Origin of the sequence: Hydrogenophaga sp. (assembly GCF_051860785.1) — a bacterium.
GTDB lineage: Bacteria > Pseudomonadota > Gammaproteobacteria > Burkholderiales > Burkholderiaceae_C > Hydrogenophaga.
The window spans coordinates 56,557-111,405 of record NZ_JBIMLB010000012.1 but is presented as its reverse complement, the minus strand read 5'-3'; the positions used below and the strand labels follow the sequence as shown (position 1 = coordinate 111,405).

The window sequence follows — 54,849 nt, the reverse complement described above, 5'->3', positions numbered from 1 at the left end:
CGAATCCATTCCGCTCAAGGACCTCCTCGCCGGAACGGCCGTGGTTACGGGTAAGCCCTAGGTGGTCGCGTTCAACCCAATCGCCCCATAATCCGCCCAATTCAAAGACCGACGCGACGGACTAATTATTAAGACGATGACGACTCCACCCGATGCGAATTCCGCACCGCCGCCCGCGCTGGCCGTGCACAACATCCAGATCGTTTACGGCGGTGCGATCGAGGCCGTGCGCGACGTCTCGCTGGAGGTTCACCAAGGCCAGATCGTGGCGCTGCTCGGCTCCAACGGTGCTGGCAAGTCCAGCGTGCTCAAGGCCATTTCCGGCGTGCTGGATGCCGAAGACGGTGAGATTGAAAAGGGCTCCATCCAGTTGTTCGGCCAGTCCATCGAACGCGCGGAGGCACCCTCCATCGTCCAGCGGGGCATGGTGCAGGTGCCGGAAGGCCGGCGGCTCTTTGCCACGCTCACGGTGGACGAGAACCTGGTCGTGGGCGCTCACCTGCAGGGTGCGGCTCACCTGGCCGAGACGCGCGACACCGTGTACGAGCTGTTTCCCCGCCTGGCGGACCGGCGCAAGCAGATCGCGGGATACCTCTCCGGTGGCGAACAGCAGATGGTGGCCATCGGCCGGGCACTGATGAGCCGGCCGAAGGTGCTCGCGCTCGACGAGCCGTCGCTCGGCCTCGCGCCGCTGATCGTCACGGAGATCTTCAACAGCATCCGCCGCCTGCGCGAGACCGCGGGGATCACGATTCTTCTGGTCGAGCAGAACGCCAGCCGCGCGCTGGCCATTGCCGACTACGCCTACATCCTGGAGAACGGCCGCGTCGTGCTCGATGGCACCAGCGACCAGCTGCGCCGCAACCAGGACGTGCGCGAGTTCTATCTCGGCCTGTCGTCCCAGGCGGGTCGCACCCACATGAAAGACGTCAAGCACTACAAGCGCCGCAAGAGGTGGCTGTCATGAACACCAACGCACAACCCGTGCTGGAGGTCCGCAAGGTCTCCAAGCGATTCGGCGGCGTGAAGGCCGTGAACGAAGTGAGCCTGCGGGTCATGCCCGGCGAGATCGTGAGCCTGATCGGTCCCAACGGCGCCGGCAAGACCACCACCTTCAACCTGATCAGTGGCGTGCTCCCGCCCAGCGAGGGCCAGATCCTGTTCGAGGGGAAGGACGTGGCAGGCCTGAAGTCGTCCGACTTCGCCGGCCTGGGCATCGGCCGAACCTTCCAGAACCTGGCGCTGTTCCGTCACGGCACGGTGGTGGAGAACCTGCTGGTGGGCCGCCACATCCACTTCCGCTACTCGGTGCTGGAGTCGCTGCTCTACTTCGGTCGCCCGCGCCGCGAGGAAATCGCCGCGCGCGAGAAGGTCGAGCGGATCATCGAATTCCTGGAGATCGAGGAGTTGCGGGACAAGACCGTGTCGCAGCTTGCCTATGGGCAGCAGAAGCGCGTGGAACTCGGCCGCGCCCTGGCTTGCGAACCCCGGCTGTTGCTGCTGGACGAGATCGTCGCCGGCATGAACCGTGAGGAGAAGGAAGACATCGCCCGGTTCACGCTGGACATCCGGGACGAGTTCGGCATCGCGGTGCTGATGATCGAGCACGACATGCAGGTCGTGATGGACCTTTCCGATCGCGTCTACGTGCTGGACTTCGGCTCGCTCATTGCGGAGGGAACACCTGCGGAGATCGCAGCGAACCCGGTGGTTCTCAAGGCCTACCTCGGCGAGGAGGCGGCCCATGCTTGAACACGACCAACTCATCCGGGGCGAGGCCACGATGCCGGGCCTGTTGCGCCACCAGGCCGGGCAGATCGGCGGCAAAGTGGCGTTGCGCGAGAAGGTGCAGGGCATCTGGCGCGGCCGCACCTGGGCGGACTACTACCGCGATGCGCGGCGCGTGGCCTTCGGCCTGACCCAGCTGGGCCTCCAGCGCGGCGACCGCATCATCATCGCGGCCGAGGACGTGCCGGAATGGTTCTACGCCGACCTGGGCGCGCAGATGATCGGCGTGCAGGTGGTCGGCATCTACCCGACCAATCCCTGGCCCGAGGTGCAGTACATCGCGGGGCACTGCCAGGCGAGGCTGGCGATCACCGGGGACCAGGAGCAGACCGACAAGGTGCTCGACGCCATGGCCAACGGCAACGGCCTGCCCCACTTGGAGCACATCTTCTGCGTGGACATGAAGGGCCTGCGCCGCTACACACCGGGCCGCCCGCATGGTTTCACCCACCTCATGGAGTTGGGCGATGAGCATGTGAAGCAGAACCCGCAGGCCGAAGCCTGGCTGGACGCCGCCATCGACCAGTTGATCCCCGACGACGTGAACATCCTCGTCTACACCTCGGGCACCACCGGGCCACCGAAGGGCGCCATGCTCACGCACCGCAACTTCGTGTACGGCGCCTACGCCTACATGGTGGCGCGCCAGATGGTCGACAAGCCGTTCGAGTCCGTGTGCTACCTCCCGCTGTGCCACGTGGCCGAGCGCACTTACTCCACGGTGCAGCACCTCATCTCGGGCGGCTGCGTGAACTTCGCCGAGTCCATCGACACGGTCGCCACCAACATCCGCGAGATCGCGCCCACCTTCTTCCTCGGCGTGCCGCGGATCTGGGAAAAGCTGCAGCAGGGCTTCGAGTTCCGCATGAAGGACAGCGGGCGTGTGCAGCGCTGGCTGTACCGGCTGGGCATGAAGCGAGGGCGCGCGCTCTCGGACCGGCGCGCCGAACACGGGCGCCTGGTGGGCTGGGGCGACCGCGCCGAGTTCGCGCTGTGGTACCTGCTGCTGTACCGCAACATGCAGCGGCACATGGGCCTGAACCGCACCCACACCCGCATGTGCGGTGGCGCCTCGGTCTCGCCGGAGACGCTGCGGTTCTTCGACATCATCGGCCTGCCCGTCGGGCAGGGTTACGGCCTCACGGAAGCCGGGGGCCTGTGCTTCGTGCAGGTGCCGGGCCGCCCCTTCATCTCCGGCAGTTGCGGGCCGGCCATGGAAGGGGTGGAATGGAAGATGGCCGACGACGGCGAGGTCATCGTGCGCTCGCCCGGCGTCTTCAAAGGCTACCTGTTCGACGACAAGGGCACCGCCGACATCCTTTCGCCCGAGGGCTGGCTCGCCACCGGCGACATTGTCGAGAGGCGGGGTCAGGGCGAGCTGGCCGTGGTCGACCGCAAGAAGGCCATCATCATCACGAGCGGTGGCAAGAACATTGCGCCCTCGGAGATCGAGAACGCGCTCAAGGACAGTCCCTTCGTGCGCGAGGCGATCGTGGTGGGTGAAGGGAAGAAATTCCTGGGTGGCCTGATCCAGATCGACTTCGACAGCGTCGGCCGCTGGGCCGGTGAACGCGACCTGCAGTACACGACCTTCAAATCGCTCACGCAGATGGGCGAAGTGCAGGAGCTGATCCAGGGTGTGGTCGACGAAGTCAACGCGAAGTTTGCCCGCGTGGAGAACATCCGCAAGTTCGTGCTGCTCGAAAAGGAGCTGGACCACGACGACGGGGAACTCACCGCCACGCAGAAGGTCCGTCGCGGGCTCATCAACAAGAAGTTCGCGCGCGAGCTCGAGCAGATCTACGGGACAGGGGCATGAACTACTTCATCGAGCTGGTCGTCTCCGGCCTCGCGGTCGGGGCGATCTACGGCCTGGTCGCCATGAGCTTTGCCGTCATCTACAAGGCCACGGGCATCGTCAACTTCTCCCAGGGCGAGATGGGGATGCTCAGTGCCTATACCACCTGGTCGCTGGCCATCACCCTGGGCACTGGCGGCATTGCCACGGTGTTCATCGCCATCGTGGTGGGCGCCCTTCTCGGACTGATCTGCGAACGACTCATCATGCGGCCCATGCTGGGCGAACCGGTGCTCTCCGTGGTGCTCGTCACGGTTGGCCTGGCCGTCGTGCTGCGCTCCATCGTCACCATCATCTGGGGTGCCTCGCCGCACAAGTTCGAGGTGGCCGGGGCCGACACCATCGTCGACATCGCCGGCATCGGCATGCGGGTGAGTCAGTTGAGCGTGATCGCGGCGTTGCTGCTGGCGCTGGCCGGCTTCTGGTTCTTCCTGCGCCACAGCCGCTTCGGCGTGGCCATGCGGGCCGTGGCGGCCGACGAGAAGACGGCCCGGTTGATGGGCGTGTCCACCGCGCGTGTGCAGGCGGTGGCCTGGGCCTCGGCCTCGGCCCTGGCCGGCCTGGCGGGCGCCATGTTCGCTGTCATCTACGGCCTGACCCCCACCGTGTTCGAACTGGGCCTCAAGGCCTTCCCCGCGACCGTGCTGGGTGGCTTCGACTCGGTGCTCGGCTCCGGCTTCAGCGGTCTGATCATCGGCGTCTTCGAAAACCTGGTGGGCGGCTACCTGCCCAGCACGCTGAAGGAAATCGCGGGTTTCGTGTTGATCCTCGTGGTGCTGATGGTGCGGCCTTTCGGGCTGTTCGGTGAAAAACGAATCGAAAGAGTCTGATGCGAAGCGGATACTTCAAACAACGTTACAGCGACCTGCTCGTCCTCACGGACTCACCGGCGGTCAAGGTCTGGACCCTGCTGCTGCTGGTGGCGCTGGCCGCAGCGCCCATGCTGCTGAGCAGCTTCGTGCTGTCGTACGTGACCATCATCCTGTTCACGCTGGTGGGCGTGCTCGGCCTCACGGTGCTGACCGGCTTCACCGGTCTGATCTCGCTCGGTCATGTGGGATTTCTCATGCTCGGCGCCTATGCCTATGCCATCGGTGTGACACGGCTTGGCCTGCCGCCCGAACTGGCGCTGGTGATGTCGGCGGTGGTGCCGGCGGTGTTCGGCCTGCTCGTCGGCATCCCCTCGCTGCGCCTGCACGGCCTGTACCTGGCGATCACGACGCTGGCCTTCAGCTACATCGTGTCCGCGTCCATCCTGGCCGGTGGCAAGTTCACCGGTGCGGGCCGCGGCATCCTGATCGAGCGGCCCACGATGCTGGGCGTCGATCTGTCGAGCGACCAGAAGTTCTACTGGTTCTGCCTCGTCGTGTGCGTCCTGTGCGTGCTCGTGACGCTGAACTTCCGGCGCTCCTACATCGGCCGGGCGCTCGTGGCCATTCGCGACAACGACATCGCGGCACGCACCATGGGCATCAACCTGGTGCGCTTCAAGCTGCTTGCCTTCCTGGTCAGCGCCGCATTGACCGGACTTGCCGGCGCGCTGATGGGCATGTACCTCAGCATCGTCAGCGTTGAGAGCTTTCCCTTCCTGCTGTCCATCGAGGCCCTGGCCATCGTGATCGTGGGCGGTCTGGGCTCGGTGCTGGGTGCGGTCTTCGGCACCATCTTCATCGTTCTGCTGCCCGAGGTCTTCAGCTCGCTGGTGTCGGTGGTGGGTGGGCGCCTGCAGGACGTCATGACCACCAGTGCGCACGAGATCAAGAGCGTGCTGTATGGCCTCGCCATCATCGGTTTCCTGCGTTTCGACCCGCGCGGCCTGCGCGGCATCTGGCACGACGTGCGACACGCCTGGGTCCTGTGGCCCCTGCGCTATTGACCCTTCCCTTTTTTCACGGTGGCGGTTGCCATCATCACAAGGAGCTAGCATGAACCGGAGACTTCCCAAATTCGCTTTCCTCAGCCTGTTGACCGCCTTGGCCTGCGGGCAAGCCATGGCGCAGCAGCAAGGCGTCACGGACACGGAGATCGTGATCGGCGACATCCTGCCGCTGACCGGTCCTCCCGCCCTGCTGGGCGTGGCACACAACCTGGGCGTGAAGGCCGCGGTGGCCGAGGTCAATGCAGCCGGTGGCATCAACGGCCGCAAGCTGCGCCTGATTTCCGAAGACGATGGCTATGTGCCCTCGCGCACCGTGCAGGGCGTGCGCAAGCTCATCAACAGCGACAAGGTCTTTGCACTGACCTCGGTGTCGGGCACTGCGCAGGCCCAGGCGGCGATGCCGCTGATCCAGCAGTCCGGCCTGCCTGCGATGGCCCCGATCACGACCTTTGAAGGCCTGTACAAGCCGGTCATCAAGAACGTGTTCGCCGTGGGCTACGACATGACGGATGCCGTGGCCGAACTGGTGTCGCGCATGGCCGACCGCTACCCTGGCAAGAAGTGGGCGCTGATCTCCCAGGACGACGACTACGGCGAAAACGTGCGCGCCGGCTTCGACCGCGCGGTCAAGGCCAAGAACCTGCAGGTGGTCTCCACGCAGATCTACAAGAAGGGCCAGCAGGACTTCTCGTCGGAAATCCTGAAGGTCAAGCAGGCCGGCGCCGAAGCGCTGATGGCCGGTGGCGTGCTGGGTGAGAACGTCACCATGACCAAGGAGCTCGAGCGCATCGGCCACAAGATCCCGACCGGCGTGACCTACGTGTCGCGCGTGCCGGCCAGCGCCAAGATGATGGGCACGGCCGCCGAGAACGTGTACACCGTGGACTATGTGTACCTCGAGGGTTCGCCGCAGGCCAAGGACTTCCAGGACAAGCTGGGCAAGTTCCTGTCGCCTGAGGAACTGGCGCGCGTGAACCGCTACACCTTCACCGGCTACTCGGCCACCCGCGCCCTGTTCGATGCCATGGGCCGCTGCGGCAAGGCCCTGACCTGGGATTGCACCAAGGCGGAGCTGGAGAAGGTGCGCAACCTCGAGACCGGCGCCATGACCCCGATCAGCTTCAGCGCCACCAACCACCTGGCTGCGCCCAAGCTGTTCCTGCTGAAGGCCGATCCGGCGGCGGCGACCTACAAGACCATCGAGTAAGCGGGAGGCAGCGGCCTCAGCCCTTCTCGGCCATGAAGCCCTTGAGGAACAGCCGCGACATGCGGTCGCACAGTTCCTGGGGTTTCATGGTGCCGCCGGTCCGGTACCACATGTCGGTCCAGTTCAGCATGCCGATGAGCATCATGGTGTAGGGCTTGTAGACGTCTTCAGGCAGATTCGGGTTCAGTTCCTTCAGAAGGTCCGTGAACCGGTCGGTGAGCTTGCGCTGCAATTCGATGAGCGGCGCCTGCTTGGGTTTGGGCAGGTACTTCACGTCCTGCATGGCGATCATGTGGCGTCGCCGCGACTGGGCAGATTTCTGGGTGTAGGCCTCGACCAGCACCAGCAGCCTTTCGCGGGTGGTGCCGCGGCTGGCGATCGCTTCCTCGACGCCCTGCAGCACGCGCTCCAGGTGCTCCATCAGCATCGCGAAGAGCAGGTCGTCCTTCGTGGGGAAGTAGTGGTAGAGCATCGACTTCGTCGCGCCGCAGGCCGCCGCCACGTCCTGCATCTTGGCGGACGGATAGCCTTCTTTGGCAAACAGCGCGGCGGCGCAGTCCATGATGGCCTGGCTTTTGGCTTCGTAGTCGTCCGAACGTACACGGGGCATGGTTTCTCCTGACGGACGCGAGTGTAGCAACGCCCTTGTGGAGGGCGTCTCACGCGCATAAAATAAATAAACCGACGCGCCGGACTATAATTAATTTCCACCGTTGCACCTTGACGCACATCAACCCCATCGCACGCCATGACCGAATTCGAATTCAGCGAACCCGACATCCTTGACGAAGACCTGCGCATGGTGCGCCAGCAGGTGCGCCGCTTCGTCAATGAAAAGATCGTGCCCCACGGCGATGCCTGGGAAGCCTCGGGCGAAATCCCGCGCAGCGTGTTTCGCGAGCTGGGCGAAATGGGGTTTCTCGGCATGCGCCATCCGGTCGAATACGGCGGTGGCGGCCTGGGTGCGCTCGCCTCCGTGGTGCTCGGTGAAGAGCTCGCCCGTTCCACCTTCGGGGGCGTGGCGTCGGCCCTCACGGTGCACAGCGACATGTCGATCTCGCACATTGCCCACCGCGGCACCCACGAGCAGAAACAGAAGTACCTGCCGGCGGCCTGCGCGGGCACGCAGGTCGGCGCGGTCTGTGTGACCGAGCCGCACGCCGGTTCGGACGTGGCCGGCCTCAAGACGCGCGCCGTGAAGACGGACGACGGCTGGGTGCTCAACGGCTCCAAGACCTTCATCACCAACGGCGTGTACGGCGACATCTACATCGTGGCCGCTCGCACCGATCCCGAGGCCAAGGGCAGCCGCGGCATCTCGCTGTTCATCGTGGACAAGGGCAACCCGGGGCTGAAGATCGCGCGCAAGTTCGAGAAGCACGGCTGGCGTTCGTCCGACACCGCCGAACTCTTCCTGGACGACCTGAAGCTGCCCCACGACGCCCTGCTGGGCGAAGAAGGCAAGGGCTTCTACTACATCATGAGCACCTTCCAGAACGAGCGGCTGGTGGTGGGCGCGCTGGTCTCGGGTGCCAGCTCCAAGGCGATCGAGCTGACCGTGGACTACATGCGAAACCGGCAGGCCTTCGGCAAGTCCCTGTGGGACCAGCCGGTGGTGCGCAACAAGGTGGCGTGGATCGCGGCCAAGGCCGCCGCCGTGCGCGCACTCACCTACCAGTGCGCCCAGATGATCGAGGAGGGCAAGGATACGGTGCGCGAGGTGTCCATGCTCAAGGCGTTCGGCGCCGAGACGCTGCAGGAAGTGGTGCACACCTGCCTGCAACTGCACGGTGGAACCGGCTACATCATCGGCACGCCGGTGGAACGCATGGCGCGCGATTCCCGCATCCTGACCATCGGTGGCGGCGCCACCGAGGTGATGCTGGAAGAAGTCGCCAAGCGGATGTAGGCGATGGCATCGCCCGACCAGGTGTTCACGCCGTACGGCTGGCCCGAGCCGGGACCGCTGTACCTCTCGCCGACCTCCTTCTTCGATTTCGATCGACCGGAGGTGGCGGACTTTGTGGACGAGGCCGCCGCCGGCGCCACCACCCCGCGCGATCAGGCCGTGCGCCTGTTTCTGGCGGTGCGCGACCAGGTGCGCTACGAAGCCTACGGCATGCGCATGACGCCGGAGTGCTTCCGCGCCAGCACCGTGGTGCGCGAGCGCGGCGCGTTCTGCATCCCCAAGGCGGTGCTGCTGGTCGCTGGCGCGCGGCGGCTGGGCATCCCGGCGGCGCTGGGCCTGTCTGACGTGGTGAACCACTTCAGCACGCCCCGGCTCCAGCAGATCATGGGCCACCGCGAGGTCTTCATGCACCACGGCTGGGCTGCGCTGCACATCGAGGGCCGCTGGGTCAAGGCGGTGCCCGCGTTCAACAAGGAGCTGTGCGCGCTGATGCGCGTTCCGCCCACGGATTTCGATGGGGTGCACGACGCCGTGTTGCAGCAGTACAAGGAAGACGGTTCGGTGCACATGGAATACCTGCGCGACCACGGCGTGTGGTCCGACGTGCCCTACCCGCGCATCGAAGACGACTGGCGCGGCTACTACCCGTCCAGCCTCTGGGACGGTGAGCGCGACCCCCTCGATGTGAAAGGCCTTTGACCCATGCCCGGACCTTTGTCCCACCTCACCGTCATCGAGCTGGCCGGCATCGGCCCGGGACCCTTTGCCTGCATGCTGCTGGCCGACATGGGCGCGCGCGTGATCCGCATCGACCGCCCGCCCGTGCCGGCGCGCGGCGGTCTGGAGGCGCTGATGCGCAACGACAGCGTGGTGGATCGCGGGCGCCAGTCGCTCTCGCTGGACCTGAAAGACCCGCGCGCGGTGAGCGTGGTCCTGCGCCTGGTCCAAAAGGCCGACATCCTCGTGGAAGGGTTCCGGCCGGGCGTGGCTGAAAAGCTCGGCCTGGGCCCAGCCCATTGCCAGGCCCACAACCCGAAGCTGGTCTACGGCCGCATGACCGGCTGGGGCCAGACCGGGCCGCTGGCGCAGGCGGCGGGGCACGACATCAACTACGTGGCACTGTCGGGTGCGCTGCACGCCATCGGCAAGGCCGACCAGCCGATGCCACCGCTCAACCTGGTGGGTGACTACGGTGGCGGTGGCATGCTGCTCGCCCTGGGCGTGCTGGCCGCCGCGCACCAGGCCCGGCACAGCGGCGAAGGCCAGGTGGTGGATGCCGCCATGACCGACGGCGCGGCGTTGCTCATGGCCGCACAGTACGGCTTGATGGCCAAGGGCTTCTGGCAGGACCAGCGCGAAAGCAATTTCCTGGACGGCGCGGCCCATTTTTACGGCACCTACGCCTGCCTGGATGGTGGGCACGTGGCCATCGGCGCGATCGAGCCGCAGTTCTACCGGCAGTTGCTCGCCTTGTGCGGCATCACCGACCCTCACTTCGAGCAGCAGTGGGAGCAGGGTCAATGGCCGGCCCTGCGTGAAAAGCTGGCCGCGTTGTTCCGCACCCGCACGCGCGCCCAGTGGTGCCAGTTGCTGGAGGGAACGGACGCCTGCTTCGCGCCCGTGCTGTCCATGAGCGAGGCCGTCGACCATCCCCACAACGCGGCGCGCGGCACCTTCGTTCGGCAGGACGGCGTGCTTCAGCCGGCGCCAGCGCCGCGTTTTGACCGCACACCATCCACCTTGCCGCCGAAAGCGCCGCGCACCGGCGAGCACACTGCGGAATTGTTGGCGCAGGCAGGGTTCTCGGCCACCGAGATCGAGGACCTGCTGGGCGCGCGCGTCGCGCACCGGGACATTCCATGAGCCTGGCGCCCCCTCCCGCCGCCCGCCGGCTGCTGCATCGGCGCCGCATCAGCTGCGAGGGATTTCTGCGCGACGACGGGCTGCTCGAGGTCGAAGGGCTGCTGGTCGACACCCGACCTGCGCAGCTGCGCCTGGTGAACAAGGAGGTACCACCCGAGGAGCCCATCCACCAGATGCGGGTGCGCCTGATGATCGATGGCGAGCGTCGCATCGTCGATGCCAGCGCCTACAGCGAACACAACCCCTACCCGGAATGCATGGAGGTGGAAGCTGGCTACCGACGGCTCGTGGGCATGCGCCTCGAACCTGGCTTCACCCGGGAAGCCAAGCGCCTGTTCCGTGGCACGCAAGGGTGTTCGCACATGACCGAGCTGCTGCCGCTCATGGCCAGCACCGCCTACCAGGTGCTGTGGGGCGACAGCGACTTCACCGCCGTGGCCCCGCCGCAGGAGGGCGCCGAACGCGCGTCTCCCCTGGGCGGCTGCCACGCGTTGCGCTTCGACGGCCACATCGTGCGAACCTACTTCCCCGAGCACCTCAAGGACCCAGCCCCATGACGCGCGAATCCGTGCAGTTTGAAATCGTCGACCAGGTCGCCGTGGTCACGCTGAACGAAGGTGAGCGCATGAACCCGCTCACGGAAGGTGTGCAGGCTGGCCTGCTCGAAGCCATGGAGCGGGTGCGCGCAGAGTCATCGATCCGCGCCATGTTGCTCACGGCGCGAGGCCGTGGCTTCTGCGTGGGCGCGGACCTCAAGGACTTCAGCCGTCGCGCGGCGGACCTGCCCGCTGGCGATTCGCTGGGGCGCTACGTGGGCCGCATGATGGAGAACGGTGGCAATGCCATTGTTCATGGGCTGGCCACGCTGCCGGTGCCGGTGGTGTGCGCCGTCAATGGTGCTGCGGCAGGCGGCGGTTTCGGTCTTGCATTGGCGGCCGATGTCGTCATCGCTGCGCGGTCGGCCATCTTCTACCTGCCCTTCGTGCCGGCACTGGGTGTCGTGCCCGACATGGGCGCTGCGTGGTTTCTCACGCGCTCGATCGGGCGTGCTCGGGCCGTGGCTCTCACGCTGATGGGTGAGAAGCTGTCGGCCGACAAGGCCGCGCAGTGGGGGATGATCTGGGACTGCGTGAACGACGAGGACTTGCCAGGCGAGGCCATGCGACTGGCCAGGCGGCTGGCCGAATTGCCGGCCCACGCCATTGGCGAGACGCGCGCGCTTTTCGACGCCGCAGAAACCAACGATCTGGCCAGCCAGCTCGCCCTGGAGCGGGAGCGCCAGGAAAGGCTGATCGATGGCGAGAGCTTTGCCGAGGGCATGCGGGCGTTCGGGGAGCGCCGCAAGCCGGTGTTTCGCGGTCGCTAGACCTCCAGCAGCACGTGCCCCATCGGCTCGCCGCGTTCCACGATGTCGTGTGCTTCGGCGATGCGCTCCAGGGGAAACCGCAGGGCCACCGTGTGCTGCAGGCGCTGCGTGCGCAGGAGCGCGTCCAGTTCGGTGAGCGCGGCTTCGCGGTCGGCCTGGGGAATGTCGTAGATCATGAAGAACTTCAGCGCCACGCTGTTCTGCATGAGCCACAGCGCGGGCAGTGAAGCCTCGGCGCCCGTGATGCCGTAGACGATGACCTGGCCATGTGCCTTCAGAAGGCCGGGGTAGAGCGATGCGTTGGCGGTGAGGTTGACTTCGATCAGCGCGTCCACACCGGCACCCCCGGTGGCCGCCTGCACCTGGGCGGTGAAGTCGCTCGCGCGGTAGTCGAACACGTGGTCCGCACCGGCAGCCTGCGCGTGCCGCGCCTTGTCGGGTGAACTGGCGCTGGCGATCACCATGGCGCCACGCGCCTTGGCCATCTGGATGGCATAGTGGCCGACCGAACCGGCACCACCAGCGACCAGCACCGTGGTGCCGGGGCGCGGGGCTGCCAGGCGCACCGCATGCAGGGCCGTGAAGGCGGGTATGCCCAGGCAGGCGCCGGATTCCTCATCCACGCCATCGGGCAGCTTCACCGCCTGGGCAGAAGGCAGTGCGATCCACTGCGCTGCGGTGCCGAAGGGGCGCTTCCATTGCCCGTTCCAGATCCACACGCGCTCGCCGATGCGGGACGCCTGCACACCCTCGCCCACCGCGTCGATCACGCCTGCGCCATCGCTGTGCGGAACGATCAGCGGCGCCATCAGCTTGCGCCCAGGGCCGCCCTTGCGCGTCTTCCAGTCGGAGGGATTGACGCCCGACCAGCGCAGGCGCACGCGGACTTCGCCCGGTCCGGGCTGGGGCGTCGGCTGCTCACCGACGGTGAAGACCTCGGGCGCAGGGCCCTGCTGTGTGTAGTAAGCGGCGCGCATGGTGCTTTCAGAAAAAAAGTTTCAGCCAGCCTGCTGAGGCGCCGGATGAAGCTGCCATACCGGCCCGGCCTTGCTCACCTGGGCCGGCACGTCGTGTCCCACCACGGTGGGCAGGCCGCGCGAGACGGCCAGCAGCCGTTCGAGATCGACGCCGGTGTCGTGTCCCATGGTCTGCAGCATGTGCACGGCGTCCTCGCTGGCGATGTTGCCGCTGGCGCCCGGCGCAAACGGGCAGCCGCCGAGCCCGCCGAGCGATCCGTCGAACCGCACGATGCCGGCCTGCACCGCCGCCAGCACGTTGGCCAGTCCCATGCCGCGCGTGTTGTGGAAATGCATGATGAGCTGGAGCCCGTCGGGCAGCTCGCGCTGCAGTGACTCGGCCATGGCCTGCACCTGCACGGGGTTGGCCATGCCCGTGGTGTCGCACACGGTGACGCCACGAACACCCAGGTCGGCAAAGCGCTGCGCCAACTCGCGCACGGTGGCCTGCGGCACGTCGCCCTCCATCGGGCAGCCGAAGGCGGTGGACAGCGACACGTTGACCGCCGCCTGGTCGCCCACCACACGGATCACTTCCGACAGGGCCGCGATACTTTGCGCGCGGCTCATGCGCAGGTTGGCCTGGTTGTGCGACTCGGAACACGACATCACCAGGTTGAGCTCGTCGGCCTTCGATTCCAGCGCACGCTCGGCACCGCGCAGATTGGGCACCAGCACCGCGTACTCCACGCCCGGCACACGGCGGATGCGCCCCATCACGGCTTCGGCATCGCGCAGCATGGGGATGGCCCTGGCGGAGGTGAACGAGGTCACTTCGATCTTGGCGTAGCCGCAAGCGGAAAGCGCATCCACCAGCGCCACCTTGGCGTCGGTGGGCACGAAGTCGGGTTCCATCTGGAAGCCGTCCCGCGTGACGACTTCGTTGAAGTAGATGCGGTTCATTCGGCTCCTCCGGCGACCACACCACGCCGCCGAAGCTCGGCGATCTGTTCCGGCGTGAGGCCGATCTCGCGCAGCACCGCGTCGGTGTCCTGGCCCACGTCGGGCGCGTTGCGGCGGTGGCCACCGGGCGTGCGCGAGAGCTTGGGCACGACGCCGGGCACGGTGAGCTCGCTGCCATCGGCCATGCGCACCGTCTCCAGCATGCCGCGCGCCTGGTAGTGCGGGTCGGCGGCGATGTCGGCCACCGTGTAGATGCGGCCCGCCGGCACCGACGCCGCGTCCAGCGCGGCCAGCACCTCGGCCACGTCGTGCCGGGCGGCCCATTCGCCGATGGCGGCATCGAGCTCGGTCACGCGCGCCACCCGTCCCGCGTTGTCCGCCAGGGCGGGGTCGGACGCCAGATCCGGCCGACCCACCGCGGCCATCAGGCGCTTGAAGATGCTGTCGCCATTGCCGGCCACCAGGGCGTAGTTGCCGTCCTTGCAGCGGTAGGCGTTGCTCGGTGCGATACCCGGCAAGGCACTGCCGGCGGCACCGCGCACCGCGCCAAAGGCGCTGTACTCCGGCAGCAGGCTCTCCATGCAGTTGAACACCGCTTCGTACAGCGCCACATCGATCACCTGCCCCTGGCCGGACCGTTGCCGCTCCTGCAAGGCCAGCAGGATGCCGATCACGCCGTGCAGCGCGGCCAGCGTGTCGCCGATGGACACGCCCACGCGCACGGGCACACGCCCGGGCTCGGCGGTGAGGTGGCGCAGGCCGCCCATGGCTTCGGCCACGACGCCGAAGCCTGGTCGGTCGCGGTACGGCCCGGTCTGCCCGTAGCCGCTCACGCGCAGCACGATCAGGCGCGGGTTGGCCTGCAGCAACACGTCGGGCGAGAGTCCCCAGCCTTCCAGGGCACCGGGCCGGAAGTTCTCGATCAGCACATCGCATTCGGAGACCAGCTTGCGCACGATGTCCTGCGCCGAAGGTTCGTTCAGGTTGAGCGCGACGGAACGCTTGTTGCGCGACTGCACCTGCCACCAGACCGAGGTGCCGTCCTTGAGCAGCCGCCATTTGCGCAAGGGGTCGCCTGCGCCGGGCGGCTCGATCTTGATGACGTCGGCCCCGAAATCGGCGAGGGTCTTGGCGGCGAACGGGCCGGCGATGAGCTGACCCATCTCGAGGACCTTGAGGCCCGAGAGCGGGCCGTGGGCGGGGGTGGCGGGTGCTGGGGTGTCGGGCATTCGTCAGGCGGGCGTCACGCGCAGGGGCAGTTTGTCGAGCATGCGCATCTGGTTGATCGGGCGGTAGGTGGGAGTGTCCGTGAGTTCGATGGCCTTGATCCGCCGCGCCATCTCGCCCAGGAAAGCCTCGGACTCGCCGCGCGCGATCATCTGGCCGATGCAGGCGTGTGCGCCGGTGCCCATGGCCAGGTGGTTGCCCGCGAGCTGGGGGCGCTCGATGTCGAATTCATCGGGTCGTTCCCAGTGCCGGGGATCGCGGTTGGCCGCACCCATGAACACGCCCAGCTTCATGTCGCCGTCGAGCCGGATGCCCGAGACGCTCGTGGGGCCCACGGTGGTGCGGTAGGTGACCTGGAAGGGCGCCTCGTGGCGAATGCCCTCTTCGAAGGCCGCCTTCACCCGCGTCGGGTCGGCGTGCACCTTGGCCCACTGATCGGGATGCAGCGCGAGCTGGTGCAGCGTGAAGCCCATGCCGGCGATGGTGGAGTCGGTGCCGCCACCCACGAAGCTGCGGATGATGTTGGAGGCCACGCCCGGATCGAAGTCGCCCTTGTCCTCGGCCTGGAACAGCATCTCGGCGATGGAGCCAGGCAGCACCGCGTCGCGCTGCACCGTCTGCTCGAACCACTCCAGGTACGGCTGGGCGCGCGCCATCGCGGCGTGGTACAGGGCGTTCTTCGGGCCGCTCTGGTTGAAGCGCATCTCGCCGATGGCCAGGGTTTCGGTGCGCGGCAGGCGCACGCCCACGGCCGCCGGAAAGGCGTCCAGCACGAAGGCCTCCACGCCTTGTTCGACGGCATCGAACTCGCGCAGGTCGATCAGCTTCTGCACCAGCGCCTGGGCCTTCTCCGTGAAGCTCTCCTTGAAACGACGGATCGCCACCGGCGAGAGCACGCGCGTGACGGCCGCGCGCACCTGGGTGTGGTCCGGCGGGTCCACTTCCAGCAGGCGGCTGGGAATGCGGAACTCGCCTGGCTGCCGGATGTCCTGGATGCCGATGCCCGCGCCGGTGATGAAACGGGTGTGATCGGCGAGCACCGCCTTGGCCTCGGCATGCCGACCCGTGGCGTACACGCCATGCGGCTTGATCAGCACCACGGGGCCTGTGTCGCGCAGCGCGGCGTGGAACGCATAGGGGTCGCGCAGCACATCCATCGCATAGGGATCGATGTCCAGGACAGGAACTTCCTGCAGTTCGTTTTCGGCAATCAGGCTCATCAAGGCTCCTCGGTGTTCAGCCTTGCCATCTTGCGACCCCCTGGCCCATGCGTCTGTCCCCTCGACGGGGACGCGGCGTGTGCGGCATCAGGCACCGGCATGCGATGCGCGCCAGCGCGCCTGCAGGCCGAGGTACCAGCCCAGCAGTTCGCGCTCGCTGCCGATGCCCAGGCGCCGGTAGGCCAGCTTGCGGAAGGTCTTCACCGTTTCCGCGCCCACGCCCAGGTCCTGCGCGATGCGGCGCGTCGAAAGGCCATGGAGGATGCGCGCACAGACCTCGGCCTCGCGCCGCGCCAGGGCAGACAGGGCGCCCAGGCACGCCTGCGTGTCGGCCAGCGAGCGGAAGGCATCGGACGGGGCGGTGCGCTGCGAGGCCGCGCCAGAGAGGTCTGCGTGCTTGGCCAGCACCGAGATCAGCACCTGGGCCGACTCCGCGATCCGGCCAAGGCCATCGGGCGTGAAGCGGCCCCGCCCTTCCCGCAGGATGCTCACGCTGTAGGCCGAGCGGCCACTTCGCCCGGCAATCACCACCCGGTCGCGGATGCGGGGCCAGACCGCCTCGCGCAGGTCCTCATCGTGAATGTCGCTCAGGTCCACGCGCATCAGCAGGGTCTGGTGGGCGGGCAGCCGGGTCTGTGCGTACACCATGGCCGGGTCTCTGGCCCAGGTCTGGCGTTGCAGGTAGGTCGAAACGCGGGCATGCGCGGTGGCCGAGCCGTCGTGGCTGCCGGTCACGAGTTCGCTGGGCGCGTCGGGCCCGAGCCGGAACACCGCGCAATAGTCGGCGTCGCAGGTTTCCTGCAGGAGGTTCAGGAGCGTCGCACCGAAGCGGTCCGTGCCGGTGGCTTCCAGTGCGTTCACCAGCGAGCGCGCGGGCGCAGCCGATCCCCCCGCAGGGGGAATGAAATTGCACGCACCGGGAGCTAGAGTCGACATCACACCCCTATTCTGAAGGAGACAAGCATGAACAAGCGCCATATCCTGGTCGCGGCCCTGGCCGCTCTCGCCACCACCTGGGCACCGGCCTCGCTGGCCCAGGGGTTCCCCAACCAGCCGATCCGGCTCATCGTGCCGTACCCGGCCGGCGGCGGCACCGATTTCTTCGCCCGCTCCATCGCTCCCGGCATGGGCGAAGCGCTTGGCCAGCAGGTGATCGTGGACAACCGCCCGGGTGCCAGCGGCATGATCGGCGCGCAATACGTGGCCCAGAGAGCTCCGGCCGATGGCCACACCATCCTGCTGGGCGACATGACGACGTATGCGGTCAACCCCACCATGTTCGAGAAGCAGCAGCAGTACGACGTGCAGAAGGACCTCGCACCGGTCACGATGGCGGCCCGGTTCGACTTCCTGCTGGTGACCAACCCGGCCGTGATCCCGGGCACCAGTGTGGCGGACGTGGTGGCCGCTGCCGCGGCGTCGCCCAGCGGCCTGAACTACGCGTCGCCCAGCATCGGGACCACCCACCACCTGGCCATGGAGATGTTTGCCCGCGAGGCCAAGGCCCGTCTGGTCGCCATCACCTACAAGGGCGGTGGCCCCGCCGTGCAGGACCTCCTGGGCGGGCAAGTGGGCGTGATGTTCCTCGATCGCGCCACCGCCAGGCCGCACCTGGAATCGGGCAAGCTGCGGCCCATCGCGGCCGCCGGTGCCACGCGCATCGCGCTCTACCCCAACGTGCCGACCATGGCCGAATCGGGCGTCAAGGACTTCAACGTCGAAGGCTGGCAGGGTCTCACGGTGCGCGCCGGCACGCCCGAGCCGGTGATCCAGGCGATCGCCGCGGCCTATGCAAAAGCGGTCTCGTCACCCGAGCTGAAAAAGAAGCTGTCCGACGCCGGCATCGACACCGTCACCTCCACACCGGGCCAGTTCGCTGCCCACATCCAGGCCGAGACGGTGCGCTGGCGCAACGTGATCCGCGATCGCAACATCAAGGCCGAGTAAGGGATTTCAATGGCAACGTTCGAGACCCCGGTCTTCATCGTGGGGGGTGGCGGCTTCGGCCTGGCCACCTCCATGTTCCTGTCCAACCTGGGCGTGCCTTCGCTGCTGATCGAGCGCCACGCCACGCCTTCGCCCATGCCCAAGGCGCGCTACCTCAACCAGCGCACCATGGAGATCTTCCGCCAGCATGGCGTGGCCGACACCATCTACGCCAAGGCGCTGCCAATCCGCCACGTGTCCACCACGCGCTGGGTCACCAGCCTGGGCGGCGATGGCGAGCACGACCGCAAGGTGCTGTATGAGATGGAGACCTTCGGGGGCGGCTCGCTGAGTGCGCACTACAAGGCCAACAGCCCGTGCGAGAGCACGATCTATCCGCAGGTGCGGCTGGAGCCGCTGATGCGCGACCACGCCGAGACCCTGCCCCATGGCAAGCTCATGTTCAATTGCTCGCTGCTGTCCTTCGAGCAGGACGACCAGGGCGTGACGGCGCAGGTGGAAGACCGCGGCACCGGCGAGACCCACACCGTGCGCGCGCGCTACATGGTCGCCGCCGACGGCGGCAAGACGGTCGGGCCGGCGGTGGGTGTGAAGCTGGAAGGCACGCCCGAACTCATCGACATGGTGACGATGTACTTCCGCGCCGACCTCTCCGCCTACCTGGACAACGACGATTCCTTTGCCTACTGGATGGCCGCGCCCGGTGGCGACACCGGGTCGTGGGGCACGGGCGTGCTGGGCAAGCTCGGCCCCACGGGCGACCGGCACTCCGAGGAGTGGATGTTCCACTTCAGCTTCAAGTCCGACGACCCGGAACGTTTCAACGAGGACAAGCTGATCCCGCGCATGCGAGCGCTCATGAAGATCCCCGACCTGCAGCCGCAGGTGCTGGGCGTCGGGCACTGGATCGTGCAGGGCGTGCTGGCCGATCGCTACCGCTTCGGCCGCGTTTTTCTGGGTGGCGATGCCGCCCACCGCCACACGCCCACCACCGGGCTGGGGTTGAACTCGGCCATCCACGACGCGCACAACCTCGCCTGGAAACTGGCGCTGGTGATCGGCGGCCAGGCCAGCGATGCGCTGCTCGATACGTATGAAAGCGAGCGCCGCCCCGCCGCCGAGCGCAACGTCAACTGGGCGTTGTTCACGTTCTCCAACCACCAGCTCACCGGCGCGGCCATCGGCCTCGTGCCGGGCGATCCGCAGCGCAGCCGGACCAACTTCGAAGCGCTGCTGGCCGACAGCGACGACGGCGAGTCGCGTCGCCACCGCTTCCGCGAGGTGATGAAGCTGCACAACACCGAGTACCAGGCCAACGACCTGGAGATCGGTGTGCAGTACGAACTGGGCGCACTGGTGTCCGATGGCACACCACTGCCTCGACGCGACCCCACGGGCCGCCACTACGTGCCTTCAACCCGACCCGGCGCGCGCCTGCCGCATGCCTGGCTGCAGCGCGATGGGAAGGACATCTCCACCCAGGACCTGGTGCCGCGCGACGCGTTCGTGCTGCTCACCGCTCGCCAGGCTTCGCCCTGGGTCGAAGCGGCCGCGCGCGCCGCGCAGGCGCTCGGCGTGCGCATCGACGTGGTGTCGATCTGCGACGGCGGCGATGTGCAGGATGTGCGCCACGAATGGCGCCGCATCCGCGAGGTGGGCGACGACGGCGTGCTGCTGGTGCGGCCCGACCAGATCATTGCGTGGCGCACCCTGCAGGGACATGCCGACCCCGAGTCGCAATTGAAGACGGTGTTTCGCTCCGTGCTTCGCCAGTCGCTCCAGGTGGCCTGAGATGGGCGACCTGATTGATCACACGCACGACCCCGCCGCCACGAGTTGGGTGACCAGTGCCAACGGCCATGCCGGTTTTCCGATCCAGAACCTCCCGTTGGCGCGCATCGCCCGCGAGGGGAGCGAGCATGTCGTCACGGCCATTGGCGAACACGCGCTGGACCTGACCACGCTGGCGCAGGCGCCGGGCTTGCCCGGTGATCTCGCGCAGGCGCTGCAACCGGTGGCGGGCGGTTCGTTGCAGAGCCTCATGGCGGCCGGGCCAAAGGCCAGCCGCTCCCTGCGGCGCGCGCTGTTCGATCTGCTGGGCAGCCACGCGACGCAGGCGCAGCGCGACCTGGCCTCGGCGCACCTGCTGTCCATCGACGGCCTGTCATTGCTGCTGCCGTGCCGGCCACCGACCTTCACCGATTTCTATTCGTCCATCCACCACGCGATCCGCATCGGTTCGCTGGTGCGGCCCGACGCACCGCTGTTGCCCAACTACAGGCACCTGCCGGTGGGCTACCACGGCCGCACGACCTCGGTGTTTCCCGGTGGGCAGGACTTCCGGCGCCCACACGGTCAGATCGTGCAGGGCACCGAGCGGCAGGTGGTCTATGCGCCAAGTGAAAAACTGGACTACGAGGCCGAGCTCGGCTTCCTGGTCGGGGCACCCAGCGCCGCCGGCGAGACGGTGCCGCTGACGCAGGCGCGTGGACACCTGTTCGGCGTGGCGCTGCTCAACGACTGGTCCGCGCGCGACATCCAGTTCTGGGAATACGCGCCGCTGGGTCCGTTCCTGGGCAAGAGCTTTGCCACCACGCTGGGCGCCTGGGTGGTCACGCGCGAGGCGCTGGAGCCGTTCTGGACCGCGCCACCCTGGGGCGACGATGCGCAGCACACCTTGCTGCCGCATCTGGACGGCGCTGCCGAGCGTGCGCGCGGTGCGCTCAACATCACTGTGGAAGTCCACATCCGCAGCGAACGCATGCGCCAGCAAGGCCTGCCCCGTCACCGCGTCTCGGTGAGCAACTGCGCCACCTCGTTCTGGACCGTGGGGCAGATGATTGCGCACCAGACGTCGAACGGCGCGGCCATCGACGCGGGTGACCTGATCGGCTCGGGCACGCTGTCGGGGCCGACCGATGAATCGCGGGCCTGCCTGATGGAGCTGACCGAAGGTGGTCGACAGCCCTTTGCGCTGCCCGGGGGTGAAACGCGCACCTTCCTTAAAGATGGCGATGAAGTCACGCTCGTGGGCTGGTGCGAAACACCGGGACGCGCGCGCATCGGTTTGGGCGAAGCGACGGCGCGCGTGTTGCCCTAGACCGCCAACCCTTCGCGGAAACCTTCCAGCACCGCGTCGTCCACCTCGCGCGGCGCCACGGCGTCGCCGATGCGCCGCACGGCCACGCCGCGCGCCTTGAGCTGCTGGTACAGGCCGTCCTCGCTCTCGCGCATCATGCTCAGCACCACGGTGTCGGCGGCGATCACCTCGGGCGCGCCGCCGAGGGCGCTGCGCAGCTCGACCTCGCCAGCGCCGATGCGCTCCACGAAGGTCGAGGTGCGTACCTGCACACCGGCCGCCACCACGCGCGGCATGATCCAGGGCCAGTCCAGCGTCGCTTCGAGCTTGCGGCCGGCCATGGCGTCGCTGGTGACCACCGTGACCTGCCGGCCCGATCCCGCCAGCAGACGCGCCAGGCCCAGCGGCAGGTAGTCGCCGTTGTCGTCCACCACCACTACCTTGGCGCCGCAGGAAGCGGGGTCCGCCAGCGCGGACAGCGGGTCCACCACGCGCGCGCCCGCAGCCTGCGGAATCGCATCGCGGTCGGGGCGGAAGGTGCTGAAGCCGCTGGTCTGCCAGCGCGCACCGGTGGCGATGATGACTTCGTCGGCGCCGAACGCGGCCACGTCGTCGGCCGTGGCGGTCTTGCCGGTTTCGATCGTCACCTGGCGGCGTCGGATCGAGGCCTCCAGGTCGTCCACCAGAAAACTCCATGAGCCGTAGTCGGGCAGGCGGGCGGCCTCGCGCACCTGGCCACCCAGTTGCGTGCCGCGTTCCCATAGCGTGACGGTGTGGCCGCGTTGCGCAGCGGTGTCCGCCGCTTTCAGGCCGGCCGGTCCGCCGCCGATCACCAGCACGCGGCGCGGACTTTTCGCAGACTTCATGGTCGACAGGCCCACCGTCGCTTCGCGGCCGGTGGCGGGGTTCACGGTGCAGCTCAGGTTCTGGCCCAGCCGTCGCCAGCAGCCTTGGTTGGCGCCCACGCAGCGGCGGATCTCGTCGGTGCGGCCTTCCCGCGTCTTGTTCACGATGTCGGGATCGGCGATGTGCGCACGCACCAGGCCGACCAGGTCGGACTGGCCGCGCGCCACGATCTGCGCGGCGGTGGCCAGGTCGCGCACCGAGCCCTGGATCAGCAGCGGGATGCGACCGCCGATCGCGTCGCGCACTTCCCTGGCGTGGGTCGCCAGCGGTGCGGTCTCACCGCTCGAAGCGGGTGGAACCAGTTTGTGGTTGAAGTGGTAGTCGGTGTGCGAGAGGCACACGTAGTCGAACAGGGCCTCGCGTTCGAGCACCTGCACGATGCGCGCGGTCTCCTGCGGGTGCGTGCCCGCTTCGCCCAGGTACTCGTCCAGGCTCAGCTTGATGCCCATCACGAAGTCCTTGCCGCAGCGCGCGCGCACGGCCCGGCCGATGGCCAGTGCCAGCTGCGCACGCCGCTCGGTGTCACCGCCCCAGGCGTCGTCGCGGCGGTTCCAGTAGGGCGACAAAAAGTTGGAGAGCAGGTAGCCGTGCGAACCGTGGATCTCCACGCCGTCGCCACCGCCCGCCTGCACGTTGGCGGCGGTGGCGGCAAAGCCGGCGATCACGTCCTGGATGTCGGGCTCCTCCATGGGCTTGGGCATGGCGCGGTGCACCGGCGACGGAATGGCCGAAGGCGCCAGCACGGAACCCCACAGGTCCAGGCGGTCCGTGCGGCGGCGGCCACTGGCCCCCATGTGCGTGATCTGCACGAACACGGGAACGCCCTCGGCCCGGGCCGGCGTGACGAACTGGCGCACCGCATCGGACCAGCCAGGCTCCCAGGGCGAGACACCGGCGGCCGCGCTGCTGGCGTGCACATGAAAGCCGTGCGTGACGATCAGGCCCAGGCCGCCGCGCGCCCGCTCACGCAGGTAGGCGCCGTAGGTGGGCGCGTCGTAGGTGGGCTGGTGGGCCGGCAGGTAGATGCGGTTGCGGGCCTGCACATGGCCGATGCGGACCGGCTGCCAGAGGACGTCGAGATCGCTCACGAGAAGCACACACCGCCGTTCACGTCCAGCACCGCGCCGGTCGTGAAGGTGGCGCCCTCGGAGGCGAGAAAAGCGCAGGGCCAGCCGATCTCCTCGGGCTGGCCGAAACGCTTCATGGGGTAGCTGTCGAGCGCGAACGGCTGGTTGGCCGAAACCAGCAGCGGTGTGAAGATCGCGCCCGGTGCCACGCCATTGACCACCACGCCACTGGCGGCGGCCTGGCGTGCGTAGTAGCGCACCAGCGTCGACAACGCGCCCTTGGATGCGGCGTACGCCGGCTCGATGGCCAGCGTCGACCCGGCATTGCGCGCACCCATGGAACTGGTCAGCACGATGCGGCCGCGCTTTCGCTCCATCATGCCGGGCAGCACCGCGCGAATCAGGTTGACCGGGCCCTTGACGTTGATGTCCATGGTGCGGGCGAAGAGGTCTTCCCACTCGTCTCCGCCGTTGAGCCAGTCGCCCTTGACGTAGTAGCCGCTGGTGTCCACCAGCGAGTCCAGTTCAACCCCGATGTCGCGCACCACCGCATCCACGTCGTCGCGCTTCGTGTTGTCCAGTGCGAAGGCAGCCCGTGCGCCGATCTCCCCGGCCAGCTCGGTGGGGGCTTTCAGATCGGCGATGTAGAGCTCAGCGCCCAGGGTGGCGAACACGCGCGCCGTGGCGCCGCCGATGGCGCCACCGGCGCCGGTGAGGAAGACGCGCTGGCCGCGCAGGTCGAAGTGGTTCTTGAGGTTCATGTCGTTGGAAGACCGAGGTCAGGAGGAAGGGGGCGGCGGCTCGGCATACACGCCGCCTTCAAGGAGCGCGCGCGAGCCCAGGTCGGCTCCGTTCCAGCGCGTGAAATAGCCGGCCGTGGTGCCGCCGTCCACCGACAGCACCGCGCCATTGACGAAGCTCGCCCCATCGGAGAGCAGGAAGAGGGTGGGGCCGGCCTGCTCGTCGGCGCGCGCCAGGCGCGCCATCGGCACGCGGTCCATCATGGCGTGCTGCATGTGATCGGGTGGAATGTTGGCGCGCACCAGCGGCGTGTCCACCACACCCGGCGCCACGCTGTTGACGCGCACGCCGTGGCGTCCCCATTCGATCGACAGCGCCCGCGTGAGACCGATCACGCCGTGCTTGGACGCGCTGTAGTGCGCGCGACCGGCGTGGCCGCCCAGGCCATCGACCGATGAGATCGTCACGATCGCGCCGCGCTGGCGCGCCAGCATGCGCTGACCCACGGGCTGGATGGAGCGGAACATGCCGCTGAGGTTCACGTCCAGGCAGCGCGTCCACACCTCGTCGGGCATGGTGGCGGCGGGCTGCGGCGGCGAGATGCCGGCGCAGGCCACCATGCCGTCGATCGGCCCGAGTCCAGCCTCGACCTTCGCCACCGTGGTCTCGCAGGCCAAGGCATCGCGCACGTCCAGCGTGCAGGCCATTGCGCGCACGCCCAGCGCCCGCAGTTCCGCGGCGACCGCGTCGGCGCGCTCGCCCACGGCATCCGCCACCGCCACGTGCGCGCCGCCCCGAGCCGCTTCCAGCGCAATCGCGCGGCCGATGCCCGAGCCACCGCCCGTGATGAAGAGCACACGGCCCTGCAGTCCGTAGTCCATCACGCGACCTCCGCGACGGGGCGTGCGCTGGCCGGCACGATCGCTGCGGCCATCTGGTGCGCCGCGATGTAGCCGAAGGTCATGGCCGGGCCGATGCTCGAGCCGCCACCGGGGTAGAGGCCACGCATCATGGAGTTCATGTCCAGGCCGGCGGCGTAGAGGCCAGGCACGGGTTGGCCGCGAGCGTCGAGCACCTGGGCCTTGCCGTTGGCCGCCAGTCCACCCACCGTGCTCAGGTCGCCGGGGTGCAGCGCCACGGCGCAGTACGGTCCTTCACCCACCGGTGCCACGCTGGGGTTGGGCGTGTGCGTCTGGTCGCCACGGAAGCGCGAATGCGCGTCGGCGCCCTTGCCGAACTCGGGATCGCTGCCGTGCACGGCGCTGTCGTCGAAACGCCGCACTGTGGCTTCGAGGGCATCGGGTGGCACACCGAGGCGGCGCGCCAGTTCGGCCAGCGTGGGCGCCTCGATCAGGTAGCCCGCCTTCACGAAATCCGAGCTGCGAAACGGCCAGGGCCTGACCAGGCCCATGCCGTACTTGCGCAGGAAGCTGCGGCTGGCCACCAGGTGCACTTTCGTGAAGCCGCGCTGGTGCATGGTCTTCACGAAGGTCTGGTACGAGGTGCCCTCGTTGACAAACCGGCGCCCGTCCGGTCCTACCACGATGCAGCCCGGCATGGCGCGATCGATGAAGATGTGCGGGTACCGGACCACCGTGCCGTCGGGCTTGTGGAGGACCGACACCGGCGTCCAGATGCAGTCGCTGGCGTGGGCCGGATCGTGGAAACCGCCCACGGTGCTGCCCATGCGCACGCCGTCGCCCACATTGCCTTCGGGTTGCAGCGAGTGGTGGTGCGCGGCCATGGGAATGAACTTCGCGCGCAGGGCTTCGCTGGCGCCATAGCCGCCGCTGGCCAGCAGCACGCCCCGGCGCGCACGAACTTCCAGTGGCTGGCCGTCCCGGTGCACGACGACCCCTGTGACCGCACCCGCGTCCGAGGTGACCAGTTCCAGTGCAGGCGTGTTTCGCCACAGCGTCACGCCGCTCTGGATCGCCGAGTGGAACAGCCGGGCTGCCAGCGCATTGCCATTCACCAGTCGCGTGCCGCGCCCATGGCCGATGCGATCGCGCAGGAAGCGCCACAGCATCTTCGTGGTGTGGCGAAAGCCGGCCCAGGTTCTGAGGGCGTGGCGCAGCGGGTGGATGTCCGCGCCTTCGACCTGCATGCTGCCGAACAGCATCAGTTGCGGCAGGGGTGTACGCAATTCGGACAGGCGCGCACCGAGCAGGCGGCCGTCGAACTCGGGCGTGAGCAGCGTGCGGCACTTCGCGGCGCCCGGCTGGTCGGGCTCGTAGTCCGGCAATGGAAAAGGCTTGAAACGCACCTCGGAATGGCGCTCCATGAACTTCAGCATCTCGGCTGCGTGGTCGAGGTAGCTCTTCACCAGCTCTGCGTTGAAGGCTTCGCCCAGCACGGCCTTGAGGTAGGTCTCGGCGGCCTCGCGGTTGTCGTCCAGGCCGATCTGTCGCATCACATGGTTGAAGGGAATCCACGGGGCACCACCGGAGTACGCGGTGGTGCCGCCGAAGCAGGCGGTCTTCTCGACCACCAGGGTTTCGAGGCCGAGCTGGCGTGCGGTGATGGCGGCCGTGAGGCCGGCCGCGCCGCTGCCGATGACGACGACGTCGGTTTCGATCATGTCGGATGTCCTTGTTGGCGCAGGGCGCGTCAGAGTCGCAGCCACTGTAGGTGTCAGGTTGCGGGGTGTCTGTCCCGTCGAGGGGGACGTAGGGACACTGCGTCCCCGCGCAGGGGGACTCTCAGGACCAGGGTGCGCCGCAAGAATGCAGCCTCTCTTCTCGCCCATCCACATTCCTTCGACCACGAACAGGAGACGACCTTGTTGAATCTGTCCCCCCTCATCCGCCGCACCCTGCTGTGCGCATCCCTTACCGGTGTGCTGGGAACCGCCAGCGCGCAAACGGTGTTGAAGGTGTCCAACTGGATCCCGATGCAACACTCGTACAACACCGAGGTGGTGATTCCATGGGCGGCGCAGATCGAGAAGGCCACCCAGGGTCGGGTGAAGCTGGAGATCCTGCCCAAGGTGGTGGGCACACCAGGCACGCAGTACGAAGTGGCGCGCGATGGCCTGGCCGATGTCGTCACCGTGGTGCCGGGCTACAGCCCGGGCCGTTTTGATATCTTCGGTCTGGGTGAGCTGCCCATGGCCAGCGCCGATCCGACCGTGGGTGCGCCGGCCTATTACGGCTTCTACGAAAAGCACCTGGCGCCGCTGAACCTGTTCAAGGGCACCCACGTGCTGAGCGCGTTCACCACATCGCCGGGCCAGATCTTCACCTCGAAGAAGCCGGTGACCTCGATGGCCGACTTCTCGGGCATGAAGCTGCGCAGCCCCGTCACCACCACGGTGGAAAGCATCAAGGCCGTGGGCGCGGTGCCCATGCAGAAGCCTTCCACGGAACTGTACGAACTGCTCTCTGGCGGTGTGCTGGATGGCACGCTGGCAGGCCCGGATCAGGTCAACGGCATGCGCCTGGGCGAAGTGACCAAACACCTCACCGTGGTGCCCGGCGGCTTCTACAGTTCCGTCATGGTCGTGCTGATCAACGAGGACGTGTGGAAGAAGATCAGCGAGGCCGACCGCAAGTCGATCCAGGCCATCTCCGGCAAGCCCTTTGCCGAGCGCATCGGCGTGGTGTTCTCCAAGAGCGTGGCCGATGGCGTGGCCGCGTTCAAGGCCAGGGGCGGTACGGTGACCGAAGCTTCGCCCGCCATGGTGGCCGACATGAAAAAGGCCTTTGATCCGATGGAGAAGGCGATGTTCGAGAAGGCCCGCAAGGCTGGACTGGCCAATCCGGAAGCGGCACTGGCCGAGCTCAAGGCCGAGATCGCCAAGAGCGAAGGCCGGAAATAAGCCATGGCGCGGGCCTGGTTGCCAACCGTGATGGGAGGCGTCGCCTGCGCGGCGCTGTTCGTGATGATGACCGTCGCGGTGGTCGATGTGATTGGCCGATCGGTCTTCGGCAAGCCCATCGGGCCCGCTTCGGAATTGATCGAGCTCGCGATGGTGGTGACCATCTTCCTGGTCTACCCCATCGTGTCGCGCAAGGGCATGCACATCTGCATCGATCTGCTGGACAGCATCACGCCCGATCCCCTGCGCCGCGCGCAGCATGTGCTGGGTGCCTTGCTCGGTGCGGCGGTGTTCGTCGCTGTCGCCTGGCGCATCGGCTTTCTCGCCACGGACGCCTGGTCCAGTGGTGAAGTGACCGGCATCCTGGGCCTTCCTCTGGCCTATGTGTACGGCTTCATCTCCCTGATGTCCGTGGTGACCACCCTGGCCTTTCTCCTGACGCTGCCCCAGGCCTTTGCGCCGGGCGAGTTCGTGCATCCCAGCCTTCCCATCGACGAGGTTCCCGAATGATTCTTCCCGGCCTGCTGGGCTTTCTGGCCGCACTGGGGCTCATCTTCATCCGCGTGCCCATCGGCATCTCGCTGGCCGTGGCCGGCTTCGGCGGCTTCTACCTCCTGAAGGGCCTCACGCCAGCGCTCAGCATGATTGCCATCGCGGCCAAGGACAGCAGCATGTCGTATGCGCTGTCGGTCATCCCGCTGTTCGTGCTGATGGGCAACCTGATCGCCGCCGCCGGCATCTCTGCCGACCTGTTCCGTGCCGCCCAGATGCTGATGGGGCGCCTTCGCGGCGGCCTGGCGATGGCCACCGTGCTGTCGTGCGGCGGCTTCGCTGCCGTCTGCGGCTCCAGCGTGGCCACGGCCTACACCATGGGCAAGGTCTCGCTGCCGTCCATGCGGCGCTTCGGCTATGCCGACAGCCTGGCCACCGCCTCGGTTGCGGCGGGTGGCACGCTGGGCATCATCATCCCGCCCAGCGTGATCATGGTGATCTATGGCATCGCCACCGAAACGCACATCGGCAAGCTCTTTGCCGCCGGGCTGATTCCCGGCCTGCTGGGCATCCTCGGCTACTTTGCTGCCATTCGCTGGGCGGTGTGGCGCAATCCCGCCATTGCACCGCTGGCCGACCCCACCACCGACGAGGATCGCAAGGACGCCTACCGCCGCGTTTGGCCGGTGATGCTGCTCTTCGGCGTGGTGCTTGGCGGCATCTACAGCGGCACGTTCACCGCCACCGAGGCGGCTGGCGTGGGCGCCACCGGTGGCTTCCTGTTCGCGCTGTTTCGCGGCCGCCTGAGCTTTCGCCAGTTCTACAAGGTGTTCCTGTCCACGCTCGAGACCTCGGCCGTGATGTTCGCCATCGTGCTGGGCGCCAACATCTTTGGCGAGTTCATGAACATGACCGGGCTGGACTCCGCGGTGCTCAAGCTGGTGAAGGGGCACGACCTGCAGCCGATCACGGTGATCTTCATCATCATCGGCATCTACATCGTGCTGGGTGCGCTCATGGAAGAGCTGTCCATGATCCTGCTGACCCTGCCGGTGTTCTTCCCGCTCGTGGTCGGTCTGGGCTACGACCCGGTGTGGTTCGGCATCCTGGTGGTGGTGCTGTGCCAGGTGGGGCTGATCGCGCCACCCATCGGGATGAACCTGTTCGTCATCAAGGCGGTGGCGCCCGACGTGTCGCTGGCCACCACCATCAAGGGCATCAGCCCCTTCATCGTGGCCGACGTGGTCCGGATCGCCCTGCTGGCACTGTTCCCGGTGGTCACGCTGGTGCTGCCCAACCTGCTGTTCCCGTGAGCGGTCGTCGCCATGGAACTCTTCTACTCCTCGAGCCCCAACGTCTACAAGGTGATGATCGCCCTGGAAGAGCTCGAACTGCCCTATGAACTGCGCCTGGTGGACCTGAGCCAGGGCGAGCAGAAGGACCCGGCCCGGCTGGCCGGTGCGCTGCATGGCAAGGTGCCCGTGTTGCGCGACGACGCGCCGCTCGATGGCGGCGCGCCCATCGCGGTGATGGAGTCGGGCGCCATCCTGCAATACCTGGCCGAGAAGACCGGGCGCCTGCTGCCGTCTGGCCCACGTGGGCGGCTGGAGGCGATGCAGTGGCTGTTCTGGCAGATGGGAGGCCTGGGCCCCATCGGTGGGCAGGCCTGGCATTTCCGCTCGTTCGCGCCCCGGCTCGAACCCGCCACCGATTTCCGCTACCCGCGCAACCGCTACGACAAGATGCTGGCCGCGCTGTGGGACGTGATGGAGGCGCGGCTGTCGCACGTCGAGTACCTGGCCGGTGAGTATTCGATCGCCGACATCGCCTGCTTTCCCTGGATCCGTTACCTCCCACCCGATGATTCCGTCCGCCACGCGAAGCTGCTGGCCTGGCGGGATCGCATCGAGGCCCGACCAGCGGTCGCGCGCTGGCTGCAACGCAACGAAGCCTTCAACACGCCGTACGGCCGCAACGAGCGGGGCGGACTCGCCTACCCGTTCGACGGGCTGGCGCGCCACGTGCTGGTGCATTGACGCCGCGATCGCGGACAACGTCCCCTGCGCGGGGACTGACTCCACGACCCGGCTGGACCACAGTCTCTCTCAAGAACCCCGAAACGACGACAAGCCATGCCCAAGGTCATCTACCTGCATTCCAACGGTGAGCGCACCGAGCTCGACGTGGCCAGCGGCACCTCGCTGATGCTGGCCGCCACCGGCCATGGCGTCCCCGGAGTCGTGGGCGATTGCGGCGGCGTGATGAGCTGCGCCACCTGCCACGTGGTGGTGGATGAGGCCTTCGCCAACCGGTTGCCCCCGCTCGGCGACACCGAGAGCCAGATGCTGGACTACACCGCCATGCCCCGCGAGCCCCACAGCCGCCTGGCCTGCCAGATCGTGATGGCAGATGCCCTGGACGGCATCTGCGTCCGCATTGCCGACCCGCAGCTCTGAGAGCCTGCGGACCCCTTTCAACTGGAGATAACCCATGCAAGCCGCTGCACCGAGCCAACTGCGCCCCGCAGGCGCCAAACCCAACCCCGGCCTGACGCCGCGGATGCTGAACCACGCCGCGTGGGTGACGCACGACGTGGCCGCCACCACCGACTTCTACACCCGCATCATGGGCATGGAGCTGGCCAGCACGGTCTTTGACGACCACGTGCCTTCCACGGGCGACAAGATTCCCTATTTCCACATCTTCTTCCGCATGGGCGATGGCTCCACGCTGGCCTTCTTCGATGCCCCGGGCGTTCCCGCACCGGCCAAGAGCACACACCCGGCCTACGACATCTTCAACCACATTGCCTTGCAGGCCAGGGACCGCGAGGAGGTGGTGCGCTGGCACGAGTGGCTCGTTTCCAACGGCGTGGAGGTGATCGGGCCCACCGATCACAAGGGCATGATCCTGTCGATCTATTTCCACGACCCGGCCGGCATCCGCCTGGAGATCACCACGCCGCTGGACAAGGAGTGGAACCGCCACACCGAAAAAGGCTACGCCGACCTCAAGCTGTGGCTGGACTGCAAGGAGAAGGCCAAGGCCGAGGGCAAGGACGTGCCGACCGAGCTGATCCGCATGATCCAGGAAGTCCGCAAACGCTACGACTGAAGGCGCCCATGACACCGATCGCGCTCACGCCGCTGTTCCGCATCAAGGCCATCGTCACCGCCCCGCCGCAACTGGTGGGCGCCGTGCCGCACGGTTTCACGCGCCGCGTGATGGTGGTCAGCGGCGGCCATTTCGAAGGTGAACGGCTGAGCGGCCAAGTGCTGCCCGGCGGTGCCGACGTGGTGCTGGAGCGGCCCGACGGCGGCCTGCACCTGGACGTGCGGCTGGTGCTGGAGACCACGCAGGGCGAACTGGTCTACATGACCTACAACGGCCGCCGCAACGGCCCCACGCCCGAGATCATGCGCAAGATCGTGAACCGCGAACCCATTCCCGTGGGCGCGGATTACTTCCGCGTCGTCGTGCAGTTCGAAACCGCCGCGCCCCGGCTGGCCTGGCTGAACGACAAGGTGGCCATCGGCACCGGCACGCGCGAGCCCGACGGCCCGGTGTACGACGTGTGGGAAGTGGCGTGAAACGTTTCGACGGGCGCCCCGCCATCGTGACCGGCGCGGCCTCCGGCATTGGCAGGGCCATCGCGCTGCGCCTGCACGACGAAGGCGCGCAGGTGCTGGCGGTGGACATCAACGCCACCACCCTGGCCACGCTCCCGTGCTCGCCCACGCTGCGCACGCTGCAGGTCGATGTGAACGCGCAGGCGTCGCCGCGGCGCATTGCCGACGCCTGCATCGAGGCGTTCGGTGGCATCCGCGTGCTGGTGAACAACGCCGGGCTGGGCAACTGCCCGCCCTTCCATGAGACCAGCGATACCGACTACGACAAGTGGATCGACATCAACCTGCGCAGCAACTTCCGCATCACGCGGGCCTGCTTCGAGGCGCTGCTCGAGAGCCGGGGCGTGGTGTGCAACATCGCGTCCACGCTGGGCCTGTCGGGTTACCGCCGCAGTGCGGTCTACACGATGGCCAAGGCCGGTGTGATCGGGCTCACGCGCAACCTGGCCGCCGACTACGCAGACCGGGGCATCCGCGTCAACGCCATCGCACCCGGCGTCATCGCCACCGAGCTGACGCGCGACCGCCTGAACACCGCGAGGTTCCAGGCCACCATCGTCGGCACCACCCCGATGGGCCGGCCGGGCCTGCCCGAAGAGGTGGCCGGTGCCGCCGCCTTCCTGTGCAGCGACGACGCCGGCTTCGTCACCGGCCAGGTGCTGGCGGTGGACGGCGGCCAGACGTCCAGTTCGTACATCAGCGACGCGCTGGTCGATTGCTGGACCCGCGCGCACCCCGACCCCGCAACACCTTAGCAACCAACCATGCGCATCGCACTCATCACCGGCGGCGCCAGCGGCCTGGGCCTGGCCAGTGCCCATCGCCTCGCCGCCGACGGCCTGACCATCGCCGTGGCCGACCTGAAGGCCGACGCGGCCACCGCCGCTGCCCGGCAACTGAGCGGCAGCGGGCACATCGGCCTGGCCATGGATGTCACCAGCGAAGCCAGCGTGAGCGCCGCCTTCGACGCCGTGCAGGCGCAACTCGGCCCGGTGGCCGTGCTCGCCTGTTTCGCCGGCATCCTGAGCACCAGCCCCACGCCGGGCCGACTGCCCACCACCGACATCACGCTGGCCGAATGGGACACCGTGATGCAGGTGAACGCGCGCGGCAGCTTCCTGTGCGTGCGCGAGATGCTGCGCCGGGCGAATGGCCAGCCGGTGGAGCAGGGCCGCATCATCACCGTGTCTTCGCTGGCCGGCCAGATCGGCGGGCTGCAGAGTGGTGCCGCCTACAGCGCCTCCAAGGGCGCGGTGCTGGCGCTGTCCAAGGTCGCTGCGCGCGAAGCCGCGCCGCTGGGCATCACCGTCAACACCATCTCGCCCGGTCCCATCGACACGCCCATGCTGCACCAGACCGTGCCGCCCGAACAGCAGGGCCAGAAGTACCTGGGCACCGCCAGCGTGCCGCTGGGTCGCATCGGCGTGCCCGAGGAAATCGCCGCCGCGGTGAGCTACCTCGTGTCGCCAGGTGCGGCCTTCGTCACGGGCGCCACGCTCGACGTCAACGGCGGTCTCTTCATGCGCTGACGCCCATGAACACATCCACAGGTTGCCCTTTCCACACGGGAGGCCCCGGCATCGGCTTCAAGCCCTACTACGGCCCCGAGCTGCATGCGGCGCTGGAAGCGCTGCGGCGCGACGAGCCGGTGTTCTGGTGCGAGGAGATCGGCTACTGGGTGCTGACCCGCCATGAAGATGTGCACGCGGTGCTGCACGACGGCGTGCGCTTCTCTTCGCAGAACACCACGCGGCCGGTGACGCCCATGCACGCGGACGCGCAGAAGATCCTGCAGGACGGCGGCTATGCACCCACCGGCAGCCACTCCAGTCTGGACGGTGAGACCCACCGGCGCATCCGTGGCGTGACCCAGCAGGTGCTGAACCTGCGCGAGTTCATCCAGCTCGAGCCGCACATCCGCCGGCTCGTGGCCGAGGCCCTGGACCGCATCGATGGCCAGACCGACGTGGACCTGCTGCGCGACTTCAACTACGAACTGCCCGCCATGGTGGTCTTCAAGCTGCTGGGCATTCCCGATTCGGACATTCCGGACGTGAAGAAATGGGCCGGCACGCGCAGCGTGATCGACTTCAGCCCGGCCACGTACGAGCAGCAGATCGAGGGCGCCAGGAACCTCGTGGCCTACTGGCAATACTGCCGGCGGATGGTGGAAGACCGGCTGCGGCAGCCGCGCGACGATTTCACCAGCCGCATCCTCGCCATCCGCAACGGCGACGACCGCGTGATGACGCTGGCCGAGGCCACCAACCACACCTTCGGCGTGGCCTTCGCCGGGCACGAGACCACCACCAACCAGCTCACCAACACCTTCCGCAGCCTGCTGCAGCACCCCGACCAGTGGCAGCGCCTGTGCGCCGAACCTTCGCTGGGCGCGAACACGGTGGAAGAGGGCATGCGTTTCGCCGGGGCTGTGATCGGCTGGCGCCGCGTCGCCCTGCAGGAGGTCAACATCCGCGGCGTGACGATTCCCGAAGGTTCGCCCATCGTGCTGTCCTTTGCGTCCGCCAATCGCGATGAAGCCGTGTTCGAGCATCCGCACCAGTTCGACATCGGACGCGCCAACGCGCGCCGGCAACTCACCTTCGGCAACGGCGTGCACTTCTGCCTGGGCGCGCCGCTGGCGCGCCTGGAGATGAAGATCGTGTTCGAGGAGTTCTCGAAACGCTTCCCGAAGATGCGGCTGCGCGAGCCCGACGAGGCCCGGCACATGCACACCTTCGTCTTCCGCGCCCCGGAGGCGCTCCCCGTGGAACTTCAATGAGCACCCATCCCTTTCAGGACAAGACCGCGGTCATCACCGGCGGCGCCAGCGGCGTGGGCCTGGCGCTGGCCCAACAGCTGCTCGGCGTCGGTGCCAACGTGGTCATTGTCGACCGCGACGCCGCCGCCATGGAACAGGCCTTGCAGGGCATGGACAGCGCGCGCGCCATCGGCGTGCAGGCCGACGTGGCCCAGGCCACCGACGTGCAGCGCTACACCCAGGCTGCCGTGCAGCGCTTCGGCCGCATCGACCTGTTCCACAACAACGCCGCCATCGTGGGGCCGCAGTCGTCGCTGCTCGACTTCGGCATGGACGACTTCGACCGCATCTTTGCCGTCAACGTGCGCGGCATGCTGCTGGGCATGCAGGCCGTGGGCAAGGTGATGCGCGAGCAGGGCGAGGGCGCCATCGTCAACACCGCCTCGGTCTCGGGCCAGCGCAGCAGCCGGCCCGAAGCCGGCCTGGGTGTGTACGGCGCGTCCAAGGCGGCGGTGATCCGCATGACCCAGCAGGCAGCGCTGGAGTTCGCGCCCCACGGCATCCGCATCAACGTGATCTGCCCGGGGCCCATCGACACCCCCTTGCTGCGCAGCACCTTCCGGGTGGACGGGCGCACCGAGGCCGAGGCCGAGGCGGCCTTGAAACAGCATTTCCTGAACCAGCCGCTCAAGCGCGCCGCCAGCGCCGATGAGGTGGCCAACCTGGTGTTCTGGCTGCTGTCCCCACAGGCCAGCATCGTCACCGGCGCCGTCTACAACGTCGATGGCGGCATGACCGCCTGAGGGCCACTTCGGCGGCTCAGCCGACGAACATGCCGCCGTTGACGTCGAGGATGGCACCGCTGGTGAACGAGGCCATCGGCGTGCACAGCATCGCGATGGGCCAGCCCAGTTCTTCGGGGCGGCCCATGCGCTTCATGGGCAGGATGCTGGTGTCCACCTTCAGCGTGGCCGACAGCGGCGTGGCCACGATGCCGGGCGCCACCCCGTTGACCAGGACCCCGTGGCCCACGGCGCGGCGCGACAGCCAGCGCACCAGGGTGTGCACGCCGCCCTTGGAGGCCGCATAGGCGGCGTACTCCTGCGAGTCGTTGGGCAGGCCACCGCCGTTGCGGCCCGCGGTCGATCCCACCAGCACCACATAGCCTTCGCGCTCGCGGATCATCTGGTCCACGCAGGCGCTGGCCAGCTTCATCGTGGCGCGCACGTTGATGCCCATCACGAAGTCGAAGCTCTCCTGTGGGCTCATGCCCGGCGCACCGCCGAACACGCCAGCGGCACTCGCCAGTGAAAAGTAGGGGCCCTGGGCGAGCAGCGACTGCTGCACCGCATCGTCGGTGAAATCGCCCTGGATGCAGCGCGGCGCCGCAGCGCCGGCCGCCTTCACCAGCTCGGCCGTCTCTTCCAGCGCGCTGCGATCGGTCAGCACCAGCTCGGCGCCCAGCGATGCCAGGCAGACGGCTGCCGACTGGCCGATGCCGCTGGCGGCACCGGTCACCAGGGCCCGGCGGCCCTGCAAGGACAGCGCCTCGGGCAGTGTGCGCGGCATCACTGGATGCTGACGAAGGTGCCGTCTTTCACCTGCAGCAGCACACCGCCATAGGACGGGTTGCGCTTCTCGTCCACGCTCCAGGTGCCGTTGCCCAGCACCATCGATACGTTGTTCAGCTTGGCGAGTTCGTCGCGGATCTTCTGGCGGTCCGGGTTGGGCCCGGCGTTGCGCACCGCCTGCACGGCCACGGTGGCCAGCGCGTAGCCCATGCCCGCCCAGTTGTCGGGCATCGACTTGTACTTGGCCTGATAGGCCTTCACGAACGCCTGGTTCTGGGGCGAGGTGCTGTTGGGTGAATAGTCGGACACCACGTAGGTGCCTTCCACGGCCTTGCCGCCGGCCTTGATGAAGCCCAGCGAGCCGAAGGTGCTGGGGCCGAAGATCTTCACCTTCGGGTCCAGGCCCGCCTGGCGGATCTGGATGATGAGGTTGGCAGCGACCTCGGCGGGTGCGGCGATGAAGATCGCGTCGGTCTGCATGGAGGAGACCTTGGTGGCCAGCGCCAGGAAGTTGCTCTCGGTGGAGACGAACTTCTCGTCGGCCACGATGGTGGCGCCAGCACCCTTCATGTAGGCGATGAGCGCGTCCTTCTGGCCCACGTAGCCGTCGTTGCTCTGGTCGATGATGGTGACCATGCGCTTGACGCCTTGCTTCTCCACCGCGAGCTTGCCCAGGAAGTTCATGATGTCCACGGGGGTGGCCTGGATCTTGAAGGCCCAGGGACCCGTGGCAGGGATGCCGGGAGAGCTGCCGATGGCCAGGATGGGCACCTTCAGTTCGTTGGCCACAGGCGCGCCCGCCAGGGCTTCGCCGCTGGTGGTGGGACCGATGATCAGCATCGCGTTGTCGCGCTTGATGAACTGGTTCACCAGGCTGATGGTCTGGCCTTTTTCGCCGGCGGTGTCGCCTTCGAAGATCTTGAACTTGTTGCCGCCGGGCAGGCCTGCCGCGTTGGCTTCCTCCAGCGCCAGCTTCATGGCGTTCTGGATGGGGACGCCGCCGAACGCGTAGGTGCCGGTCATGGCGTTGAACACGCCGACGGGAATGTCCTTGCCCTGGGCAAAGACGAGCGGCGCGGCCGCGATGAGCGCGGCGGCCAGTAGGGTGTGCCTGCGACGAATAGCCATGGTTGTCTCCTGGATGTGTGCGGTGGGACCGGCGCGTGTGTGCCGTGTCGGGGTCCAGTATCAAAAGGGCGTTGCTGGCGGTCAGTCCCCTTGTGCGGGGACCAGCGGCCAGACGGTGGCAGCGACCTCAGGGTTACTCCGGATGAATCACCTCAGGCGCCGGTCCAGCGCGCACCGTAAGGCGCCGGGCGCAGCAGGAATGCCTCTGCGCTGCCGACGAGCGCCGTGCCATGGGTCTTCCGTTCGCTCGCCCGCGCGGCCTGCACCGCCGGGTCCACCGCGTGCGCAGCCCAGGCCGCTTCGCGCGTGGCGAGGTCGGGCCAGGCGAGCAGAGCCACGGCGCGTGGCAGGTGCTGGCCGATGACCTGGTCGAACAGGCCGAGGACCTGCGCACCCTGCGCCTCGATGCAAGGCAGGTCCACCTGCGCGAGCGCGTCGTGCGCTGCTTCAGCCGCCTGCGGCAGCAGGTCCACCATGCGCAGTTCGTGCAGACCGGTGTGCAGGGGCGCGCCCGTTGGTGTGGCCGACCAGGCGGGCGATGCGCGCAGCACCAGCACGTGCGAACGCTCCAGCATCTGTTCGCCGCCGTGCGCATCCTCGTATTGCTTCCACCACTGCGGGTCGGCGTAGAAGCGGCCCCAGGCGGCCATGCGCTCGTCGAGGCCGGGCCAGTGCAGGATGTAGGCCAGCATGGCGGTCATCGGACCGGCGAAGCAATCCCAGTAGGCCAGGGGTGCGGGAACGCCCGCACGCTCGAACAGGGGCGGCACCTCGCGCGCGAACTGGTGGTGCATGTCGGGCAGGCGGCGCGGCAGCATTTCGTAGAGGCGCAGTTCCCACAAGCCTTGTGCTTTCACTGGACTACCCTCCGTGCTGCGCACTGCGGCGCGAGCGCCCTTCGGAACGGCCGGGCGGGCGCTCATGCAACCACCCCGAAGTTCGGCTGGGGTTCACCGCCGGGCAGGGCCGTGAGCAGCAGCGTCTGTTCGTCGCCGAAGAGGCGCCGGCGCAGTCGCGCGCGCTCCTCGTCCCGCCGGCGCCAGAAGCGCGGCTCCACGTCCAGGCGTGCCCAGGCCTGTTGCTGTGTGGCGAGGTCCGGCCAAGCCAGGAAGGTGGCCATGCGCGGGCGGTGCGCGCCCAGCAGCAGGTCGAACACGCCCAGCACCTGCGCGTCCATGGCCTGGAGCAGCGGCAGCGTGGATTCGCCCATCACCCGCGCGGCTTCTGCGGCGTGGCCGTTGAGCACGCGCTGGATGCGCAGTTCGACCACCGCTGCGGCAGACAGCGCCTGCTCGCGCCGGGCGGCCTGCCAGGCCGGGCTCGCGCCGTAGATCGCGACCTCGTGGCGACCGGGCAGGGCGTGCAGCGGGTGCGTGCCGGCGGCGATGGCGGCCTCGCGCTCGTTCAGCTGGTTCCAGCGGTGCAGCATCACCACGCCTGGAACGGGCGCGCCCGCCATCACCCGCCAGGCGCCGAGGCACGAAGCCGACCGGGGCACAGGGCCGGGGTCGGGCGTCGCGCCCAGCACCAGTTCGAAGTACACGGGTGCCGTGCTCAGGCGCGCAGGCGCAGTGGCAGCGTGTCCAGCGTGCGCAGCGTGTTCACGGGTCGCCAGCTCGCGGTACCGGCCGGTTCGATGGCGGTGACGCGGCGCAGCAGCGCGCCCAGGATGGACTCTGCTTCCAGCCGCGCGATCATCTGCCCGATGCAGACGTGCGCGCCATGGCCGAAGGCGCGGTGCACACCGGTGGTCTGCCGCGTCACGTCGAAGCGGTCGGGCTCCGTCCACTGGCGCGGATCGCGGTTGGCCGCACCCATGTGGTAACCGACCTTGGTGTCCGCGCGCAGCTTCACGCCACCCAGTTCCAGGTCCTGCGTGGTGGCGCGGAACATCACCTGGGCGGGCGACTCCAGCCGCAGGGCTTCCTCGAACGCCGACTTGATCAGCTTGCCAGGGTCCTGCCGGACCAGCGCGAGCTGATCGGGGTTCTCCGCCAGCAGCTTGAGCGTGGAGCCGATGCCCGCCATGGTGGTGTCCACACCAGCCCGAAAGAACGAGCGCACGTGCAGCGGCGCGGTGCCCGGGTCGAATTCGCCCGCGTCCTCGGCCTGGTAGATGCGCTCGCCGAAGCCGCCCGGCAGCATGTGCTCGCGCTGCAGCACCTGCGCGTACCACTCCATCAGCGGAGCGGTCTTCTCCATGGCGGCCTGCAGGCGCGCGTTGTTGGGGCCGAGCTGGTTGAAGTTGAGTTCGCCGGTCTGCTTGATGCGCTCGGGGGGCACGGCCACGCCCAGCACCTGCGGGAACACGCTGAGTACGAAGGCCTCGGCGATGTCGGCCACGCCGTCGATCTCGCCTTTCGCCAGCGCGGCTTCGGCCACTTCCTGCGCGCGCTGTTCGAAGGCGTCGCGCCAGGTCTTCACCACCAGCGGCGAGAGGATTTTCTGAAGCGCGGCGCGCACGCGCGTGTGCTCGGGCGGGTCCACCTCGGTGATGGGGCTGCGCGCGCGCCAGGCGCCGGGCTTGCGGATGTCGCTCATGCCGACGCCGCCGGCGGTGGTGAAGCGCGCGTAGTCGCTCGCCACGATGCCGGCCTCGGCGTGGCGGCCCACGGCGTAGTAGCCGTGCGGCTGGATGAAGACGGCGGGGCCGAGTTCGCGCATGCGCTCGAACAGCGGGTAGGGGTTGGCCAGGTTCTCGTCCGAGAACGGGTCCTCGTCCAGGACCGGGGCATCGGGAACGTCGACGAGGGATGCGGTGGCGGTGTTCATCGTGTTTTCCTTATTGCCCGTCGGGCAGCACATAGACGCTGGCCGAGCGGATGCGCCAGCCGTCGGCGGTGCGTGCGAAGCGCACCGTGTATTTGCCGAACATCGAGAACTTGCCGGGGCCGTCGCGCCAGTCGGTGATGAGTGCGCGGGCATGGCCCAGGGCATCGTCGGCGTTCGCGCCGGGTTCGACGTAGAAGTCGGTGAACTGGTGGTGCATGCGCTGGCGAAACTTCTTCTGCATGACTTCCGTCATCAGCGCACCGAGCTGGTCGCGGCCGATCGTCTCGGGTGGCAGCCCGGAGCCACCCATGGAGGCGGGCGGCGAGTTCTCGCGCGTCCAGGTGGCGTCTTCGGTGAAGAGCTCGATGAATCCAGGATCCCCGGCGTCGGCCAGGTGGCCGTAGCGGGCGAAGAGGTTGCGGATCTCGAGCTCGTCGTCGACCGGCAGTCGTGGGAATCGCATGGGTGTGGTCTCGGGTCGGGTCATTCTGTCACCAGGTCACCATCAGCCTGCGCAGTGCGCGAAACGAGGTGTTGGGTGTGTAGGGGAGTTCCTGGCCACGCACCAGGTCCAGGCTGGGCAGGCGCCGGGCCAGGCGTTGCGCCATCACCTCCAGCTCCAGGCGGGCCAGGGGTGCGCCCAGGCAGAAGTGCGCGCCGGTGCCGAAGGTCACGTGCTGCAGCGCGTTGCGGCGTGCGGGGATGAACAGATCGGGTTGCGCGAACTGCTGGGGGTCGTGGTTGGCGGCGGCGAACATCAGCAGCAGTCGACCGCCGGCGGGAATGGTCACGCCATCCAGCGTCACGTCCTGCAGGGCCTGGCGCCGCCAGGCCTGCACCGGCGGGTCCACGCGCAGCGATTCCTCCACCACCGGGCCCACGGGTTGTTCGCCACGCCCGATGGCCGCCCACAGCTCGCGCTGCGGCAGCACCGCCTTGAAGAGGTTGATGGCCGCGCTCGAGGTGGTCTCGTGGCCGGCGAACAGCAGGTTGAAGGCGATGGCCCCGATCTCGTGCAGTGTGGCCAGGGTGTCGTCGCCGGCCCGCAGGCGGATCAGGTCGCTGATGTAGTCGTCCCCCGGCGCTTCCACCTTGCGCTGCACCAGCGCATGCGCGTACTGGTAGTACTCGACCGCGCCGGTGGACAGCTGCACCTGCTCGTCGTCGGTGGGGCGGCCCCAGGTCAGCACCACGCGGCTGGACGCCCAGTCCTTGACGCGGGCGACGTCCTCGGCCGGCACGCCCAGCAACTGGAACAGCACCAGCGCCGGCACGTCCCAGGTGAGCCCGGCCACGAGGTCGGCAGGCCGGGGGCCGGCCACCAGGCGGTCCAGGTAGGCGTCCACCGTGCGTTCGATGAACGGCCGCAGGGCCGCCATGCGCTCGCGCGTGAGCGGTGTGCCGAAGAAGGCGCGGTAATGCGTGTGGCTCGGCGGGTCGTTGTTGACGAGCAGCGGCGGCACGTTGAAACCCGAGTCGACAATGATGCCCCGCGCATGCGGGCACAGCGGCTTGAGCGGATCGGAGACCAGCATGGCCGAGAAACGCTGCGTGTCGCGCAGGACGGCCTTGACGGTCTCGAACCGGGTGACCACCCAGGAACCGATCGCGGGCGAGAAAAACACCGGCTCGCTGGCGCGCAACTCGGCCAGCGTGGCGTAGGGGTCCTGCACGTAGCCGGGCTCGAACGGGTCGAACCGTTCGCTGGCGGGTGTGGTCGGGCCCTGGGCCTGGGAAGACGCGTCGGTGGAGAGCGGGCGCAATGGGATGTCCTGGCGGTCGGTCAGACAGAGTTCCACGGTAGCTCCCGGGCCGGTCGGGGTCAGTCCCCCTGGGGCGGGACGTCGGGCAAACCCGTCCCACCTCAAGGGGACATACCGGCATCGTGCCTCCTCCTATGCTCGGCGCCATGCTGATGCAACAACTCCTCAACGGCATCGTGGTCGGCAGCGTCTACGGGCTGTTCGCGCTCGGTTTCACGCTGCTGTTCGGTGTCAACCACATCATGAACATGGCCCACGGCTCGGTGTTCATGTGGGGTGCGTTCGCCGGGCTCTATGCCATGCTGGTGCTCGACGCGCCCATCTATGTGGCGCTGCTGCTGGGCATGCTGGCGGGCGGTGTCGTCTCGGTCATGCTGGACCTGCTGGCGTTCAGGCCGCTGCGCCGGCGCGGCGGGCCGGAGTTCTCGGCCATCGTGTCGTCCATCGGCGCGGACCTGGTGCTGCTCTCCATTGCCCAGAAGGTGTCGAACACGGCGATCATGCGGTTCCCGTTCGACGCCTTTCCCATCGTCTTCTTCAGCTTCCTGGGCATGCGCGTGCAGTTGCTGCAACTGGTCATCATGGTGCTGGTGGTGGTCATGGTGGTCGGCCTGGTGTGGTACCTCTACCGAACCAGCTTCGGTCTTCAGATCCGCTCGGTCGCGTACGCCGAGCAGACATCGCGCCTCCTGGGCATCAACCCCGGGCCGGTGAACATGCAGGTGTTCTTCATCTCCGGTGCGCTGGCGGGCATGGCTGGCGTGCTGATCGGCCTGGTCTTCAACTCGGTGCACTTCGCCATGGGCGAGCCTCTGCTGCTGCGCGCCTTCGTCATCATCATCCTGGGGGGGCTGGGCAGCATCCCCGGCGCGCTGATCGCCGGCATGGCCATCGGCATCGTGCAGACGCTCAGCGTGGCCTACATCTCCTCCGGCGCAGCCGAAGCCATCGTCTTCGGCGCCCTCTTCGTCGTCATCATCCTCAAGCCCACCGGCCTGTTCGGTCAGCCCACGGCGGCGATGCGGGTGCAACGCGCATGAGACACGCCGGGCCGCCCCAAGTGGCGAAAACCCCCTCGGGGGGCAGCGCAGTACACGAAGTGACAAGCGTGGGGGTCATTCCATGAGCCGGCGCTCGGCCGCTCCGAAGCGGGCTCGCACCGCAGTGCGAAGCACGAAGGTCATCCATGCTTAACTTTCTCAATACCTACCAGTCCCTGTTCGACCACATCCTGGTCAACATGCTGCTGGCCGCCAGCCAGTACGTGGTGCTGCGTGCCGGCGTCTTCTCGCTCGGCAGCGCCGGCTTCGCCGCGCTGGGTGCCTACTGCACCGCCTTGTTGACCACCAAGCTGGGCTGGAACCCCTGGCTGTCGGTGATCATCGGCATGATGCTGGGCACGCTGGTCAGCGCGCTGCTGGCGTTGCCGCTCTCGCGCCTGCGCGGCGTGTTCCAGGCGGTGGCCACGCTGGCGTTCGTGCAGATCGTGCTCACGGTCACACAGAACTGGGTCTCGCTCACCAACGGTCCCATGGGCGTGAACAGCATTCCGCACGCCGCCAGCACCTGGAGCCTGCTCACGATCGTGGTCGCCGTCGTCGTGTTCCTGGTGATGATGGGGCGCTACAGCTTCGGCCGCGCGCTGGACGTGATCCGCGAGGACGAGACCGTGGCGGTGTCGCTCGGCATCTCGGTGCCTTATTACCACCGCATCGCCTTCGTGCTCTCGGGCGCGCTGGCCGGCCTGTCCGGTGGCCTGCATGCCATCAGCAGCTACAGCATCACGCCGCATGACTACGGCTTCGCCCTGCTCGTTGCGGCGCTGGCCATGGTGGTGCTGGGCGGGCGCACCACGGTCTGGGGCGCGCTGGTGGGGGCCCTCGTGCTCACTTCGCTGCCGGAGCTCTTCCGTGTTTTTGCCGACTACCGCGCCGTGGTCCAGGGCATCCTGCTGATGCTCGTCATCATCTACCTACCACGCGGACTGGCCGACACCGTCATCGCCCGCGTCAAGGATCGGCGGCTGAGACGCCGGCTCGCGCGGGTGGCCGTCCCGGCGGGAGGTCAGTCATGAGCGCAGCGCCGGGCCGTTCCCAAGCAAGCTCGCACCGCAGCCCGCAGGGCGAAGGTTCCCCAGTGACCGCTACCCTCGTGCTCGAAAACGTGGCGCGCCACTTCGGCGGTGTGCCGGCGGTGGACGGTGTGAGCCTGGAAGTGCCGGCCGGCCAGATCACAGGCTTGATCGGGCCCAACGGGGCAGGCAAGACCACGGTGGTCAACCTCATCACCGGCATCCTGCACCTCACGCAGGGCCGTGTGCTGCTCGACGGGCAGGACGTCTCCAAGGCCGAGGCGCCCGAGCTGGCGCGTGCGGGCGTGGCGCGCACCTTCCAGAACATCCGGCTGGTGCCCGATGCGAGCGTCATCGACAACGTGCTGGTGGGTTTCCATCGCCACGAAAAGACCAGCCTCTGGGCCAACCTGCTGGGCCTGTCGTCGGCCCGCGCCGAAGCGCGGCAGATGCGCGACGAGGCCATGCGCCTGCTGGCGCGTTTCGAGATGACCGACCTGGCCGACCACCGCGCCGGCGCGCTGTCGTACGGGCACCAGCGGCGCATCGAGATGATGCGCGCCCTGGCCACCCGGCCCAAGGTGCTGCTGCTCGATGAGCCCGTGGCAGGCATGAACGACGCCGAGGCCGAAAGCCTGGCGCACATCTTCCGCAAGGTGGCCGATGACGGCGTGGCCGTGCTGCTGATCGAGCACAACATGCGCTTCGTGATGTCGCTGTGTTCCCATCTGTATGTGCTGGCGTCCGGTCGGCTCATCGCCCAGGGCGCCCCCGAAGCCGTGGGGCACGACCCGGTGGTGGTCGAGGCCTACCTCGGCGCCTGAAGGAGATTCACTGCATGCTCCAGATACGACATCTCGACGTCCACTACCGCGGCATCCAGGCCCTGCGCAGCGTGGACCTGACGGTCAACCAGGGCGAGATCTTCGCGCTGATCGGCCCCAACGGTGCCGGCAAGTCCAGCCTGGTCAATGCCATCTCGGGCATCGTGCCCGCCGTCGGTGAGATCCTCTTCGAGGGCCAGCCGATCGCGCGCATCCCGGCGCACAAGCGCTCCCGCGCCGGCATCATCCAGGTGCCTGAAGGCCGCCGCGTGATCGCGCCGCTGACGGTGGCCGAGAACCTCGAGCTCGGCCGCCAGGCGGCCGGTATTCGCGGCAGTGACAAGACCGATCTGGACCAGGTGCACGCGCTGTTCCCGGTGCTGGCCGAACGCCGCAACCAGCTCTCCGGCTCACTCTCGGGCGGGCAGCAGCAGATGCTGGCGATCGGCCGCGCCCTGATGGGCCGGCCCAAGGTGCTGCTGCTCGACGAACCCAGCCTGGGCCTGGCGCCGGTGATCGTCAAGGAAGTGTTCCGCGCCCTGCAGCGGCTCAACGAGCAGGGCCTGACCATCCTGCTGGTGGAGCAGAACGCCAAGCTGGCGCTGGCCACCGCGCACCGCGCGGCGGTGCTGGAACAGGGCCGCGTGGTGCACCAGGGCGCTGCGGACGCGCTCGCCAGCGACCCGGTGATCGCCGATCACTATTTCGGCCGCGCTGGCGCCATCGCCTGAAACGGCCTGGCACCCGCCGCTTCAGCGGTGGGCATCGAACCCGCCGCCAAACGCCTTCATGAAGGCCAGCGGGTTCACGTACTCCTTCAAACGGGCGAGCCGGCCGTTGCGGATCTCGAAGAAGCACACGTAGCGGTTCTCGTAGACGCGGCCTGTTTCACCGACAAGGCTGCGCGCGTGCGCCTCCACGACGATGCTGCCCGGCTCGCGCATGGCGTGGATGGCGTCGATCCAGAACACGTGCTCGCGGCGGTTCTCGAAGGCCACGCGGTAGTGCGCCATGATGGCGTCGCGCCCGCTCATGGTGTCGGGCACGAAGCGCCCGAAGCCTTCGGGCAGAAAGGGGATGACCTGTTCCGCGTCCTCCTGCCACAGCGCTTCGAAGGCGTCGAGGTCGCGCTGCATCAGCGTGGTGAAGTAGGACAGGACCAGGGCCTCGTCCGCGTCGCGGGGAATGCATTCGTCGGCACGCAGCATGGTCATCCTCCAGAGTGGTACACGGCACTGCTCGCACCGCCATCCACCGCGAGCACCTGGCCCGTGACGAAACTGGCCTGCGGGCTGCACAGGAAGAGGGCGGCCTGTGCCACCTCGTCGGGCCGCCCCGCCCGGCCCAGCGGTGTGGGCCCCACGGTGCGTGCGTGAAATGCCGGGTCGGCCAGCGCCGCTTCGGTGAGCGGCGTGACGATCACGCCGGGCGCGATGGCGTTCACGCGGATGCCATCGGCCGCGAAATCGGTGGCGGCGTTGCGTGTCATGCCGACCATGCCGGCCTTGGCCGCGGAGTACGCTGCGTGCCCCGGATAGCCCCGCAGCCCCAGCGTGGACGCGATGTTGAGGATGCAGCCTCCCGACAGCGCCAGCGCCGGGTGGGCGTCGCGGCACAGGCGGAAAGCGCTGGTCAGGTTGAGCGCGAGCCAGCGGTCCCACTCGCCGTCGCTGGTTTGCGCCAGGGGCGTGGCCGGGCCCTTGCCCGCGTTGTTGACCAGGATGTCCAGCCGCCCGAACGCCGCCACGGCTTCGGCCACGATGCGGCGGGCCGCGCCGTCCGTTGTCACGTCCTGCACGAGGGTGTGCAGCCCCGCGTGGGCGGGCAGATCGCCCAGCCCGGGTGCGGCGCGATCCACGGCCAGCACCTGCGCGCCTTCCTCCAGGAAATTCAGGGCGATCGCGCGGCCGATGCCGGAGGCGGCACCCGTGACGATGGCGGCCTTGCCCGCCAGGCGACCCGTCATCAGTGAACGCGGCGCGCCTGGCCGGCCCAGTACGGCTCGCGCAGCACGCGCTTGAGCAGCTTGCCCGAGGGGTTGCGCGGCAGCACGGGGGCGAAGTCCACGCTCTTGGGGCACTTGTAGGCCGCAATCTTGCCGCGGGCGAAAGCAATCACCTCCGCTTCGGTGAGCTGCTGGCCGGGCCGCACCACCACCACCGCCTTGACCGTCTCGCCCCATTTCGGATCGGGCACACCGATCACCGCCGATTCGGCGATCGCCGGGTGATCGCCCAGCGCGCGTTCGACTTCGGCGGGGTAGATGTTCTCGCCGCCGGAAATGATCATGTCCTTGAGCCGGTCCTGGATGAAAAGGTAGCCCTCGGCATCCAGGTAACCCACGTCGCCCGTGTGGTACCAGCCATCGCGCAGCACCTGCGCCGTCTCGCTCGGGCGCTTCCAGTAGCCCTTCATGATGCTGGGTGCGCGGATCAGGACCTCGCCGGATTCGCCCGGCAGCGCCGTGCGTCCGTCCAGCGTGACGATGCGCAGGTCGACGCCCGGCAGCACCTGGCCGCAGGAAGAGAGGCGCTCGGGCTGGGCCGGGTTGTGGTCGCGTGGCTGCAGCGCGGTGCCCAGGGTGGCGGACTCGGTCATGCCGAACATCTGCAGGAACACCGGGCCCATCACCTGCACCGCGCGCCGCAACAGCGCCGGCGGGATCGGCGCCCCCCCATAGGTGATGCAGTCCAGGTGCGAGAAGTCGGCCTTGGCACAGTCCGGGTGGTCCAGCATGAACTGCATGACCGCCGGCACCAGGCCCAGCTTGGTCACGCGGTGGCGGGCCAGTGCTTCCAGGATGAGGGCGGGCTGCGCCTCGCGCAGCAGCACCAGCGTGGCACCCGCGTAGGGCGCGTTCATGCCGTAGCTCACGCCGCCGGCGTGGAACAGCGGCAGTGGCACGACGCAGACGTCGTCCTGGGTCCAGCGCCCCAGGTGGCCGGCAGCGGCGTACGACAGGGCCGACAGCGTGTTGCGGTGGGTCAGCTCGGCGCCCTTGGGCAGGCCGGTGGTGCCAGAGGTGTACAGCTGCAGCGCCACTTCCTCGCTGTCGGCCGGCAAGGCCGGGTCGGATGCGCCGCCTGCGTCGCGCCACTCGGTGAACGTCAGGCAGCCCGGGTGCGGGCCGTCCATGGCGATCACCACCTGCAGGTCGGGCACGGCCTGGCGCAGGCCCTCCACCAAGGGCAGGTAGTCCGCGCCGATGAACAGGATGCGCGCCTCGGCGTCCTTGAGGATGAAGGCGATTTCCTCTGGTGCCAGGCGCCAGTTCACCGGCACCAGCACCATGCGGGCCTTGGCGGCACCGAGGTAGACGTCGAAGAAGCGGTCGCAGTTCTTGCCCAGGTAGGCGATGCGGCTCTGCGGTGCCAGGCCGGCCGACAGCAACTGCTGGGCCACCTGGTTGGTCTGGCGATCGAACGCGGCCCAGCTCGTCGTGCGGTCCTCGAACACCAGGGCAGGGTGGTCCGGGCGGCGGGCCGCGTGCACACGGCAAAGGTCGCCCAGCGTGTGGAAGCGCGGGTCGATGGCCGGGATGTGGGGGGTCATGAAATGGTCTCCTGTCTTGCCGCGTGATCCTGGGCCAGGTCATTGGCGGCTTGTTCGTATTCTTGCGCGAGTCGCTCCACCAGCGCTTGCGTGGCGCTCACGTCGCGAATGGCGGCGATGCCCTGGCCCGCGCCCCAGATGTCGCGCCAGGCCTTGCCACCGGTGGCGTCCACGGCGCTGCGCGGCAGGCCGTCCAGGCGATCGGGGTCCAGGCCCTGCGCACGCACCGAGGGCTTGAGGTAGTTGGCGTGTACACCCGAGAAGAGGTCGGTGTAGACGACGTCGTCGGAGGTGCTGTCCACCAGCATCTGGCGGTACCCGTCCGATGCGTTGGCCTCATGCGTCGCGATGAACGCCGAGCCGATGTAGGCGAAGTCGGCGCCCAGGGCGCGCGCGGCCAGGATGCTGCGACCGGTGGCGATGGCGCCACTGAGCGCGAGCGGCCCGTCGAACCAGGCGCGGATCTCCTGCACCAGCGCAAAAGGGCTGCGCGTGCCGGCGTGGCCACCCGCGCCCGCCGCCACGCCGATCAGGCCATCGGCACCCTTGTCGATGGCCTTGCGGGCGAAGCCATCGGTGATCACGTCGTGCAGCACGATGCCGCCCCAGCCGTGGACGGCGTCGTTGATGTCGGTGCGTGCGCCCATGGAGGTGATGACGATGGGCACGCGGTGTCGCGCCAGCACGGCCAGGTCGTCGTCGAGCCGCGCGTTGCTGCGGTGTGCGATCAGGTTCACCGCCAGCGGGCCCGAGAGGCGGTCGGGGTGCTTCCGGTCGTGCGCGGCCAGGGCCGCGGTGATCTCGCCCAGCCACTGGTCGAGCTGGGCGCTGGTGCGGGCGTTCAACGCGGGCAGGCAGCCCACGATGCCGGCGGCGCATTGCGCCACCACCAGTGCGGGCGAACTCACGATGAACAGGGGAGCGGCGATCACCGGCAGTCGGGTGCGGCGCAGCGCTTCGGGCAGGGGTGGGCGGCTCATTCGGTGGGCTCGTGGGTGTGGGTGGATTCGGGCCAGTCGGGCAGATGGGTCGACGGCAGATCGGGAAAGACCGAAGCGCGCCGGGCGAGAAAACTCGCCACGCCCTCGCGCACGTCGGCGCTGCGCGCACGCGAGTCCAGCAGCGCGCTCTCAACGCGGTGCGCTTCCACCGGATCGGCGGCTCCCGCCATGCGCCACAGCAACTGGCGCGTTAGCGCCACCGACACCGGTGCCGTGCCTTCGGTGAGCGCGCGGGCATGCGCCTGGGCCGCCGGCAGCACGTCTGCGGCGGGCAGCAGCGCGCGAACCAGGCCGGCCTGCAGCGCTTCGGGCGCGTCGAAGGTGCGGCCGCTGAGGCACCAGTCCAGCGCGCGGTCCAGGCCCACGATGCGGGGGAGGAACCAGCTCGATGCGCTCTCGGGCACGATGCCGCGGCGCACGAAGGGCAGGGCGAAGCGCGCGCCCTCGGCGGCGAAGCGCGCGTCCATGGCCAGCGTCATGGTCACGCCCACGCCGGCGGCCGAGCCGTTGATGGCCGCGATGACGGGTTTTCGGCAACGGTGGATGCGCAGCGTGAGGACGCCGCCCGCATCCGGCTCGGGCGCCTGCGGCGTGCCGGGAGCGGGCCCGCTGGCAAACGGGCTTTCGCTGCCGGCGAGGTCGGCACCCGCGCAAAACGCGCGGCCGGCACCGGTGACCACGATCGCGCGTACATCGTCGTCGGTGTCGGCGCGGTCGATCAGCGCGGCCAGCTCGTGGATCATGACCAGCGTCATGGCATTGAGCTGCTCCGCCCGGTTCAGGGTGATGGTGGCAACCCCTTGCGCCACCGCGTACTGCAGTGTTTCGCCGGTCATGCGCGCGCCAGGCTCAGGTGGCACGGTAGAAGCCGCCGCGCGCGGCCAGCTCGCGCAGCGCGGGTGGCACTTCGAAGCGCTCGCCATGGCGCCGGGCCATGGCGTCGCAGGCCTCGACGAAGCGCGCCGGTCCCACCGTGTCGATCTGCCCGAGCACGCCGCCCAGCACCGAGGGGAAGCCCCAGCCCAGCAGCGAGCCCACGTCGGCGTCGCGCTCGGTCACGATGCCTTCGGCCACGCAGCGCGCGGCCTCCAGCGATTGCGCGTACATCAGGCGATCGCGCACCTCCTGCAGCGTCGGTTGCTCGCTGGCCAGTGGAAAGTGCGTGGCCAGGCCCGGCCACAGGCGCTTGCCGCCTTCGGCCGGGTGGTCGTAGAAGCCCTGGCCCACCTTGCGGCCCAGGCGGCCGAGTTGCTCCACCATGACATCCATCACCCCGTCCTGCGGCTGCTCGCGGTAGTTCGCGCCCTGGTCGATGCGGGCCTGCTTGAGCGCCTTGTGCAGCAGCTCCACCGAGAACTCGTCGATCAGCGCCAGGGGCGGCATGGGCATGCCTGCCGTGCGCCCGGCGTTCTCGATCAGCGCGGGGTTCACGCCCTCGCCCAGCAGCGTCATCGCCTCGTAGGCGTACATGCCGAACGCGCGGTTGGCGTAGAAGGCCGGGCAGTCGTTGACCACGATGGGTGTTTTGCGGATGCGCTTGGCGAAGTCCAGCGCGTGCGCGATGGTGGCTTCGCTGGTGTGCTCGCCGCGGATCACTTCCACCAGCGGCATCTTCTCCACCGGGGAGAAGAAATGCAGACCCACGAACTGCGCCGGTCGCGACGACACCTGGGCCAGACCGGTGATGGGCAGGGTGGACGTGTTGGTGGCGAAGATCGCGTCGGCGGGCATGGCGGCTTCGGCGCGGCGCGTGACCTCGGCCTTCACGGTGCGGTCCTCGAACACCGCCTCGATCACGATCTCGCAGCCGGCCAGATCGGCGTAGTCGGTGGTGGCCTTCACGCGGGCCAGCGTCGCGTCGCGCTGCGCCTGCGCGAGCCGGCCCTTGGCCACCTGGGCGTCCAGGATCTTTGCGCCGTAGGCCTTGCCCTTTTCGGCGGACTCCAGCGTGGTGTCCAGCAGCACCACGTCCAGGCCGGCCAGCGCGCTCACGTGCGCCAGGCCCGCACCCATCATGCCGGCGCCCAGCACCCCGACCTTGCTGAACTTGCGCACCGGCACGTCCTTGGGTCGGCCGGCCAGGCGGTTGGCTTCGCCCAGGTCGTAGAACAGCGTGCGGATCATGTTCTTGGTGGCCTGCGACGTGGCCAGGCGCGCGAACTGGCGCTGCTCGATGCGCAAGCCGGTGTCGATGTTCACCTGGCAGCCGTCGTAGACGCAGGCCAGGATGGCCTCGGGCGCCGGGTGCAGCCCCTGGGTCTTGGCCAGCAGTGCGCCGCCCGAGGCAAAGAAGATCTGCGTCGGCCCGGCGCTCTGCGGGGCACCGCCGGGGAACTTGAAGTTCTTGCCGTCCCAGGGCTTCACGACCGACTTCGCGCCGTCGCCGAGCAGCCAGGCGCGTGCGCGCTCCAGCAATTGCGCGGCGGGCACCACCTCGTCCACGATGCCCGCTTCCAGCGCCTTGGCCGGGTCGGCCTTGCGGCCTTCGAGCAGGTAGGGCAGGGCGGCCTTGATGCCGATCATGCGCGGCAGGCGCTGCGTGCCACCCGCGCCGGGCAGCAGGCCCAGCGTCACTTCGGGCACGCCCAACTGGATCTTCGGGTCGTCCGCCACGATGCGGCGGTGGCAGGCCAGGCAGATCTCCAGCCCGCCGCCCAGCGCCGTGCCGTTGATCGCCGCCACGAAAGGCTTGCCCGAGGTCTCCAGGGCGCGCAGCGTCCGGCTGAACGGTCCTCCGGCGGCAAACGATTCTTCGGCCGTGCGGATGTGGCGGATCAGGTCGAGGTCGCCACCGGCCACGAACTCGGGACGCGACGACGTGACGATCACGCCCCGGGCAGCGGGGTCGGCAATGGCCTTCTTCACCGCGGCGTCGAAAGCCGCGATGGAGGCGTGGTTGAGCACGTTCATGGGCCGGTCGGCCACGTGGATGGTGAGGGTGACGATGCCGTCGGCGTCGATGCGGTAGTCGATCATTCCAGTTCCTTGCTTCAGACGCGTTCGATGACCATCACCGAGCCCATGCCACCGCCCACGCACAGCGTGATCAGGCCGGTGGCGAGGTTGCGGCGCTCGAGTTCGTCGAGCACCGTGCCCACCAGCATGGCGCCGGTGGCGCCCAGCGGGTGGCCCATGGCGATGGCGCCGCCATTGACGTTGACCTTGTCGTGCGGTACGCCCAGGTCGTCCATGAAGCGCAGCACCACGGCGGCGAAGGCTTCGTTGCATTCGAAAAGATCGATGTCTTTCGCATCCATGCCGGCGCGTTTGAGCGCGGCACGCGCGGCTGGCGCGGGCCCCGTCAGCATGATGGTGGGCTCGGTGCCCACGGTGCCGAAACTGCGCACCCGCGCGCGCGGCTTCACGCCCAGGCGCTCGGTCATGGCCGCGCTGGCCAGCAGCACGGCGGCGGCGCCGTCGACGATGCCCGAGGAATTGCCCGCGTGGTGCACGTGATCGATGGCGGCGATCTGCGGGTAGCGTTGCAGCGCCATGGCATCGAAGCCCATCTTCTCGCCCATCACGGTGAACGAGGGTTCGAGCTTGCCCAGCGAGGCCAGCGTGGTGTCGCCGCGCACGTGCTCGTCGCGGTCCAGCACGGTGATGCCGTTGGTCTCGCGCACCGGCACGATGCCGCGCGCGAACCGGCCTTCGGTCCACGCGGCGGCCGCGCGGCGCTGGCTCTCCACGGCGTAGGCGTCCACGTCCTGGCGGCTGTAGCCGTACAGCGTGGCGATCAGGTCGGCCGAGATGCCCTGCGGCACGATGCGGTTGGGGATGGTGATCTGCGGGTCGGTGACCCAGGCGCCGCCGCCCACGAACATCGGCACGCGCGACATGCTCTCGATGCCGCCGCCGATCATCAGGTCGGCCTGGCCGGCCATGATCATGGCCGAGGCGAAGTTGCAGGCTTCCAGGCCGGAGCCGCAGAAGCGGTTGATCTGGATGCCCGGGACGTGCGAGAAACCGGGGGCGGCGAAGGTCACCGCCTTGGCGACGTCGGAGGCCTGCTCGAGCGAGGGCTCGCCGCATCCGAGGATGACGTCGTTGACCCGCTCCGGCTCGAAGCCGTTGCGCTCCCGCAAGGCGGTGAGCATGCCGGCCGCCAGGCGAGCCGGGCCGATTTCGTGGAGTGCGCCGCTGGCGCGGCCCTTGCCGCGCGGCGTGCGCACGGCGTCAAGAATGTAGGCTTCGTTCATGCCCCCGACTCTGCCGCCCGGGCGTGCCGGTGTCCTCGTCGGGAACGACGATTTGGGGGGAACGGACCGCTTGTAGATCGTGAACAGGCTCTCAGAGCCGGCGCGAGATCAGTTCGCGCATGATCTCGTTGGTGCCGCCATAGATGCGCTGGGCGCGGGCGTCCACCCAGGCGCGGGCGACGGCGTACTCGGCCATGAAGCCGTTGCCGCCGTGCAGTTGCACGCAGGCATCCATCACCCGGGCCTGCAGTTCGCTGCACCACAGCTTGGCCATGGAGGCGGTCTGGGTATCGAGCTCGCGTTGCAGGCAGGCCGCCATGCAGTGGTCCACGAAGACGCGGCCGATGGTGATTTCGGTCTTCAGGTCGGCCAGCACGAAGCGGGTGTTCTGGAAATCGCCGACCGCCTGGCCGAAGGCGCGGCGCTCGCGCACATAGGCCACGGTCTGCGCGTAGGCGGCTTCGCAGGCCGCCACGGCCGAGACCGCCAGTTGCAGTCGTTCCCAGGGCAGTTCCTCCATCAGGTGACCAAAGCCCTGGTCGAGCTCGCCCAGGATGGCACTGGCCGGCACGCGCACCTGGTCGAAGAACAGTTCGCCCGTGTCCTGCGCCTTCAGGCCCACCTTGCGCAGCGGCTGGCCTCGGGTGATGCCGGGCAGTGTCATATCGACCAGGAACAGGCTGATGCCGCGTGCCCCGGCTGCCGCATCGGTCTTGGCCACCACGATCACCAGGTCGCACACCGTGGCGTTGGTGATGAAGGTCTTGCTGCCACTGAGGAGGTAGTCGTCGCCGTCGCGCACGGCCACGGTCCGGATCGCCTTCACGTCCGAACCGCCGCTGGGCTCGGTCATGGCCAGCGCACCGATGGCCTCGCCCCGGACCATGCGCGGCAGCCAGGTTCTCTTCTGTGCTTCGCTGGCGAAGCGCAGCAGGTAGCTGGTGACGATGTCGGAGTGCATGGAGAACGCCAGGCCGAAGTTGCCGTGGCCGGCCCCTTCCTCCAGCACGATCATCGAACACAGAATGTCGGCGCCTGCACCGCCGTAGGCCTCGGGCACCGTCGGGCACAGCAGGCCGGCCAGGCCTGCGCGCGCGAAGATGGCGCTGTCGAAGGTGCCGTGCACCTCCCACTCGGCGAGTCGGGGTGCGACCTCGTTCTCCATGAAGCGGCGCGCGGTGTCGCGGAACTGGTCGTGTTCGGGGCTGAAGAGTGTGCGTGGCATGGACGCAGTCTGGCGAAGACCGGCTGCGGGCGCATCGTCGCAAGCGACGAATCCGCGCGCGCGGA

55 protein-coding genes (1 of these 55 only partly in view) are annotated in these 54,849 nt (G+C 68.3%); 30 read left to right on the top strand and 25 right to left on the bottom strand.

Annotated elements, in window-relative coordinates; all coding sequences use genetic code 11:
* The 7 genes from ACTIF6_RS16480 to ACTIF6_RS16450 form a co-directional block, all read left to right on the top strand.
* A protein-coding gene (locus tag ACTIF6_RS16480; RefSeq protein WP_439589014.1) for an NAD(P)/FAD-dependent oxidoreductase crosses the window boundary here: on the top strand, positions 1-61 show its 3' portion. 1,208 nt of this gene lie to the left of the window's left edge; only the last 61 of its 1,269 coding nucleotides appear in the window; the start codon falls outside the window, past its left edge; the stop codon is at positions 59-61.
* Positions 62-136: 75 nt separating this feature from the next.
* A complete protein-coding gene (locus tag ACTIF6_RS16475; RefSeq protein WP_439589013.1) occupies positions 137-967 on the top strand; it encodes an ABC transporter ATP-binding protein in 831 nt (276 codons plus the stop codon).
* The gene (locus tag ACTIF6_RS16470; RefSeq protein ID WP_439589012.1) at positions 964-1,752 is read left to right on the top strand and encodes an ABC transporter ATP-binding protein; all 789 of its coding nucleotides are present in this window, start codon (positions 964-966) and stop codon (positions 1,750-1,752) included. The genes ACTIF6_RS16475 and ACTIF6_RS16470 overlap by 4 nt, the downstream gene beginning before the upstream one ends.
* On the top strand, positions 1,745-3,607 hold the full coding sequence (locus ACTIF6_RS16465) for an AMP-dependent synthetase/ligase (RefSeq protein WP_439589011.1): 1,863 nt from the start codon (positions 1,745-1,747) through the stop codon (positions 3,605-3,607). The genes ACTIF6_RS16470 and ACTIF6_RS16465 overlap by 8 nt, the downstream gene beginning before the upstream one ends.
* Positions 3,604-4,476, top strand: coding sequence for a branched-chain amino acid ABC transporter permease (locus ACTIF6_RS16460; protein ID WP_439589010.1), 873 nt, complete (start codon positions 3,604-3,606; stop codon positions 4,474-4,476). Before ACTIF6_RS16465 ends, ACTIF6_RS16460 begins: the two co-directional genes overlap by 4 nt.
* Complete coding sequence (locus tag ACTIF6_RS16455) at positions 4,476-5,522, top strand: branched-chain amino acid ABC transporter permease (RefSeq protein ID WP_439589009.1); 1,047 nt, start codon at positions 4,476-4,478, stop codon at positions 5,520-5,522. Before ACTIF6_RS16460 ends, ACTIF6_RS16455 begins: the two co-directional genes overlap by 1 nt.
* Before the next feature lie 49 nt (positions 5,523-5,571).
* The gene (locus ACTIF6_RS16450) at positions 5,572-6,732 is read left to right on the top strand and encodes an ABC transporter substrate-binding protein (protein WP_439589008.1); all 1,161 of its coding nucleotides are present in this window, start codon (positions 5,572-5,574) and stop codon (positions 6,730-6,732) included.
* Positions 6,733-6,748: 16 nt separating this feature from the next.
* Here ACTIF6_RS16450 and ACTIF6_RS16445 read toward each other — a convergent pair whose 3' ends face one another.
* Positions 6,749-7,342 (bottom strand): TetR/AcrR family transcriptional regulator, encoded by a 594-nt coding sequence (locus ACTIF6_RS16445; RefSeq protein ID WP_439589007.1) that lies wholly within the window; start codon positions 7,340-7,342, stop codon positions 6,749-6,751.
* Between the two features lie 138 nt (positions 7,343-7,480).
* Here ACTIF6_RS16445 and ACTIF6_RS16440 point away from each other — a divergent pair, with 138 nt between their 5' ends.
* From ACTIF6_RS16440 to ACTIF6_RS16420, 5 genes are read left to right on the top strand one after another with little or no spacing between them, the layout of a single operon-like run.
* Positions 7,481-8,641 (top strand): acyl-CoA dehydrogenase family protein, encoded by a 1,161-nt coding sequence (locus tag ACTIF6_RS16440; RefSeq protein ID WP_439589006.1) that lies wholly within the window; start codon positions 7,481-7,483, stop codon positions 8,639-8,641.
* 3 nt (positions 8,642-8,644) lie between these two features.
* Complete coding sequence (locus ACTIF6_RS16435) at positions 8,645-9,340, top strand: transglutaminase-like domain-containing protein (RefSeq protein ID WP_439589005.1); 696 nt, start codon at positions 8,645-8,647, stop codon at positions 9,338-9,340.
* Positions 9,341-9,343: 3 nt separating this feature from the next.
* Positions 9,344-10,504, top strand: a complete 1,161-nt coding sequence (locus tag ACTIF6_RS16430; protein ID WP_439589004.1) for a CaiB/BaiF CoA transferase family protein — start codon at positions 9,344-9,346, stop codon at positions 10,502-10,504.
* Positions 10,501-11,061 carry a DUF2889 domain-containing protein gene (locus ACTIF6_RS16425; protein WP_439589003.1) on the top strand — a complete coding sequence of 187 codons (561 nt, stop codon included), beginning with the start codon at positions 10,501-10,503 and terminating at the stop codon, positions 11,059-11,061. Before ACTIF6_RS16430 ends, ACTIF6_RS16425 begins: the two co-directional genes overlap by 4 nt.
* Positions 11,058-11,870, top strand: coding sequence for an enoyl-CoA hydratase-related protein (locus tag ACTIF6_RS16420; protein WP_439589002.1), 813 nt, complete (start codon positions 11,058-11,060; stop codon positions 11,868-11,870). Before ACTIF6_RS16425 ends, ACTIF6_RS16420 begins: the two co-directional genes overlap by 4 nt.
* Here the strand turns inward: ACTIF6_RS16420 and ACTIF6_RS16415 are convergent.
* From ACTIF6_RS16415 to ACTIF6_RS16395, 5 genes are all read right to left on the bottom strand, one after another.
* Positions 11,867-12,847: an NADPH:quinone reductase gene (locus tag ACTIF6_RS16415; RefSeq protein ID WP_439589001.1), complete on the bottom strand. Its 981-nt coding sequence runs from the start codon at positions 12,845-12,847 to the stop codon at positions 11,867-11,869. The genes ACTIF6_RS16420 and ACTIF6_RS16415 overlap by 4 nt on opposite strands.
* A 21-nt stretch (positions 12,848-12,868) precedes the next feature.
* Positions 12,869-13,789 (bottom strand): hydroxymethylglutaryl-CoA lyase, encoded by a 921-nt coding sequence (locus ACTIF6_RS16410; protein ID WP_439589000.1) that lies wholly within the window; start codon positions 13,787-13,789, stop codon positions 12,869-12,871.
* Positions 13,786-15,018, bottom strand: coding sequence for a CaiB/BaiF CoA transferase family protein (locus tag ACTIF6_RS16405; protein ID WP_439588999.1), 1,233 nt, complete (start codon positions 15,016-15,018; stop codon positions 13,786-13,788). Before ACTIF6_RS16405 ends, ACTIF6_RS16410 begins: the two co-directional genes overlap by 4 nt.
* Before the next feature lie 3 nt (positions 15,019-15,021).
* Positions 15,022-16,236 (bottom strand): cytochrome P450, encoded by a 1,215-nt coding sequence (locus ACTIF6_RS16400; protein ID WP_439588998.1) that lies wholly within the window; start codon positions 16,234-16,236, stop codon positions 15,022-15,024.
* Between the two features lie 87 nt (positions 16,237-16,323).
* Complete coding sequence (locus tag ACTIF6_RS16395; protein WP_439588997.1) at positions 16,324-17,172, bottom strand: helix-turn-helix transcriptional regulator; 849 nt, start codon at positions 17,170-17,172, stop codon at positions 16,324-16,326.
* Between the two features lie 27 nt (positions 17,173-17,199).
* On the opposite strand from ACTIF6_RS16395, the gene ACTIF6_RS16390 reads away from it, so the two are divergent.
* From ACTIF6_RS16390 to fahA, 3 genes are read left to right on the top strand one after another with little or no spacing between them, the layout of a single operon-like run.
* Positions 17,200-18,183 carry a Bug family tripartite tricarboxylate transporter substrate binding protein gene (locus ACTIF6_RS16390; RefSeq protein WP_439588996.1) on the top strand — a complete coding sequence of 328 codons (984 nt, stop codon included), beginning with the start codon at positions 17,200-17,202 and terminating at the stop codon, positions 18,181-18,183.
* A 9-nt stretch (positions 18,184-18,192) separates the two neighbouring features.
* The gene (locus tag ACTIF6_RS16385) at positions 18,193-19,974 is read left to right on the top strand and encodes an FAD-dependent monooxygenase (RefSeq protein WP_439588995.1); all 1,782 of its coding nucleotides are present in this window, start codon (positions 18,193-18,195) and stop codon (positions 19,972-19,974) included.
* Position 19,975: 1 nt separating this feature from the next.
* Entirely contained in the window at positions 19,976-21,283 is a 1,308-nt protein-coding gene (fahA, locus tag ACTIF6_RS16380) for a fumarylacetoacetase (RefSeq protein ID WP_439588994.1), read from the top strand.
* Here fahA and ACTIF6_RS16375 read toward each other — a convergent pair.
* From ACTIF6_RS16375 to ACTIF6_RS16360, 4 genes are read right to left on the bottom strand one after another with little or no spacing between them, the layout of a single operon-like run.
* Complete coding sequence (locus ACTIF6_RS16375) at positions 21,280-23,256, bottom strand: FAD-dependent oxidoreductase (protein ID WP_439588993.1); 1,977 nt, start codon at positions 23,254-23,256, stop codon at positions 21,280-21,282. The two genes, fahA and ACTIF6_RS16375, sit on opposite strands and share 4 nt — an antisense overlap.
* Positions 23,253-23,996, bottom strand: coding sequence for an SDR family NAD(P)-dependent oxidoreductase (locus ACTIF6_RS16370; protein WP_439588992.1), 744 nt, complete (start codon positions 23,994-23,996; stop codon positions 23,253-23,255). Before ACTIF6_RS16370 ends, ACTIF6_RS16375 begins: the two co-directional genes overlap by 4 nt.
* An 18-nt stretch (positions 23,997-24,014) precedes the next feature.
* Positions 24,015-24,857, bottom strand: a complete 843-nt coding sequence (locus ACTIF6_RS16365; RefSeq protein WP_439588991.1) for an SDR family NAD(P)-dependent oxidoreductase — start codon at positions 24,855-24,857, stop codon at positions 24,015-24,017.
* On the bottom strand, positions 24,857-26,725 hold the full coding sequence (locus ACTIF6_RS16360) for an FAD-binding protein (protein ID WP_439588990.1): 1,869 nt from the start codon (positions 26,723-26,725) through the stop codon (positions 24,857-24,859). The genes ACTIF6_RS16365 and ACTIF6_RS16360 overlap by 1 nt, the downstream gene beginning before the upstream one ends.
* A gap of 33 nt (positions 26,726-26,758) precedes the next feature.
* Here ACTIF6_RS16360 and ACTIF6_RS16355 point away from each other — a divergent pair, with 33 nt between their 5' ends.
* The 11 genes from ACTIF6_RS16355 to ACTIF6_RS16305 all read left to right on the top strand — a co-directional run bounded on the left by ACTIF6_RS16355 (position 26,759) and on the right by ACTIF6_RS16305 (position 35,481).
* Entirely contained in the window at positions 26,759-27,796 is a 1,038-nt protein-coding gene (locus ACTIF6_RS16355; RefSeq protein WP_439588989.1) for a TRAP transporter substrate-binding protein, read from the top strand.
* Between the two features lie 3 nt (positions 27,797-27,799).
* Positions 27,800-28,306, top strand: coding sequence for a TRAP transporter small permease (locus tag ACTIF6_RS16350; RefSeq protein ID WP_439588988.1), 507 nt, complete (start codon positions 27,800-27,802; stop codon positions 28,304-28,306).
* Entirely contained in the window at positions 28,303-29,601 is a 1,299-nt protein-coding gene (locus ACTIF6_RS16345; RefSeq protein ID WP_439588987.1) for a TRAP transporter large permease, read from the top strand. The genes ACTIF6_RS16350 and ACTIF6_RS16345 overlap by 4 nt, the downstream gene beginning before the upstream one ends.
* Before the next feature lie 12 nt (positions 29,602-29,613).
* Positions 29,614-30,324: a glutathione S-transferase family protein gene (locus ACTIF6_RS16340; RefSeq protein WP_439588986.1), complete on the top strand. Its 711-nt coding sequence runs from the start codon at positions 29,614-29,616 to the stop codon at positions 30,322-30,324.
* Positions 30,325-30,420: 96 nt separating this feature from the next.
* The gene (locus tag ACTIF6_RS16335) at positions 30,421-30,744 is read left to right on the top strand and encodes a 2Fe-2S iron-sulfur cluster-binding protein (RefSeq protein ID WP_439588985.1); all 324 of its coding nucleotides are present in this window, start codon (positions 30,421-30,423) and stop codon (positions 30,742-30,744) included.
* Positions 30,745-30,778: 34 nt separating this feature from the next.
* On the top strand, positions 30,779-31,402 hold the full coding sequence (locus tag ACTIF6_RS16330) for a VOC family protein (RefSeq protein ID WP_439588984.1): 624 nt from the start codon (positions 30,779-30,781) through the stop codon (positions 31,400-31,402).
* An 8-nt stretch (positions 31,403-31,410) separates the two neighbouring features.
* On the top strand, positions 31,411-31,878 hold the full coding sequence (locus ACTIF6_RS16325) for a DUF3237 domain-containing protein (RefSeq protein ID WP_439588983.1): 468 nt from the start codon (positions 31,411-31,413) through the stop codon (positions 31,876-31,878).
* Positions 31,875-32,672, top strand: a complete 798-nt coding sequence (locus ACTIF6_RS16320) for an SDR family NAD(P)-dependent oxidoreductase (protein ID WP_439588982.1) — start codon at positions 31,875-31,877, stop codon at positions 32,670-32,672. Before ACTIF6_RS16325 ends, ACTIF6_RS16320 begins: the two co-directional genes overlap by 4 nt.
* A gap of 9 nt (positions 32,673-32,681) precedes the next feature.
* On the top strand, positions 32,682-33,446 hold the full coding sequence (locus ACTIF6_RS16315; RefSeq protein ID WP_439588981.1) for an SDR family NAD(P)-dependent oxidoreductase: 765 nt from the start codon (positions 32,682-32,684) through the stop codon (positions 33,444-33,446).
* A 5-nt stretch (positions 33,447-33,451) separates the two neighbouring features.
* Positions 33,452-34,699, top strand: a complete 1,248-nt coding sequence (locus ACTIF6_RS16310) for a cytochrome P450 (RefSeq protein WP_439588980.1) — start codon at positions 33,452-33,454, stop codon at positions 34,697-34,699.
* Complete coding sequence (locus ACTIF6_RS16305) at positions 34,696-35,481, top strand: SDR family NAD(P)-dependent oxidoreductase (protein WP_439588979.1); 786 nt, start codon at positions 34,696-34,698, stop codon at positions 35,479-35,481. The genes ACTIF6_RS16310 and ACTIF6_RS16305 overlap by 4 nt, the downstream gene beginning before the upstream one ends.
* A gap of 16 nt (positions 35,482-35,497) precedes the next feature.
* Here ACTIF6_RS16305 and ACTIF6_RS16300 read toward each other — a convergent pair whose 3' ends face one another.
* From ACTIF6_RS16300 to ACTIF6_RS16270, 7 genes are all read right to left on the bottom strand, one after another.
* On the bottom strand, positions 35,498-36,247 hold the full coding sequence (locus ACTIF6_RS16300; protein ID WP_439588978.1) for an SDR family NAD(P)-dependent oxidoreductase: 750 nt from the start codon (positions 36,245-36,247) through the stop codon (positions 35,498-35,500).
* Positions 36,247-37,377, bottom strand: coding sequence for an ABC transporter substrate-binding protein (locus ACTIF6_RS16295; protein ID WP_439588977.1), 1,131 nt, complete (start codon positions 37,375-37,377; stop codon positions 36,247-36,249). Before ACTIF6_RS16295 ends, ACTIF6_RS16300 begins: the two co-directional genes overlap by 1 nt.
* A gap of 152 nt (positions 37,378-37,529) precedes the next feature.
* Complete coding sequence (locus tag ACTIF6_RS16290) at positions 37,530-38,234, bottom strand: NIPSNAP family protein (RefSeq protein WP_439588976.1); 705 nt, start codon at positions 38,232-38,234, stop codon at positions 37,530-37,532.
* A gap of 62 nt (positions 38,235-38,296) precedes the next feature.
* On the bottom strand, positions 38,297-38,920 hold the full coding sequence (locus ACTIF6_RS16285; RefSeq protein ID WP_439588975.1) for a hypothetical protein: 624 nt from the start codon (positions 38,918-38,920) through the stop codon (positions 38,297-38,299).
* 11 nt (positions 38,921-38,931) lie between these two features.
* On the bottom strand, positions 38,932-40,149 hold the full coding sequence (locus ACTIF6_RS16280) for a cytochrome P450 (RefSeq protein ID WP_439588974.1): 1,218 nt from the start codon (positions 40,147-40,149) through the stop codon (positions 38,932-38,934).
* 10 nt (positions 40,150-40,159) lie between these two features.
* The gene (locus ACTIF6_RS16275; protein WP_439588973.1) at positions 40,160-40,612 is read right to left on the bottom strand and encodes a nuclear transport factor 2 family protein; all 453 of its coding nucleotides are present in this window, start codon (positions 40,610-40,612) and stop codon (positions 40,160-40,162) included.
* 28 nt (positions 40,613-40,640) lie between these two features.
* Positions 40,641-41,948 (bottom strand): cytochrome P450, encoded by a 1,308-nt coding sequence (locus tag ACTIF6_RS16270; protein WP_439588972.1) that lies wholly within the window; start codon positions 41,946-41,948, stop codon positions 40,641-40,643.
* Between the two features lie 116 nt (positions 41,949-42,064).
* Between ACTIF6_RS16270 and ACTIF6_RS16265 the strand changes: the two genes are divergently transcribed.
* From ACTIF6_RS16265 to ACTIF6_RS16250, 4 genes are all read left to right on the top strand, one after another.
* Positions 42,065-42,952: a branched-chain amino acid ABC transporter permease gene (locus ACTIF6_RS16265; protein WP_439588971.1), complete on the top strand. Its 888-nt coding sequence runs from the start codon at positions 42,065-42,067 to the stop codon at positions 42,950-42,952.
* A gap of 146 nt (positions 42,953-43,098) precedes the next feature.
* A complete protein-coding gene (locus ACTIF6_RS16260; protein WP_439588970.1) occupies positions 43,099-43,986 on the top strand; it encodes a branched-chain amino acid ABC transporter permease in 888 nt (295 codons plus the stop codon).
* A gap of 62 nt (positions 43,987-44,048) precedes the next feature.
* Entirely contained in the window at positions 44,049-44,807 is a 759-nt protein-coding gene (locus ACTIF6_RS16255; protein WP_439588969.1) for an ABC transporter ATP-binding protein, read from the top strand.
* Between the two features lie 14 nt (positions 44,808-44,821).
* Positions 44,822-45,538: an ABC transporter ATP-binding protein gene (locus ACTIF6_RS16250; protein ID WP_439588968.1), complete on the top strand. Its 717-nt coding sequence runs from the start codon at positions 44,822-44,824 to the stop codon at positions 45,536-45,538.
* A 21-nt stretch (positions 45,539-45,559) separates the two neighbouring features.
* Here the strand turns inward: ACTIF6_RS16250 and ACTIF6_RS16245 are convergent, their stop codons facing one another.
* The 8 genes from ACTIF6_RS16245 to ACTIF6_RS16210 all read right to left on the bottom strand — a co-directional run bounded on the left by ACTIF6_RS16245 (position 45,560) and on the right by ACTIF6_RS16210 (position 54,784).
* A complete protein-coding gene (locus ACTIF6_RS16245) occupies positions 45,560-46,015 on the bottom strand; it encodes a nuclear transport factor 2 family protein (RefSeq protein WP_439588967.1) in 456 nt (151 codons plus the stop codon).
* Between the two features lie 2 nt (positions 46,016-46,017).
* Positions 46,018-46,773, bottom strand: coding sequence for an SDR family NAD(P)-dependent oxidoreductase (locus ACTIF6_RS16240; protein WP_439588966.1), 756 nt, complete (start codon positions 46,771-46,773; stop codon positions 46,018-46,020).
* Positions 46,773-48,359 carry a fatty acid--CoA ligase gene (locus tag ACTIF6_RS16235; protein WP_439588965.1) on the bottom strand — a complete coding sequence of 529 codons (1,587 nt, stop codon included), beginning with the start codon at positions 48,357-48,359 and terminating at the stop codon, positions 46,773-46,775. The genes ACTIF6_RS16240 and ACTIF6_RS16235 overlap by 1 nt, the downstream gene beginning before the upstream one ends.
* Complete coding sequence (locus ACTIF6_RS16230) at positions 48,356-49,339, bottom strand: NAD(P)H-dependent flavin oxidoreductase (RefSeq protein ID WP_439588964.1); 984 nt, start codon at positions 49,337-49,339, stop codon at positions 48,356-48,358. Before ACTIF6_RS16230 ends, ACTIF6_RS16235 begins: the two co-directional genes overlap by 4 nt.
* The gene (locus tag ACTIF6_RS16225; protein ID WP_439588963.1) at positions 49,336-50,196 is read right to left on the bottom strand and encodes an enoyl-CoA hydratase-related protein; all 861 of its coding nucleotides are present in this window, start codon (positions 50,194-50,196) and stop codon (positions 49,336-49,338) included. Before ACTIF6_RS16225 ends, ACTIF6_RS16230 begins: the two co-directional genes overlap by 4 nt.
* A gap of 13 nt (positions 50,197-50,209) precedes the next feature.
* Positions 50,210-52,336, bottom strand: a complete 2,127-nt coding sequence (locus ACTIF6_RS16220; protein WP_439588962.1) for a 3-hydroxyacyl-CoA dehydrogenase NAD-binding domain-containing protein — start codon at positions 52,334-52,336, stop codon at positions 50,210-50,212.
* Between the two features lie 14 nt (positions 52,337-52,350).
* A complete protein-coding gene (locus tag ACTIF6_RS16215; protein WP_439588961.1) occupies positions 52,351-53,559 on the bottom strand; it encodes an acetyl-CoA C-acetyltransferase in 1,209 nt (402 codons plus the stop codon).
* Positions 53,560-53,650: 91 nt separating this feature from the next.
* Positions 53,651-54,784 carry an acyl-CoA dehydrogenase family protein gene (locus ACTIF6_RS16210; protein ID WP_439588960.1) on the bottom strand — a complete coding sequence of 378 codons (1,134 nt, stop codon included), beginning with the start codon at positions 54,782-54,784 and terminating at the stop codon, positions 53,651-53,653.
* Positions 54,785-54,849: the final 65 nt, after the last annotated feature.

Bases quoted from the DNA above. Each gene is read 5' to 3' on its own strand.
- ACTIF6_RS16475 (WP_439589013.1), top strand. From the start codon at position 137: ATGACGACTCCACCCGATGCGAATTCCGCACCGCCGCCCGCGCTGGCC.
- ACTIF6_RS16470 (WP_439589012.1), top strand. From the start codon at position 964: ATGAACACCAACGCACAACCCGTGCTGGAGGTCCGCAAGGTCTCCAAG.
- ACTIF6_RS16465 (WP_439589011.1), top strand. From the start codon at position 1,745: ATGCTTGAACACGACCAACTCATCCGGGGCGAGGCCACGATGCCGGGC.
- ACTIF6_RS16460 (WP_439589010.1), top strand. From the start codon at position 3,604: ATGAACTACTTCATCGAGCTGGTCGTCTCCGGCCTCGCGGTCGGGGCG.
- ACTIF6_RS16455 (WP_439589009.1), top strand. From the start codon at position 4,476: ATGCGAAGCGGATACTTCAAACAACGTTACAGCGACCTGCTCGTCCTC.
- ACTIF6_RS16450 (WP_439589008.1), top strand. From the start codon at position 5,572: ATGAACCGGAGACTTCCCAAATTCGCTTTCCTCAGCCTGTTGACCGCC.
- ACTIF6_RS16445 (WP_439589007.1), bottom strand. From the start codon at position 7,342: ATGCCCCGTGTACGTTCGGACGACTACGAAGCCAAAAGCCAGGCCATC.
- ACTIF6_RS16440 (WP_439589006.1), top strand. From the start codon at position 7,481: ATGACCGAATTCGAATTCAGCGAACCCGACATCCTTGACGAAGACCTG.
- ACTIF6_RS16435 (WP_439589005.1), top strand. From the start codon at position 8,645: ATGGCATCGCCCGACCAGGTGTTCACGCCGTACGGCTGGCCCGAGCCG.
- ACTIF6_RS16430 (WP_439589004.1), top strand. From the start codon at position 9,344: ATGCCCGGACCTTTGTCCCACCTCACCGTCATCGAGCTGGCCGGCATC.
- ACTIF6_RS16425 (WP_439589003.1), top strand. From the start codon at position 10,501: ATGAGCCTGGCGCCCCCTCCCGCCGCCCGCCGGCTGCTGCATCGGCGC.
- ACTIF6_RS16420 (WP_439589002.1), top strand. From the start codon at position 11,058: ATGACGCGCGAATCCGTGCAGTTTGAAATCGTCGACCAGGTCGCCGTG.
- ACTIF6_RS16415 (WP_439589001.1), bottom strand. From the start codon at position 12,847: ATGCGCGCCGCTTACTACACACAGCAGGGCCCTGCGCCCGAGGTCTTC.
- ACTIF6_RS16410 (WP_439589000.1), bottom strand. From the start codon at position 13,789: ATGAACCGCATCTACTTCAACGAAGTCGTCACGCGGGACGGCTTCCAG.
- ACTIF6_RS16405 (WP_439588999.1), bottom strand. From the start codon at position 15,018: ATGCCCGACACCCCAGCACCCGCCACCCCCGCCCACGGCCCGCTCTCG.
- ACTIF6_RS16400 (WP_439588998.1), bottom strand. From the start codon at position 16,236: ATGAGCCTGATTGCCGAAAACGAACTGCAGGAAGTTCCTGTCCTGGAC.
- ACTIF6_RS16395 (WP_439588997.1), bottom strand. From the start codon at position 17,172: ATGTCGACTCTAGCTCCCGGTGCGTGCAATTTCATTCCCCCTGCGGGG.
- ACTIF6_RS16390 (WP_439588996.1), top strand. From the start codon at position 17,200: ATGAACAAGCGCCATATCCTGGTCGCGGCCCTGGCCGCTCTCGCCACC.
- ACTIF6_RS16385 (WP_439588995.1), top strand. From the start codon at position 18,193: ATGGCAACGTTCGAGACCCCGGTCTTCATCGTGGGGGGTGGCGGCTTC.
- fahA (WP_439588994.1), top strand. From the start codon at position 19,976: ATGGGCGACCTGATTGATCACACGCACGACCCCGCCGCCACGAGTTGG.
- ACTIF6_RS16370 (WP_439588992.1), bottom strand. From the start codon at position 23,996: ATGAACCTCAAGAACCACTTCGACCTGCGCGGCCAGCGCGTCTTCCTC.
- ACTIF6_RS16365 (WP_439588991.1), bottom strand. From the start codon at position 24,857: ATGGACTACGGACTGCAGGGCCGTGTGCTCTTCATCACGGGCGGTGGC.
- ACTIF6_RS16360 (WP_439588990.1), bottom strand. From the start codon at position 26,725: ATGGGCGAGAAGAGAGGCTGCATTCTTGCGGCGCACCCTGGTCCTGAG.
- ACTIF6_RS16350 (WP_439588988.1), top strand. From the start codon at position 27,800: ATGGCGCGGGCCTGGTTGCCAACCGTGATGGGAGGCGTCGCCTGCGCG.
- ACTIF6_RS16345 (WP_439588987.1), top strand. From the start codon at position 28,303: ATGATTCTTCCCGGCCTGCTGGGCTTTCTGGCCGCACTGGGGCTCATC.
- ACTIF6_RS16340 (WP_439588986.1), top strand. From the start codon at position 29,614: ATGGAACTCTTCTACTCCTCGAGCCCCAACGTCTACAAGGTGATGATC.
- ACTIF6_RS16335 (WP_439588985.1), top strand. From the start codon at position 30,421: ATGCCCAAGGTCATCTACCTGCATTCCAACGGTGAGCGCACCGAGCTC.
- ACTIF6_RS16330 (WP_439588984.1), top strand. From the start codon at position 30,779: ATGCAAGCCGCTGCACCGAGCCAACTGCGCCCCGCAGGCGCCAAACCC.
- ACTIF6_RS16325 (WP_439588983.1), top strand. From the start codon at position 31,411: ATGACACCGATCGCGCTCACGCCGCTGTTCCGCATCAAGGCCATCGTC.
- ACTIF6_RS16315 (WP_439588981.1), top strand. From the start codon at position 32,682: ATGCGCATCGCACTCATCACCGGCGGCGCCAGCGGCCTGGGCCTGGCC.
- ACTIF6_RS16310 (WP_439588980.1), top strand. From the start codon at position 33,452: ATGAACACATCCACAGGTTGCCCTTTCCACACGGGAGGCCCCGGCATC.
- ACTIF6_RS16305 (WP_439588979.1), top strand. From the start codon at position 34,696: ATGAGCACCCATCCCTTTCAGGACAAGACCGCGGTCATCACCGGCGGC.
- ACTIF6_RS16300 (WP_439588978.1), bottom strand. From the start codon at position 36,247: ATGCCGCGCACACTGCCCGAGGCGCTGTCCTTGCAGGGCCGCCGGGCC.
- ACTIF6_RS16295 (WP_439588977.1), bottom strand. From the start codon at position 37,377: ATGGCTATTCGTCGCAGGCACACCCTACTGGCCGCCGCGCTCATCGCG.
- ACTIF6_RS16280 (WP_439588974.1), bottom strand. From the start codon at position 40,149: ATGAACACCGCCACCGCATCCCTCGTCGACGTTCCCGATGCCCCGGTC.
- ACTIF6_RS16275 (WP_439588973.1), bottom strand. From the start codon at position 40,612: ATGCGATTCCCACGACTGCCGGTCGACGACGAGCTCGAGATCCGCAAC.
- ACTIF6_RS16265 (WP_439588971.1), top strand. From the start codon at position 42,065: ATGCAACAACTCCTCAACGGCATCGTGGTCGGCAGCGTCTACGGGCTG.
- ACTIF6_RS16260 (WP_439588970.1), top strand. From the start codon at position 43,099: ATGCTTAACTTTCTCAATACCTACCAGTCCCTGTTCGACCACATCCTG.
- ACTIF6_RS16250 (WP_439588968.1), top strand. From the start codon at position 44,822: ATGCTCCAGATACGACATCTCGACGTCCACTACCGCGGCATCCAGGCC.
- ACTIF6_RS16245 (WP_439588967.1), bottom strand. From the start codon at position 46,015: ATGCTGCGTGCCGACGAATGCATTCCCCGCGACGCGGACGAGGCCCTG.
- ACTIF6_RS16240 (WP_439588966.1), bottom strand. From the start codon at position 46,773: ATGACGGGTCGCCTGGCGGGCAAGGCCGCCATCGTCACGGGTGCCGCC.
- ACTIF6_RS16235 (WP_439588965.1), bottom strand. From the start codon at position 48,359: ATGACCCCCCACATCCCGGCCATCGACCCGCGCTTCCACACGCTGGGC.
- ACTIF6_RS16230 (WP_439588964.1), bottom strand. From the start codon at position 49,339: ATGAGCCGCCCACCCCTGCCCGAAGCGCTGCGCCGCACCCGACTGCCG.
- ACTIF6_RS16225 (WP_439588963.1), bottom strand. From the start codon at position 50,196: ATGACCGGCGAAACACTGCAGTACGCGGTGGCGCAAGGGGTTGCCACC.
- ACTIF6_RS16220 (WP_439588962.1), bottom strand. From the start codon at position 52,336: ATGATCGACTACCGCATCGACGCCGACGGCATCGTCACCCTCACCATC.
- ACTIF6_RS16215 (WP_439588961.1), bottom strand. From the start codon at position 53,559: ATGAACGAAGCCTACATTCTTGACGCCGTGCGCACGCCGCGCGGCAAG.
- ACTIF6_RS16210 (WP_439588960.1), bottom strand. From the start codon at position 54,784: ATGCCACGCACACTCTTCAGCCCCGAACACGACCAGTTCCGCGACACC.